At 69.0% G+C, this 56,500-nt stretch carries 50 protein-coding genes and 5 pseudogenes; 36 read left to right on the top strand and 19 right to left on the bottom strand.

Translation table 11 applies throughout. The annotated features are described in order from the left end of the window. The first annotated feature begins 609 nt into the window (after positions 1 to 609). The 3 genes from ACIBB8_RS29845 (at position 610) to ACIBB8_RS29835 (ending at position 3,475) form a co-directional block, all read left to right on the top strand. A complete protein-coding gene (locus ACIBB8_RS29845) occupies positions 610 to 1,608 on the top strand; it encodes an MBL fold metallo-hydrolase (protein WP_398957346.1) in 999 nt (332 codons plus the stop codon). 183 nt (positions 1,609 to 1,791) lie between these two features. Beyond that, entirely contained in the window at positions 1,792 to 2,190 is a 399-nt protein-coding gene (locus ACIBB8_RS29840) for a cell division protein SepF (RefSeq protein WP_398957344.1), read from the top strand. Between the two features lie 55 nt (positions 2,191 to 2,245). Beyond that, positions 2,246 to 3,475, top strand: a complete 1,230-nt coding sequence (locus tag ACIBB8_RS29835) for an AAA family ATPase (RefSeq protein WP_398957342.1) — start codon at positions 2,246 to 2,248, stop codon at positions 3,473 to 3,475. Between the two features lie 49 nt (positions 3,476 to 3,524). Here ACIBB8_RS29835 and ACIBB8_RS29830 read toward each other — a convergent pair whose 3' ends face one another. Next, the gene (locus tag ACIBB8_RS29830) at positions 3,525 to 4,733 is read right to left on the bottom strand and encodes an RNA-guided endonuclease InsQ/TnpB family protein (RefSeq protein WP_398957351.1); all 1,209 of its coding nucleotides are present in this window, start codon (positions 4,731 to 4,733) and stop codon (positions 3,525 to 3,527) included. Positions 4,734 to 4,875: 142 nt separating this feature from the next. Between ACIBB8_RS29830 and ACIBB8_RS29825 the strand changes: the two genes are divergently transcribed. The 9 genes from ACIBB8_RS29825 (at position 4,876) to ACIBB8_RS29785 (ending at position 16,204) form a co-directional block, all read left to right on the top strand. Then, on the top strand, positions 4,876 to 5,235 hold the full coding sequence (locus tag ACIBB8_RS29825; RefSeq protein ID WP_398957340.1) for a nucleotide pyrophosphohydrolase: 360 nt from the start codon (positions 4,876 to 4,878) through the stop codon (positions 5,233 to 5,235). A 124-nt stretch (positions 5,236 to 5,359) separates the two neighbouring features. Continuing rightward, positions 5,360 to 5,884 (top strand): DUF6099 family protein, encoded by a 525-nt coding sequence (locus ACIBB8_RS29820; RefSeq protein ID WP_398957349.1) that lies wholly within the window; start codon positions 5,360 to 5,362, stop codon positions 5,882 to 5,884. A gap of 89 nt (positions 5,885 to 5,973) precedes the next feature. Continuing rightward, positions 5,974 to 6,897, top strand: coding sequence for an LLM class F420-dependent oxidoreductase (locus ACIBB8_RS29815; RefSeq protein ID WP_398957338.1), 924 nt, complete (start codon positions 5,974 to 5,976; stop codon positions 6,895 to 6,897). A gap of 42 nt (positions 6,898 to 6,939) precedes the next feature. Further along, a complete protein-coding gene (gene mmuM, locus ACIBB8_RS29810) occupies positions 6,940 to 7,917 on the top strand; it encodes a homocysteine S-methyltransferase (RefSeq protein WP_398957336.1) in 978 nt (325 codons plus the stop codon). A 53-nt stretch (positions 7,918 to 7,970) separates the two neighbouring features. Next, positions 7,971 to 9,449, top strand: a complete 1,479-nt coding sequence (locus tag ACIBB8_RS29805) for a 3' terminal RNA ribose 2'-O-methyltransferase Hen1 (protein ID WP_398957333.1) — start codon at positions 7,971 to 7,973, stop codon at positions 9,447 to 9,449. After that, positions 9,446 to 12,013, top strand: coding sequence for a polynucleotide kinase-phosphatase (locus ACIBB8_RS29800; protein ID WP_398957331.1), 2,568 nt, complete (start codon positions 9,446 to 9,448; stop codon positions 12,011 to 12,013). The genes ACIBB8_RS29805 and ACIBB8_RS29800 overlap by 4 nt, the downstream gene beginning before the upstream one ends. A 123-nt stretch (positions 12,014 to 12,136) precedes the next feature. Further along, complete coding sequence (locus tag ACIBB8_RS29795; protein WP_398957329.1) at positions 12,137 to 13,369, top strand: arginine deiminase; 1,233 nt, start codon at positions 12,137 to 12,139, stop codon at positions 13,367 to 13,369. A gap of 156 nt (positions 13,370 to 13,525) precedes the next feature. Continuing rightward, entirely contained in the window at positions 13,526 to 14,530 is a 1,005-nt protein-coding gene (argF, locus tag ACIBB8_RS29790; RefSeq protein ID WP_398957328.1) for an ornithine carbamoyltransferase, read from the top strand. Between the two features lie 234 nt (positions 14,531 to 14,764). After that, the gene (locus ACIBB8_RS29785; protein ID WP_398957326.1) at positions 14,765 to 16,204 is read left to right on the top strand and encodes an amino acid permease; all 1,440 of its coding nucleotides are present in this window, start codon (positions 14,765 to 14,767) and stop codon (positions 16,202 to 16,204) included. A gap of 376 nt (positions 16,205 to 16,580) precedes the next feature. On the opposite strand, the gene ACIBB8_RS29780 is transcribed toward ACIBB8_RS29785, so the two are convergent. After that, positions 16,581 to 17,015, bottom strand: a complete 435-nt coding sequence (locus ACIBB8_RS29780) for an ATP-binding protein (protein ID WP_398957323.1) — start codon at positions 17,013 to 17,015, stop codon at positions 16,581 to 16,583. Between the two features lie 225 nt (positions 17,016 to 17,240). Here ACIBB8_RS29780 and ACIBB8_RS29775 point away from each other — a divergent pair, with 225 nt between their 5' ends. Both ACIBB8_RS29775 and ACIBB8_RS29770 read left to right on the top strand, forming a co-directional pair. Further along, positions 17,241 to 18,068, top strand: a complete 828-nt coding sequence (locus tag ACIBB8_RS29775; protein ID WP_398957322.1) for an enoyl-CoA hydratase family protein — start codon at positions 17,241 to 17,243, stop codon at positions 18,066 to 18,068. A 4-nt stretch (positions 18,069 to 18,072) separates the two neighbouring features. Further along, a complete protein-coding gene (locus tag ACIBB8_RS29770) occupies positions 18,073 to 20,409 on the top strand; it encodes a bifunctional salicylyl-CoA 5-hydroxylase/oxidoreductase (protein WP_398957319.1) in 2,337 nt (778 codons plus the stop codon). A gap of 116 nt (positions 20,410 to 20,525) precedes the next feature. Here the strand turns inward: ACIBB8_RS29770 and ACIBB8_RS29765 are convergent, their stop codons facing one another. The 3 genes from ACIBB8_RS29765 to ACIBB8_RS29755 are packed head-to-tail and all read right to left on the bottom strand — an operon-like array spanning position 20,526 to position 23,855. Continuing rightward, positions 20,526 to 21,347 carry a GNAT family N-acetyltransferase gene (locus tag ACIBB8_RS29765; RefSeq protein WP_398957317.1) on the bottom strand — a complete coding sequence of 274 codons (822 nt, stop codon included), beginning with the start codon at positions 21,345 to 21,347 and terminating at the stop codon, positions 20,526 to 20,528. Between the two features lie 59 nt (positions 21,348 to 21,406). After that, positions 21,407 to 22,219: a PaaX family transcriptional regulator C-terminal domain-containing protein gene (locus ACIBB8_RS29760; RefSeq protein ID WP_398957315.1), complete on the bottom strand. Its 813-nt coding sequence runs from the start codon at positions 22,217 to 22,219 to the stop codon at positions 21,407 to 21,409. A gap of 4 nt (positions 22,220 to 22,223) precedes the next feature. Further along, the gene (locus ACIBB8_RS29755) at positions 22,224 to 23,855 is read right to left on the bottom strand and encodes an AMP-binding protein (RefSeq protein WP_398957312.1); all 1,632 of its coding nucleotides are present in this window, start codon (positions 23,853 to 23,855) and stop codon (positions 22,224 to 22,226) included. Between the two features lie 88 nt (positions 23,856 to 23,943). Between ACIBB8_RS29755 and ACIBB8_RS29750 the strand changes: the two genes are divergently transcribed. Both ACIBB8_RS29750 and ACIBB8_RS29745 read left to right on the top strand, forming a co-directional pair. After that, entirely contained in the window at positions 23,944 to 25,137 is a 1,194-nt protein-coding gene (locus tag ACIBB8_RS29750; RefSeq protein ID WP_398957310.1) for an acyl-CoA dehydrogenase family protein, read from the top strand. After that, a complete protein-coding gene (locus ACIBB8_RS29745; RefSeq protein ID WP_398957309.1) occupies positions 25,134 to 25,535 on the top strand; it encodes a RidA family protein in 402 nt (133 codons plus the stop codon). Before ACIBB8_RS29750 ends, ACIBB8_RS29745 begins: the two co-directional genes overlap by 4 nt. A gap of 49 nt (positions 25,536 to 25,584) precedes the next feature. Here ACIBB8_RS29745 and ACIBB8_RS29740 read toward each other — a convergent pair. Both ACIBB8_RS29740 and ACIBB8_RS29735 read right to left on the bottom strand, forming a co-directional pair. Beyond that, positions 25,585 to 25,734, bottom strand: a pseudogene (locus ACIBB8_RS29740) (FAD-dependent oxidoreductase); the annotation flags it as partial. Beyond that, positions 25,721 to 26,209, bottom strand: a pseudogene (locus ACIBB8_RS29735) (transposase); the annotation flags it as partial. The pseudogenes ACIBB8_RS29735 and ACIBB8_RS29740, both read right to left, overlap by 14 nt. Positions 26,210 to 26,364: 155 nt before the next feature. Here ACIBB8_RS29735 and ACIBB8_RS29730 point away from each other — a divergent pair. Then, positions 26,365 to 26,826 (top strand): pyridoxamine 5'-phosphate oxidase family protein, encoded by a 462-nt coding sequence (locus ACIBB8_RS29730; protein WP_398957307.1) that lies wholly within the window; start codon positions 26,365 to 26,367, stop codon positions 26,824 to 26,826. Between the two features lie 62 nt (positions 26,827 to 26,888). Here the strand turns inward: ACIBB8_RS29730 and ACIBB8_RS29725 are convergent. Further along, positions 26,889 to 27,038 (bottom strand): annotated as a pseudogene (locus ACIBB8_RS29725) (site-specific integrase); the annotation flags it as partial. Between the two features lie 171 nt (positions 27,039 to 27,209). Beyond that, entirely contained in the window at positions 27,210 to 27,710 is a 501-nt protein-coding gene (locus tag ACIBB8_RS29720) for a hypothetical protein (protein WP_398957305.1), read from the bottom strand. A 150-nt stretch (positions 27,711 to 27,860) separates the two neighbouring features. On the opposite strand from ACIBB8_RS29720, the gene ACIBB8_RS29715 reads away from it, so the two are divergent. Beyond that, positions 27,861 to 29,000: a PP2C family protein-serine/threonine phosphatase gene (locus tag ACIBB8_RS29715; protein WP_398957303.1), complete on the top strand. Its 1,140-nt coding sequence runs from the start codon at positions 27,861 to 27,863 to the stop codon at positions 28,998 to 29,000. On the opposite strand, the gene ACIBB8_RS29710 is transcribed toward ACIBB8_RS29715, so the two are convergent. Further along, positions 28,975 to 29,229: a hypothetical protein gene (locus ACIBB8_RS29710; protein ID WP_398957301.1), complete on the bottom strand. Its 255-nt coding sequence runs from the start codon at positions 29,227 to 29,229 to the stop codon at positions 28,975 to 28,977. The genes ACIBB8_RS29715 and ACIBB8_RS29710 overlap by 26 nt on opposite strands. Before the next feature lie 331 nt (positions 29,230 to 29,560). Here ACIBB8_RS29710 and ACIBB8_RS29705 point away from each other — a divergent pair. Further along, positions 29,561 to 30,070 (top strand): annotated as a pseudogene (locus ACIBB8_RS29705) (SAM-dependent methyltransferase); the annotation flags it as partial. 175 nt (positions 30,071 to 30,245) lie between these two features. Here the strand turns inward: ACIBB8_RS29705 and ACIBB8_RS29700 are convergent. Continuing rightward, positions 30,246 to 31,514, bottom strand: a complete 1,269-nt coding sequence (locus tag ACIBB8_RS29700; protein ID WP_398957299.1) for an MFS transporter — start codon at positions 31,512 to 31,514, stop codon at positions 30,246 to 30,248. Positions 31,515 to 31,862: 348 nt separating this feature from the next. Between ACIBB8_RS29700 and ACIBB8_RS29695 the strand changes: the two genes are divergently transcribed. The 6 genes from ACIBB8_RS29695 (at position 31,863) to ACIBB8_RS29670 (ending at position 36,288) form a co-directional block, all read left to right on the top strand. After that, positions 31,863 to 32,186, top strand: a complete 324-nt coding sequence (locus tag ACIBB8_RS29695) for a rhodanese-like domain-containing protein (protein WP_398957297.1) — start codon at positions 31,863 to 31,865, stop codon at positions 32,184 to 32,186. A gap of 94 nt (positions 32,187 to 32,280) precedes the next feature. Further along, entirely contained in the window at positions 32,281 to 33,666 is a 1,386-nt protein-coding gene (locus ACIBB8_RS29690; protein ID WP_398957295.1) for a rhodanese-like domain-containing protein, read from the top strand. A 128-nt stretch (positions 33,667 to 33,794) separates the two neighbouring features. After that, positions 33,795 to 34,379, top strand: coding sequence for a rhodanese-like domain-containing protein (locus tag ACIBB8_RS29685; protein ID WP_398957294.1), 585 nt, complete (start codon positions 33,795 to 33,797; stop codon positions 34,377 to 34,379). After that, positions 34,376 to 35,269 (top strand): sulfite exporter TauE/SafE family protein, encoded by an 894-nt coding sequence (locus ACIBB8_RS29680; protein WP_398957292.1) that lies wholly within the window; start codon positions 34,376 to 34,378, stop codon positions 35,267 to 35,269. Before ACIBB8_RS29685 ends, ACIBB8_RS29680 begins: the two co-directional genes overlap by 4 nt. Before the next feature lie 77 nt (positions 35,270 to 35,346). After that, positions 35,347 to 35,592, top strand: a complete 246-nt coding sequence (locus ACIBB8_RS29675) for a metal-sensitive transcriptional regulator (RefSeq protein ID WP_393307057.1) — start codon at positions 35,347 to 35,349, stop codon at positions 35,590 to 35,592. Positions 35,593 to 35,670: 78 nt separating this feature from the next. Beyond that, positions 35,671 to 36,288, top strand: coding sequence for a TOPRIM nucleotidyl transferase/hydrolase domain-containing protein (locus tag ACIBB8_RS29670; protein WP_398957290.1), 618 nt, complete (start codon positions 35,671 to 35,673; stop codon positions 36,286 to 36,288). A gap of 268 nt (positions 36,289 to 36,556) precedes the next feature. On the opposite strand, the gene ACIBB8_RS29665 is transcribed toward ACIBB8_RS29670, so the two are convergent. Together ACIBB8_RS29665 and ACIBB8_RS29660 are read right to left on the bottom strand one after the other, a co-directional pair. After that, the gene (locus ACIBB8_RS29665; RefSeq protein ID WP_398957288.1) at positions 36,557 to 36,988 is read right to left on the bottom strand and encodes an MMPL family transporter; all 432 of its coding nucleotides are present in this window, start codon (positions 36,986 to 36,988) and stop codon (positions 36,557 to 36,559) included. 581 nt (positions 36,989 to 37,569) lie between these two features. Then, complete coding sequence (locus tag ACIBB8_RS29660; protein WP_398957286.1) at positions 37,570 to 38,844, bottom strand: tyrosine-type recombinase/integrase; 1,275 nt, start codon at positions 38,842 to 38,844, stop codon at positions 37,570 to 37,572. A 419-nt stretch (positions 38,845 to 39,263) separates the two neighbouring features. Between ACIBB8_RS29660 and ACIBB8_RS29655 the strand changes: the two genes are divergently transcribed. Further along, complete coding sequence (locus ACIBB8_RS29655; protein WP_351199759.1) at positions 39,264 to 39,497, top strand: helix-turn-helix domain-containing protein; 234 nt, start codon at positions 39,264 to 39,266, stop codon at positions 39,495 to 39,497. A 323-nt stretch (positions 39,498 to 39,820) separates the two neighbouring features. Here ACIBB8_RS29655 and ACIBB8_RS29650 read toward each other — a convergent pair. The 3 genes and pseudogenes from ACIBB8_RS29650 to ACIBB8_RS29640 form a co-directional block, all read right to left on the bottom strand. Beyond that, positions 39,821 to 40,060 (bottom strand): annotated as a pseudogene (locus ACIBB8_RS29650) (transposase); the annotation flags it as partial. A 21-nt stretch (positions 40,061 to 40,081) separates the two neighbouring features. Continuing rightward, positions 40,082 to 40,276, bottom strand: a complete 195-nt coding sequence (locus ACIBB8_RS29645) for a hypothetical protein (protein WP_398957281.1) — start codon at positions 40,274 to 40,276, stop codon at positions 40,082 to 40,084. 548 nt (positions 40,277 to 40,824) lie between these two features. After that, complete coding sequence (locus tag ACIBB8_RS29640) at positions 40,825 to 42,063, bottom strand: helix-turn-helix domain-containing protein (protein WP_398957279.1); 1,239 nt, start codon at positions 42,061 to 42,063, stop codon at positions 40,825 to 40,827. Between the two features lie 513 nt (positions 42,064 to 42,576). Here ACIBB8_RS29640 and ACIBB8_RS29635 point away from each other — a divergent pair. The 10 genes from ACIBB8_RS29635 (at position 42,577) to ACIBB8_RS29590 (ending at position 53,507) form a co-directional block, all read left to right on the top strand. Continuing rightward, positions 42,577 to 43,323 carry an HAD family hydrolase gene (locus tag ACIBB8_RS29635; RefSeq protein WP_398957277.1) on the top strand — a complete coding sequence of 249 codons (747 nt, stop codon included), beginning with the start codon at positions 42,577 to 42,579 and terminating at the stop codon, positions 43,321 to 43,323. Beyond that, a complete protein-coding gene (locus ACIBB8_RS29630; protein ID WP_398957275.1) occupies positions 43,320 to 44,321 on the top strand; it encodes an alcohol dehydrogenase catalytic domain-containing protein in 1,002 nt (333 codons plus the stop codon). The genes ACIBB8_RS29635 and ACIBB8_RS29630 overlap by 4 nt, the downstream gene beginning before the upstream one ends. 18 nt (positions 44,322 to 44,339) lie before the next feature. Further along, positions 44,340 to 45,491, top strand: coding sequence for a hypothetical protein (locus ACIBB8_RS29625; RefSeq protein ID WP_398957273.1), 1,152 nt, complete (start codon positions 44,340 to 44,342; stop codon positions 45,489 to 45,491). After that, the gene (locus tag ACIBB8_RS29620) at positions 45,485 to 46,381 is read left to right on the top strand and encodes a radical SAM protein (RefSeq protein ID WP_398957271.1); all 897 of its coding nucleotides are present in this window, start codon (positions 45,485 to 45,487) and stop codon (positions 46,379 to 46,381) included. The genes ACIBB8_RS29625 and ACIBB8_RS29620 overlap by 7 nt, the downstream gene beginning before the upstream one ends. Continuing rightward, positions 46,378 to 47,394 (top strand): hypothetical protein, encoded by a 1,017-nt coding sequence (locus tag ACIBB8_RS29615; RefSeq protein ID WP_398957269.1) that lies wholly within the window; start codon positions 46,378 to 46,380, stop codon positions 47,392 to 47,394. The genes ACIBB8_RS29620 and ACIBB8_RS29615 overlap by 4 nt, the downstream gene beginning before the upstream one ends. 14 nt (positions 47,395 to 47,408) lie before the next feature. Next, complete coding sequence (locus ACIBB8_RS29610; protein ID WP_398957267.1) at positions 47,409 to 48,119, top strand: methyltransferase domain-containing protein; 711 nt, start codon at positions 47,409 to 47,411, stop codon at positions 48,117 to 48,119. Then, positions 48,116 to 49,204, top strand: coding sequence for a hypothetical protein (locus tag ACIBB8_RS29605; RefSeq protein WP_398957265.1), 1,089 nt, complete (start codon positions 48,116 to 48,118; stop codon positions 49,202 to 49,204). Before ACIBB8_RS29610 ends, ACIBB8_RS29605 begins: the two co-directional genes overlap by 4 nt. Next, complete coding sequence (locus ACIBB8_RS29600) at positions 49,201 to 50,103, top strand: glycosyltransferase family 2 protein (RefSeq protein WP_398957262.1); 903 nt, start codon at positions 49,201 to 49,203, stop codon at positions 50,101 to 50,103. Before ACIBB8_RS29605 ends, ACIBB8_RS29600 begins: the two co-directional genes overlap by 4 nt. Positions 50,104 to 50,216: 113 nt before the next feature. Further along, complete coding sequence (gene tyrS, locus ACIBB8_RS29595) at positions 50,217 to 51,620, top strand: tyrosine--tRNA ligase (protein WP_398957259.1); 1,404 nt, start codon at positions 50,217 to 50,219, stop codon at positions 51,618 to 51,620. 666 nt (positions 51,621 to 52,286) lie between these two features. Next, positions 52,287 to 53,507, top strand: a complete 1,221-nt coding sequence (locus ACIBB8_RS29590; protein ID WP_398957257.1) for a damage-control phosphatase ARMT1 family protein — start codon at positions 52,287 to 52,289, stop codon at positions 53,505 to 53,507. 383 nt (positions 53,508 to 53,890) lie between these two features. Here ACIBB8_RS29590 and ACIBB8_RS29585 read toward each other — a convergent pair whose 3' ends face one another. From ACIBB8_RS29585 to ACIBB8_RS29575, 3 genes are read right to left on the bottom strand one after another with little or no spacing between them, the layout of a single operon-like run. Beyond that, on the bottom strand, positions 53,891 to 54,481 hold the full coding sequence (locus ACIBB8_RS29585; protein WP_398957255.1) for a hypothetical protein: 591 nt from the start codon (positions 54,479 to 54,481) through the stop codon (positions 53,891 to 53,893). After that, entirely contained in the window at positions 54,478 to 55,659 is a 1,182-nt protein-coding gene (locus ACIBB8_RS29580; RefSeq protein WP_398957253.1) for an MAB_1171c family putative transporter, read from the bottom strand. Before ACIBB8_RS29580 ends, ACIBB8_RS29585 begins: the two co-directional genes overlap by 4 nt. Before the next feature lie 9 nt (positions 55,660 to 55,668). Further along, the gene (locus ACIBB8_RS29575; RefSeq protein WP_398957251.1) at positions 55,669 to 56,208 is read right to left on the bottom strand and encodes a hypothetical protein; all 540 of its coding nucleotides are present in this window, start codon (positions 56,206 to 56,208) and stop codon (positions 55,669 to 55,671) included. Between the last annotated feature and the right edge of the window lie 292 nt (positions 56,209 to 56,500).

The raw sequence follows: 56,500 nt of genomic DNA, 5'->3' as shown, positions 1-56,500 counted from the left end.
CACATGACCTGCGACACCGCACGCCGATCGCACGCACCGACCGCCGCTGCGCCCGCGCTTCGCGCGGACGACGGGGAACTCAGAACAGGCCCTAGGGCGGAATCTGACCGGGAAGTGCCGGACAGGGCTTCGGCCCTGTCCGACGGGTTTCACTCGCACACTGTGTACCTCGCTCGCCCCAGTGCCACTCCTGGCAAGTTCAGCCCCGTCGCGCCGCCCGGCACGCCCGCATGCACCGGACGACGCTCCTCGTGGGGCAGACATCGCCGGTCACGGCACTGGGCCACGGTGCTTCGGGGCCTTCGGTGACAGCGCGCCCGGCGCCGTCGCCGGAAGTTTCTCTGTGTCTGTTTTCGGCCATGCTCGATGGGTAATCGGCGCATTGCTGTTTGGCGGCCGCCCGATCGGCCACGGCCGCGCAGCGTGACACCGTTGGGGGAAATGAAGCCGAACGTCCGGAAGGTGTCGTACGAGGATGTGGGTGCCCGGTCTCGTACCGTCACCGTCGCACCGCAATCGGTGCGAGCGGGCGGTGGGTTTGCGCCAAACAGATCCCTCGGTGGCCGAGTTCGAACGCGTTGCCGGATCACGGTCGGCATAATCGCGTCCATGTCGATCACGGGCGGAGACTTCGTCGAGCTGGGCCGGGACCTCTACGCATGGCTCCCGCCGAAACGGGGCTGGGGCCTCGCGAACTGCGGTCTCCTGACGTCATCGCGTGGCGCGATCTGGATCGACACCCCGTACGATCCCGTGCTCGCCGGCCAGTTCCTGGCGGAGTCCACGAAGCGGCTGCCCGACGGCGCCGCCATCGACCGGGTCATCGTCACCCACGCCAACGGGGACCATTTCTGGGGCGCGGGCGTACTTCCGGACGCGGAGATCATCGCGACCCGTGAGGCCCGGGAACACATTCACTACGAACCCACCCCGAAGCAGCAGCACGCCCTCGTCCAGGGCAGCGATCCGGCCACCGCGCTGGGTGAGTACCTCAAGCGCCACTTCGGCCCGTTCGACTGGTCACGGACCGAACCCGTGCAGCCGACCACGTACTTCACCGGCGAGCTCGAACTGACCCTGGGGGAGTACCCAGTCCAGGTGACGGCCCTGCCCCCCGCCCACACCACGGGCGACCTCATCGTGCACCTGCCCGCTCAGCGCACCGTGTTCAGCGGCGACGTCATCTTCGCCTCCACCCCGGAGCAGCCGGGCGACCACCCGGTGCACTGGGCGGGCCCCCTCTCCCAGGTGATCGCCGCCTGTGAACAGGTACTGGCCACCGGCGCCGAGACCATCGTCCCGGGCCACGGTCCGGTCCTCGACCCGGCCGGCGTGCGCGCACACATCGGCTACCTCGAGTACGTAAGGGAACGTGCCCACGCACTGCACGCGGCCGGGGTGCCCGCCCTGGAGGCGGCCCGCCGGGTGATCGCCGAGGGACGCCACCCCGAACTCGGCCTGGCCGAACGCCTCGTGGTGACGATCGGCAGCGAGTACCGGCAGCTCGACGGCTCCGAGCTGCCCAGTGTGCTTCAGGTGATGACCGATGTCGCCGTCGTCGCTCGAGAAGTGGAGCAGTCCCGTGGGGCGGCAGACCTCGAAGGGTGACACTCGGATTGTCCTCCCGCTCGACGGGACCGGCGACGCGGCGCTTTCGGCACCGCGGGCGGTGTCGATCAGCCGCTGACCCGTGTCGGTGGTACGCCGAACGGGTGAGGGGCGGGAGAATTGCCGGATGAACAGCGAGCGCAGCCGGCACAACGCCGACCGCAGCACAGACGGGGTGGTCCGGTGAGCAGGTACGACAGGTATGACGTCACGGACGAGCAGTGGGAAGGTCTGGCCCAGGTCGTACCGCTGCGCAGCCGCAACGAATGGCCGTCGCGGGTCGACCACCGCGAGGTCCCCGACGACCACGAGACCGCCGAACAGCGCCGCATGGTCGTGCTGCGCGTGCAGGTCTTCGCGGACGCGCGCGAGGTGGCCGAGTATCTGGTCGCACAGATTCCCGTGCTGCTCGATCTGACCAGCGCCGAGACCGATGTGGCCAAGCGGATCCTGGACTTCACCAGCGGTGTGGTCTTCGGGCTCGGCAGCGGAATGCACCGCGTCGACCGGAACGTGTTTCTTCTGTCGCCGGTCGGCATAGAGGTCGAGGGAGTCACGGCAGCGGGCATCCCCCGATCGTAGGAAGGTCGTGCGGGCGGAACGGTTCGCCGGTCGACGGCGTGCGTACGGTCCGCTCATGACTGCACGCTGCCCGGAAAACCCGTGGGCGACCCCAGGGGCATCAACCGCCCGAGAAGTCCGAACCGAGGCTGTCCGAACCGAGCCTCCCCGAACCGGGGCGGCCCGTTCCGCCGGCCCCGTCGTCACCGAACTGCGGCTCTCCGCCTTCGCCTCGCACCGTGGCGCCGTCCTCCCGGTGGGCCCGCTCACGCTGTTCACCGGGGCCGGTGGCAGTGGCAAGTCCAGCGCGCTGCGGGCGTACGAGGCGCTGGCCCGGCTGGGCGCGGGCGACCCGCTCGACGAGGTGTTCCCGGATCCGGCGGCGCACGTGCCCGAACGGGCCGGTCCCGACGCCCAGGGCCGTCGTGGCTTCCGGATCGGCTGCACGGTGACCGGCCCGGCAGGACCGGTCCGGCTCGACGTTGCCGTGCAGGCCGAGCCCGCCCTGCGGATCGTCGGCGAACGGCTGACCGGCGGCGGTGAGACGCTACTGACCACCGCGCTGCGCGACCCCAGGGGCTCGACGGTCCAGGCGGCCTGGCACACGGCCGGCACCGTCCCGGTGACCCGGGCGCCGCTGCCGGACGACCTGCTCGGCACGGCGCTGCTGCCGCTGAGGGTCGCTGGCACGACCGAGGGACAGTTACGGGTCCTTGCCGCCGCCGAACAGATGGTCGTGGCCCTGCGGTCCGTCTTTGTGTGTGAACCGCAGCCGCAGCGGATGCGGGCGCCGGTGCCCAGCGGGGAGGGCCGGCTGCGCCGGGACTGCGACAACCTCGCGGCGGTACTGGAACGGACACACACTCAGTGCGGACAGCGGCACGGCCGACTGGTTGCGGCGGCCGCTGCCGGATGCGCGGGGACGGTGAGGGGGCTGGGCATCGAGCGGCTCCCGGACGGGTTGCTGCGCGCCGTGGTGGAGCGCGACGGCGGGCACCTCACCCCGGTCGGGCGGCTCGGCGACGGCGAGTTGAGGTACCTGGCGCTCGCCCTGGTCCTGCTCACCGGCCCTGGCGTGCTGGCCATGGACGCCGCGGCGGAGGTGCCGTCGGCCATGCAGACACTCACCGTTCTGGTCGACGGGCTCGACCGGGACCTGGACGGACGACAGATGGCGGAACTGCTGGCCCTGGCCGCGTCGGTCGGCACGACCGGGCACCTCAGACTGGTGGGGACGGTCGCCGAGGCGGTCGCCGCACGGGCCCGCGGGACGGCCGGTGCGACGGTGGTAGACCTGGGACCTTGACTCCTCCCCTCGTGGGCGAGGGGGATTCCTGGCTCACTTCGCCTGACACCTAGCAGATGGCAGGGCTTACAAGATCAGCACTAGCCGGGTTGAGACCAGCCCGGACGAGCATCACGCGGGCGGAGTTCTTGTCCCTGGAGGACACCGCTCCGCACGCGGTGCACGTATACGTTCGTTCCGAGAGGGGGAGTGCGTGCTTGGCTCTCGCTCCGCACTGCGCGCAGTCCATGGTGGTGGGCGCGGGGTGGACAAGGTGCACGGCACGGCCGTGCTTGCGGCCCATCTCGATCAGGGCGCGCTTGGTCGCTCCGATCGCGGCGTCGGCCGCTTTACGGGCCATGGTGGACTTGGCGAGGAACTTCGGCCGGAAGTCCTCCACGGCAAGGGCGTCGTGGTCGCGGACCACGGTCTTGGCCCACTTGCGGGCGGTGTCCTGCCGCTGGGTGGCGACCTTCTTGCAGAGCTTGGCCCGCAGCTTCTTCGCATGCCGGTAGCCCTTCGATGCGGCCTGCCCCTTCTTCGGCTTGCGCCGGGCCATCATCCGGTCATAGCGGGTCAGCTTCGCCTGGGCCTTCTTGCCGTGCTGCGCGTGAGGCAAGTCATGGGTGGCGGAGCTGGTGGTCGCGGTCTCCTTCACACCCCAGTCGATGCCTATCACCCTGCCCGTGGCGGGCAGCGGCTCCCTCTCGGCCTCCACGACGAAGCCGGCGTACCAGTGCCCGACGGCATCGCGGTACACGCGCACGCTGGACGGGTCGGCCGGAAGATCCCGCGACCACACCACGGTCAGCACGATTCCGCCAGCCAGGTGCAGGCGGCCGTCCTTGATGCGGAAGCCGCGCCGCGTGTAGTTCAGGGTCGGCAGCGCCTCACGCTTCTTCTTCGGCCGGGGCATCCCCGCCCGCCGGCGCATCGGCAGCCGGGCCTTGATGTCCTTCTGCGCCTTGGCACGGGACTTCGCGAAGTCCCGGATGACCTGCTGCTGAGGAACCGAAGCCCCGTTGCGCAACCACGCCGTGGCGGCGCGGGCCTCGGTCAGCATCCGGTCGAGCTGCGCCGGGCCGCACGTCGCCTTCCCGCCCGTGGCCTTGTTGTGGGCGTGGACCTTGCGAGACACGGCCACGCACTCGTTCCACACCCACCGACACCGCGCCCACTCGGCACTCAAGGCCGTGCGGGCAGTGGACGACACACGCAGACGGAAGGTGTACCGGGCGTGCCCGGACCCCTCAGCCGTTTTCTGCGCCGTCGTCGTGATCGAGACCTTAAACCCGCCCACTGACAATCAACCGAAAGCGCAGGCCAGAGCAGATGTGCAGAGAACTCCGCCGCTTCGCAGCTCCGCTCCAAGGACCCATTCCTCCCCAGGCTGAAGCCCGAGGCATCCTGGGAGAAATCCAGTGAACGGACTCGACGTACAGACACTGCAGCGACGGCTCGCCGCGTTCGCGGCCGCCCGTGACTGGGAGCAGTACCACACCCCGAAGAACCTGGCGGCGGCGCTCAGCGTCGAGGCGTCCGAACTGGTCGAGATCTTCCAGTGGCTGACGCCGGAGCAGTCCGCGCGGGTGATGGAGGAGCCCGAGACGGCGCATCGGGTGGCGGACGAAGTCGCGGATGTGCTCGCGTATCTGCTGCAGTTCTGCGAGGTGCTGGGCATCGATGCGCTGGCGGCGCTGGCGGAGAAGATCGACAGGAACGAAGCGCGCTTCCCGGTTCCGAAGCCTCCGGAACCCCACGATCGTCACTCTTCGGAGTGATCGACTTCTTCACAGTCGACTTCGTGTCCACAGATTTCCGAAATCCACTGGCCTTTCGGTACCACTCCCCTCACTGTGGGTAATGGATGAGGTGAGCGGGTTTTCGTTCGGACGGGGGCGACGCATGGAAGCGGAGCGGCTCATAGAGGTAAGTCGGCGGGCTCTGGCGCAGAGCCGGGGCGCGCCGTCCATCATGGCGGAGGCGTGGCAGGTCCAGGCGCTGGCCCAGGCGATCGGCGAGCGACTGGCGGCCCATGGGCCGAAGGTGCTGCGGGGCGAGGCGCGGCGGCTCGGGGAGATCGGGGGAAGCGGCGGCGTGGCGCCGGACCATCCGGTGGTGCGGACCGGTACGGCGCGGGCCGCGCAGCTTGCCGAGATTGCCGATCCCCGGGCGGCCCTGACCGGTCTCGGCGCGCTGCTGGGGGAGATGGGGATGGCTCTCGTCGCGGTGGCCTGTGACACCGGCGAGGAGAGCCTCTACTGGCAGTGCATCGAGGCGATCGACGCGGCTGACGAGGCGCTGGACCGGGTGCACGGGATGCTCCGGCTCCTCGCCGAGCAGGACCGCGAGCAGAACCGGCAGCGGGAGCGGGACGGTGCGTACGGTGCGGTGCGCGGACCGGCGGGCTCGGCGGCGGGCCAGCCGTGACGGCGCGGGGTCGTCACGGCGGGCCTTCGGTGGGGCGGCGCGGGACGGGTGCGAGGAATGACCGGTGCTCGGAGGTGCAGGATGGAACCATGGATCTTCGAATCTTCACCGAGCCCCAGCAAGGGGCGAGCTACGACACCCTGCTCACCGTCGCCAAGGCCGCCGAGGACCTTGGGTTCGACGCGTTCTACCGCTCCGACCACTATCTCCGCATGGGGGCTGGCGACGGGTTGCCCGGCCCGACCGACGCGTGGATCACCCTGGCCGGGCTGGCGCGGGAGACCAAGCGGATCCGGCTCGGCACGCTGATGACGGCGGGGACCTTCCGGCTCCCGGGTGTCCTCGCTATCCAGGTCGCCCAGGTCGACCAGATGTCCGGCGGACGCGTCGAACTCGGTCTGGGGGCAGGCTGGTTCGAGGAGGAGCACAAGGCGTACGGCATTCCGTTCCCCAGGGAGAAGTTCGGCCGGCTGGAGGAGCAGCTGGCCATCGTCACCGGGCTGTGGGCGACCGGGATCGGCGAGAAGTTCAACTACGACGGCGCCTACTACCAGCTCACCGACTCACCCGCGCTGCCCAAGCCGGCACAGGCCAAGGTGCCGATCCTGATCGGCGGTCACGGCGTGACGCGTACACCGCGGCTGGCCGCGCAGTATGCGGACGAGTTCAACATTCCGTTCGCTTCGCTCGAGGACAGCCAGAAGCAGTTCGGCCGGGTCAGGGAAGCGGCGCAGGCGGCCGGGCGTGGCGCGGACGACCTGGTGTACTCCAACGCCCTGGTGGTCTGCGTCGGCAAGGACGACGCGGAGGTGGCCCGCCGGGCGTCGGTCATCGGGCGCGACGTGGAGGAGTTGAAGGCGAACGGGCTCGCGGGCTCGCCGGCCGAGGTGGTCGACAAGATCGGCCGGTACGGCGAGATCGGGGCGTCGAGGATCTACCTCCAGATCCTCGACCTGAACGATCAGGAGCACCTGGAGCTGATCTCCTCGCAGGTCCAGTCCCAGCTGAACTGACCAACGAAGCTGCAGGAGCAGCCACGACCGGAAGGAACACCTGTGCAACCCGCCCGCCCGCTGGCCGCCGCGCTCACCGAAGGAATCGTCCTCCTCGACGGCGGTCTCTCCAACCAACTGGAGGCGCAGGGCTGCGACCTGTCCGACGAACTGTGGTCGGCCCGGTTGCTGGTCGACGAGCCGCGGCAGATCGAGGCCGCCCACCGGGCGTATGTGCGGGCGGGTGCGCAGGTGCTCATCACTTCCGGCTACCAGGCGACGTACGAGGGGTTCGCGCGGCGGGGGATCGGCCGGGCCCGGGCGACGGAGCTCTTCGCCCGCAGCGTGGAGCTGGCCCGGCGGGCCGGTGCGGCGGCGGACCGCGAGGTCTGGGTCGCCGGTTCTGTCGGCCCGTACGGGGCGATGCTCGCGGACGGCAGCGAGTACCGCGGGCGGTACGGGCTCTCGGTCCGTGAGCTGGAGCGCTTCCACCGGCCCCGGATCGAGGCGCTGGCCGCCGCCGGCCCCGATGTGCTGGCGCTGGAGACGGTGCCGGACACGGACGAGGCGGAGGCGCTGCTGCGGGTGGTCGACGACTACGGGCTGCCGGTCTGGCTCTCCTACAGTGTGGCGGGCGACCGGACCCGGGCGGGGCAGCCGCTGGAGACGGCGTTCGGGCTCGCCGCCGGGCACGACCGGGTGGTGGCCGTGGGCGTGAACTGCTGCGATCCGGCGGACGCGGACCGGGCGGTGGTGACGGCGGCCGAGGTGACCGGGAAACCGGTCGTCGTCTACCCGAACAGCGGGGAGCGGTGGGGCGCCGAGGGCCGGGGGTGGACCGGTGGTGCCACGTTCGACCCCCGCCGGGTGCGGGGCTGGCAGGAGGCCGGCGCCCGGCTGGTCGGCGGCTGTTGCCGGGTCGGTCCCGGACCGATCGCGGAACTGGCTGGGCTGATTGCGGCGGGACGGACGGAGCGGGGGTCGGGGAGCGGGTCGGCGCGTGGCACGGACCGTGGGACGGGAGGAGCGACAGAACCGTAGACACGACGAAAATGCCTGGTGGGGGGCGAGTGATCCCGACCATACTCGGACGTGTGTTCCTGACCATCAGTACGACCGGCACTCCTGAGCGCCCCGCGACCGACCTCGGCTTCCTGCTGCACAAGCATCCCGAGAAGGCGCAGGCGTTCTCCACCTCCCATGGCACCGCGCATGTCTTCTATCCCGAGGCATCCGCCGAGCGCTGCACGGCCGCCCTGCTGCTGCAGGTGGATCCCGTGGCGCTCGTGCGCCGGGGCAAGGGGAAGGGCCGCGGCGGCGCCCCCGACGCGGCGCTCGCGCAGTACGTCAACGACCGGCCGTACGCGGCGTCCTCGCTGCTCTCCGTCGCGATGAGCACCGTCTTCAAGTCCGCGCTGAACGGCATGTGCCGAGCCCTGCCCGAGCGCGCGGCGGAGCCCCTGCCGCTCAGGATCGAGGTGCCCGCGCTCCCGGCGCGCGGTGGCGCGGAGCTCGTGACGAAACTCTTCGGTCCGCTCGGCTGGACGAGCGTGGACGCGGTGGCCGTACCGCTGGACGAGCAGTTCCCGGAGTGGGGCGACTCCCGGTACGTACGACTGGTGCTGGAGGGCGAGTTGCGGCTCGCGGACGCGCTGCGGCAGCTGTACATCCTGCTGCCGGTGCTCGACGACGCCAAGCACTACTGGGTCGCGCCCGACGAGGTGGACAAGCTGCTGCGGGCCGGTGACGGCTGGCTGGCCGGCCACCCGGAGCAGAAGCTGATCACCAGCCGGTATCTCTCCCGGCGCTGGGGGCTGACCCGGCAGGCGATGGAACGGCTCGAACTGGTACGGCTCGCTGAGCTGGACGACCTGGCGGTGGAGTCCGTCGACAACGCCGTGGACGAGACGACGGACACCGAGGAGAAGCCGGTGCCGCTCGCCGAGCAGCGGCGCGAAGCGATCCTGGAGGCGCTGCGGGCCGCCGGGGCGAGCCGGGTGCTGGACCTGGGCTGCGGACAGGGCCAGTTGGTGCAGGCACTGCTGAAGGACGTGCGCTTCACGGAGATCGTCGGCGTCGACGTCTCGATGCGCGCCCTGACCATCGCCTCGCGCCGGCTGAAGCTGGACCGGATGGGCGAGCGCCAAGCCGGCCGCGTCACGCTGCGGCAGGGCTCGCTCACGTACACCGACAAGCGGCTGGGCGGGTATGACGCGGCCGTGCTCAGCGAGGTCATCGAGCACCTCGACCTGCCGAGGCTGCCCGCGCTGGAGTACGCGGTGTTCGGCTCGGCCCGGCCGCAGACGGTGCTCGTGACGACGCCGAACGTGGAGTACAACGTCCGCTGGGAGAGTCTCCCCGCCGGACACGTGCGCCACGGCGACCACCGTTTCGAATGGACCAGGGCCGAGTTCCGGGGCTGGGCGCAGGAAGTGGCGCAGCGGCACGGATACGGAGTCGGCTTCGTGCCGGTGGGACCCGACGACCCCGAGGTGGGGCCGCCCACACAGATGGCCGTGTTCACGAAGACCGCCGAGGACGACACGAAGAAGAAGGAGGCGAAGGCAGCATGACCGACAACGACACCGAGAAGAGCACCGACGTGCACCGCACGCTGCCGGTGACCGACCTTTCCCTCGTCGTGCTCATCGGGGCCAGCGGTTCCGGTAAGTCCACGTTCGCGCGCAAGCACTTCAAGCCCACCGAGATCATCTCCTCGGACTTCTGCCGCGGCCTCGTCGCAGACGACGAGAACGACCAGAGCGCGAGCGGTGACGCCTTCGACGTCCTGCACTACATCGTGGGCAAGCGGCTCGCTGCGGGACGGCTGACCGTCGTCGATGCCACCAACGTCCAGGCCGAGAGCCGCAGACAGCTGGTGCAGCTGGCCCGGACCCACGACGTGCTGCCCATCGCGATCGTCCTCGACCTGCCCGAAGAGGTCTGCCAGGCGCGCAACGCCACCCGCCCGGACCGGGCCGACATGCCCCGCCATGTCGTCCAGCGCCACCGCCGCGAGCTGCGCCGTTCGCTGCGCGGCCTGGAGCGCGAGGGGTTCCGCAAGGTGCATGTCCTGCGCACCGAGGAGGAGGCCGACCACTCCGACGTGGTGCTGGAGCGCCGCTACAACGACCTGCGTCATCTCACCGGGCCGTTCGACATCATCGGTGACATCCACGGCTGCAGCTCCGAGCTGGAGACCCTGCTCGGCAAGCTCGGTTACGCCGACGGCGCGCACCCGGAAGGGCGCACGGCGGTCTTCGTCGGCGACCTCGTCGACCGCGGCCCCGACAGCCCCGGCGTGCTGCGCCGCGTCATGTCCATGGTGGCGGCGGGGAACGCCCTGTGTGTGCCGGGGAACCACGAGAACAAGCTCGGCCGCTACCTCAAGGGCCGCCAGGTCCAGCACACCCATGGGCTCGCCGAGACCATCGATCAGCTGGACCGTGAGGACGCCAGGGACCCGGCCTTCCGTGAGCAGGTACGGGAGTTCATCGACGGGCTCGTCAGCCACTACGTGCTGGACGAGGGGAAGCTGGTCGTCTGCCATGCCGGGCTGCCCGAGAAGTACCACGGGCGCACGTCCGGACGAGTCCGCTCGCACGCGCTGTACGGGGACACCACAGGCGAGACCGACGAGTTCGGCCTGCCCGTGCGCTACCCGTGGGCGGAGGAGTACCGCGGCCGTGCCGCCGTGGTCTACGGCCACACCCCGGTGCCCAGCACCTCCTGGGTCAACAACACCCTCTGCCTGGACACGGGCGCGGTTTTCGGCGGGAAGATGACCGCGCTGCGCTGGCCGGAGCGCGAACTCGTCGACGTACCGGCCGAGAAGGTCTGGTACGAGCCCGCGAAGCCGCTCGTCACCGAGGCACCCGGGGGCCGCGAGGGGCGTCCGCTCGACCTGGCCGATGTGCAGGGCCGACGGATCGTGGAGACCCGGCACATGGGCCGCATCTCGGTGCGCGAGGAGAACGCCGCGGCGGCGCTCGAAGTGATGAGCCGGTTCGCCGTCGACCCGCGGCTGCTCGGCTACCTCCCGCCGACGATGGCGCCCACCGCGGCCTCCCACGAGGAGGGTTTCCTGGAGCACCCCGCCGAGGCCTTCGCGCAGTACCGGGCCGACGGGGTCGCCCAGGTCGTGTGCGAGGAGAAGCACATGGGCTCGCGGGCGGTGGCCCTGGTCTGCCGTGACGCGGACGCGGCCCGCGAGCGGTTCGGGGTCGACGGCCCGACCGGGGCGCTGCACACCCGCACCGGACGGCCGTTCCTCGACGACGCCGCCGTGACCGAGGAGGTCCTCGGCAGACTGCGCACCGCCGTCGCCGCCGCAGGACTCTGGGAGGAGTGGGACACCGACTGGGTGCTGCTCGACGCCGAGCTGATGCCCTGGTCCCTCAAGGCGGGCGGGCTGCTGCGCTCGCAGTACGCGGCGGTCGGCGCCGCGTCCGGTGCCGTACTCCCCGAGGTTGACGCGGCACTTGCGGCAGCGGCGGTCCGCGGGGTGGACGTCGCCGACCTGGCCGCCCGTCAGCGGGACCGGACGGTCGACGCCGCGGCGTTCAGGGAGGCCTACCGGCGCTACTGCTGGTCCACCGAGGGCCTGGACGGAGTGCGGATCGCCCCGTTCCAGATCCTCGCCGTGCAGGGGCGCTCACTGGCCTCCGTACCGCATGACGAGCAGCTGGCCTGGGTGGACCGGCTGGTGGAGCACGACCCCACCGGCCTGCTCCAGGTCACCCGTCGGCTCGTCGTGGACACCGGCGACGAGGCGTCGGTCCGCGCCGGTACCGACTGGTGGCTGGAGATGACCGGTCGTGGCGGCGAAGGCATGGTGGTGAAGCCCCTTGCCGCGCTCGTGCGGGACGAGAAGGGCAGGCTGGTCCAGCCGGGCATCAAGGTGCGGGGCCGGGAGTACCTCCGGATCATCTACGGCCCCGAGTACACGCGTCCGGAAAATCTGGAGCGGCTGCGCTCCCGGTTCCTGGGCCACAAGCGGTCGCTGGCGCTCCGTGAGTACGCGCTGGGTCTCGAGGCCCTGGACCGGCTGGCCGAGGGCGAGTCGCTGTGGCGGGTCCACGAGGCGGTGTTCGCGGTGCTCGCCCTGGAGTCGGAGCCCGTCGACCCAAGGCTCTGACCGCAGCCGGACCGCGCCGGAACGCGACGCCGGAACGCGACGCCGGACCCGGCAGCGGATTCGGTGGCGAACTCGGTGGCGATTCGCCGGGTGAACGGCGCTCCGCGCGGTGAGGATGGAGGCATGGGATTCCATGTCGACTCCGAGGCCGGGCGGCTGCGCCGCGTCATCCTGCACCGCCCCGATCTGGAACTGAAGCGGCTCACCCCCAGCAACAAGGACGCGCTCCTCTTCGACGACGTGCTGTGGGTGCGCCGCGCCCGGCAGGAGCACGACGGCTTCGCGGACGTCCTGCGCGACCGCGGGGTGGAGGTGCACCTCTTCGGCGATCTGCTGCGTGAGTCCCTGGACATCCCCGTGGCCAAGCGGCTCGTCCTCGACCGGGTCTTCGACGAGAAGGAGTACGGCCCGCTCGCCACCGAACACCTGCGGGCCGCCTTCGAGGAGCTGCCCACCGCCGAGCTGGCCGAGGCGCTGGTCGGCGGGATGACGAAGCGGGAGTTCCTGGAGCGGCACAGCGAGCCGACATCGGTCCGTTTCCACGTCATGGACCTGGACGACTTCCTGCTCGGTCCGCTGCCCAACCACCTCTTCACCCGGGACACCTCCGCCTGGATATACGACGGGGTGTCCATCAACGCGATGCGCTGGCCGGCCCGGCAGCGCGAGACCGTCCACTTTGAGGCGATCTACCGCCATCACCCCCTCTTCACCGGCTCCGAGGCGGGAGCCTTCCACCACTGGTCGGAGGGGCAGGACGACTATCCGTCCACCATCGAGGGCGGCGACGTCCTGGTCATCGGGCAGGGCGCCGTCCTGATCGGGATGAGCGAGCGCACCACGCCGCAGGCGGTGGAGATGCTGGCCCGCGGACTGTTCGACGCCGGTTCCGCCCGGACGATCGTGGCGCTCGACATGCCCAAGAGGCGGGCGTTCATGCACCTCGACACGGTGATGACGATGATCGACGGCGATACGTTCACCCAGTACGCGGGGCTGGGGATGCTCCGCTCGTACACCATCGAGCCCGGCAGCGGGCCGCGGGAGCTCAAGGTCACCGACCATCCGCCCGAGCACATGCACCGGGCCATCGCGGCGGCGCTGGGCCTGGACTCGATCCGCGTCCTCACGGCCACCCAGGACGTGCACGCGGCCGAGCGCGAGCAGTGGGACGACGGCTGCAATGTGCTGGCCGTCGAGCCGGGCGTCGTCGTCGCGTACGAGCGCAACGCCACCACCAACACGTATCTGCGCAAGCAAGGCATCGAGGTCATAGAGATCCGCGGCAGCGAACTCGGCCGGGGCAGGGGCGGTCCCCGCTGCATGAGCTGCCCGGTGGTCCGCGATGCGGTGTAGGCACGGGGAAGCGCGCGACCGAACGGGGGAACACGGGACCGTGCGGGAGTACGGAGGGCGGCGCGGCCACGAGTGCTTCGTATAGCAATGCGTTCTCTCGTATAGACTTCCAGGGAACTGTACGCGCGACCCTCGCCCGACCCAGGAGCAGCCACCATGGCCATAGACCTCGCAGGCCGCCACTTCCTCAAGGAGCTGGACTTCACGGCCGAGGAGTTCCGCGGCCTGATCGGACTGGCCGCCGAGCTCAAGGCGGCCAAGAAGGCGGGTGCGGAGGTACAGCGGCTGCGCGGCAAGAACATCGCCCTGATCTTCGAGAAGACCTCGACCCGCACGCGCTGCGCCTTCGAGGTCGCCGCCGCCGACCAGGGTGCCTCGACCACATACCTCGACCCCTCGGGCTCGCAGATGGGCCACAAGGAGTCGGTGAAGGACACCGCCCGCGTACTCGGCCGGATGTTCGACGGCATCGAGTACCGCGGTGACAGCCAGGCGGCCGTCGAGGAGCTCGCGGCATACAGCGGGGTCCCCGTCTTCAATGGACTCACCGATGACTGGCACCCGACCCAGATGCTCGCCGATGTCCTCACGATGACCGAGCACAGCGACAAGCCGCTGCAGCGGATCGCCTTCGCCTACCTCGGCGACGCCCGCTTCAACATGGGCAACTCGTACCTGGTCACCGGTGCGCTGCTGGGTATGGACGTCCGGATCGTCGCCCCGAGGTCCTACTGGCCGGCCGAGGAGGTCGTCGCGCAGGCCCGCAAGCTCGCGGAGGCCGCCGGTGCGACCGTCACCCTCACCGAGGACGTCGCCGAGGGTGTCCGCGGCGCCGACTTCGTCGCCACCGACGTCTGGGTCTCCATGGGCGAGCCCAAGGAGGTCTGGGCCGAGCGCATCACGGCACTCGCGCCGTACGCCGTCACCATGGACGTCCTGAACGCCACCGGGAACGCCGATGTGAAGTTCCTGCACTGCCTCCCGGCCTACCACGACCTCGGTACCGGGGTCGCGCGCGAGATCCATGCAGCCCACGGGCTGACCGAGCTGGAAGTCACCGACGAGGTCTTCGAGTCCGCGCACTCGATCGTCTTCGACGAGGCCGAGAACCGGATGCACACGATCAAGGCCGTCCTGGTGGCGACGCTGGCCACCGCCTGACGGGTCACCGGCCGGGTCTGCATGAAAATGCGCCTGATTGGGTGAACATGCGGGCAATTGGTTACAGTAGTTCTACTTGGTGGGGTTCGAGCTCGCGGGCTCGGACCCCATTGCCGTATCTGACGCGGCCCCCCGCTGTCGTATCTGACGCGGCCCCCCGCAGAGCCGGCCGGAGCCCCCACCAGCTCCGCGTGCGCGCCCCCCACATGCTCCACCAGAGAAGAGATCATCCCCGTGAGTCCGCTCCGCCCGCAGAGCCTGTCGCCCCGGCCAGGACTGCGCATCAAGAGCCCCACCCAGCTGGTCGCCGAATCCGGCGCCGATCTGGAGGGGCACGGCCTCAAGCGCACCATGGGGCTGTTCCAGCTCGTGTGCTTCGGCATCGGCGCCATCGTGGGAACCGGCATTTTCGTCGGCCTCTCCGACAGCGTCGCCGAGGCCGGTCCCGCCGTCGTCGTCTCCTTCGTCCTCGCCGCGATCACCTGCATCTTCACCGCGTTCTCCTTCGCCGAGCTGGGCGGCGCGATCCCTGTCTCCGGTAGCTCCTACTCCTTCGCCTACGCCACCCTCGGCGAACGCACCGCGTTCCTCGTCGGCTGGTGCCTGCTGCTGGAGTACGGCGTCTCGGTCTCCGCGGTCGCGGTCGGCTGGAGCCAGTACGTCAACGAGCTGCTGAACAGCCTCGTCGGCTGGCACCTGCCCGCCGCCCTGTCCGCCGGGCCCGGCGACGGCGGCGTGATCAACCTCCCCGCTGTCGTGGTGATCATGATGGCTGCCACCCTGTTGGTGCGCGGCGTCCGGGAGAGCGCGGGCGCCACGGCCGCGATGGCCGTCCTCAAGATCGGCATCCTGATCGCCTTCTGTGCCATCGCATTCACCGCGTTCGAGGCAGGCCACCTCTCGCCGTTCGCCACCCACGGCGTGGCCGGGATCACCTCCGGCGCCTCGCTGGCGTTCTTCTCGTACATCGGCTTCGACGCCATCACCACCGCCGGCGAAGAGGTCAAGAACCCCCGCCGGAACATCCCGATCGCGATCATGATCTGCATCGGCGTCGCCACCCTGCTCTACTGCGCGGTCGCCCTGACCGCCATCGGGGCACTCGGCGCGGACGCCGTCTCCAACAAGCCGGCCGCGCTCTCGCTGATCGTCAACCAGGTCACCGACTCGACCGTCGGCGGCGGCATCGTCGCCTTCGGTGCGGTCGTGGCCATCGCGTCCGTCGTGCTCGCGGTGATGTACGGGCAGACCCGCATCCTGATGTCGATGTCCCGCGACGGCCTGGTCCCGCGGGTCTTCGAACGCGTCTCGCCGCGGACCGCGACGCCCGTCGCCAACACCTGGATCGTCGCCGTCGTCTTTGCCGTTCCGGCAGCCTTCGCGTCCCTCGACGCGGTGGTGAACCTGACCACCATCGGCACGCTCGCCACCATGGTGGCGGTCAATGTCGCGGTGATCGCGCTGCGCCGCAGCCACCCCGGGCTGAAGCGTTCCTTCCGGGTGCCGCTCTATCCGGCCAGCCCGATCCTGGGCGTCGGCTTCTGCCTCTATCTGATGTACGGGACGGGCTGGGCGACCTGGGTGCAGTTCGCGGTCTTCCTGCTGGTCGGCGCGGCGGTGTACGCCTGCTACGGGCGACGCCGGTCGCGGCTGGCCGGTGCGGAGCGGGCCTGAGAGCGCCCGCCGGACACCCTAACGGCCTGGTGCACGATAGAGAGTGGATCAGCGAGCGGCGTCATGCGGCTTCGCATCCAAGGCGGAGGAGGGAGGCGACGCGAAGGGGGTCCCTCCCATGCCTTAGGGCTATGGGGGAGTCGTCGACTGACGACAACGCCGGAGGCGGATTCGCATGACGCCGGGAGCCCGCTCGCTATCGTGCACCAGGCCGTAAGGGCTGTCCCATAATCCCTGGTGGGCGCACGACGACAGCTACGGCACCTCGCCGCATCGTCGGAACGTCCGAATACGCCCAGTATGGCGATACTCCTCCGCCTTGCGATGCACCGCATCTGACGCCGTGCGCTGATCCACCAGGGATACGGGACAGCCCTTAGTGCCGGGGCTGATGCGACGGCAGGGTGAACCAGACCGCCTTGCCGTGCTCCGTCGTGCGATGGCCGCAGGACGAACTGAGGGTGCGGGTCAGCAGCAGGCCGCGGCCGTGCTCCTGCCAGGGGTCCGGTTCGCTGTCCGGACCGGGCCGGGAGAGATCGCCCGGCGGAGCCGGGTCGCGGTCGTGGACCTCCACCTGCCAGCCGGTTTCCAGGATCTCCACCGCCAGCTCGATCGGATCGTCGCCGGCGGTGTGTTCCACGGCGTTGGCGACCAGTTCGGCGGTGAGGAGCTCCGCGATGTCCAGGGAGTCGGCCGAGGCACCGATGTCCGTCAGCGCCGTACGGATCAGGGCGCGGGCGATCGGCACTGCCGCCGTCGAATGCGGCAGTGCGATACGCCAGGAGGCGGGGATCGGTGCATCGGGGGGCACAGCAGGATTCCGTTCCGGAGGGCACGACTTTCTGGAGCTCAAGACTTCTCGGTTTCAACCATACGAAGTGCAACGACGCAGACAAGGGGCGAGCGACCGGTACGAATGGGACCTTCGCCACTTCGCCCTCACCGACTCCTTATTGCGTACTCGTGACGGGAGTCACGAATGAGTGATAAATTCGGGAACAGGTAGCAGCCCGACGGCTGAAGGGGACCACCCTCCATGAGCCCGTTTCCCAGCTCCGCGCCGCGCACGGAACACTGGCGCCATCTACGGCTGACGACGGACAACGGCGTCGCCACCGTCACTCTGGCCCGCCCCGAGAAACTCAATGCGCTCACCTTCGGCGCCTATGCCGATCTGCGCGATCTCCTTGCTGAGCTGTCCCGCGAACGCTCCGTGCGCGCCCTGGTGCTGGCCGGTGAGGGGCGGGGCTTCTGCTCCGGCGGCGATGTCGACGAGATCATCGGCGCCACCATGGCGATGGACACCGCGCAGCTGCTCGACTTCAACCGCATGACCGGACAGGTCGTACGGGCGCTGCGAGAGTGTCCCTTCCCCGTCGTCGCAGCCGTCCACGGCGTCGCCGCGGGCGCCGGTGCCGTCCTCGCGCTGGCCGCCGACTTCCGGGTCGCCGACCCGTCCGCCCGGTTCGCCTTCCTCTTCACCCGGGTCGGACTCTCCGGCGGCGACATGGGGGCGGCGTATCTGCTGCCGCGCGTCGTCGGTCTCGGCCATGCCACCCGGCTGCTGATGCTCGGCGAGCAGGTCCGCGCCCCCGAGGCGGAACGGATCGGGCTGATCAGCGAGCTGACCGAGGAGGGGCAGGCCGACGCGCGCGCCGCGGCGCTCGCACACCGCCTCGCCGAAGGACCTGCCCTCGCCCTCGCCCAGACCAAGGCGCTGCTCACCGCCGAACTCGACATGCCGCTCGCCGCCGCCGTCGAGATGGACGCCGCCACCCAGGCGCTGCTGATGCACGGCGACGACTACGCCGAGTTCCACGCCGCGTTCACGGAGAAGCGGCCGCCGAAATGGCAAGGCAGGTAACGCGATGCGGTGCGACACGAGGCAGATCGCGGTCATCGGCGGCGGCCCCGGCGGACTCTACGCCGCGGCGCTCCTCAAGCGCCTGGACCCGGAGCGCTCCATCACGGTCTGGGAGCGCAACGCCCCGGACGACACGTTCGGCTTCGGTGTTGTCCTCTCCGACGAGACGCTCGGCGGCATCGAGCACGCCGACCCCGTGGTGTACCGGGCGCTCCAGGCCGAGTTCGTGCGGTGGGACGACATCGACATCGTCCACCGCGGCCGGACCCAGACCTCCGGCGGCCACGGCTTCGCGGCGCTGGGCCGCCGCCGGCTCCTGGAGATCCTGCACGAGCGCTGCCGGTCGCTGGGGGTACGGCTCCGCTTCCGCGAAGAGGCTCCGCCCGCCGCCGAACTCGCCGCGACGTACGATCTGGTGATCGCCGCCGACGGGGTGCACAGCGCCACCCGCGAGGCGTACGCCGACACCTTCCGGCCCACCCTCACCGCTCACCGCAACCGCTACATCTGGCTCGCCGCCGACTTCGCCCTCGACGCCTTCCGCTTCGAGATCGCCGAGACCGAACACGGCGTGATGCAGCTGCATGCCTACCCGTACGCCCGCCCGTCGCCCGACCACCACCCCTCGGCGAGGCCCGATGGGCCGCCGAATCAATCCGGTGCCTCCACCGTCATCGTCGAGATGCGCGACGAGGTCTGGCGTGCGGCCGGGTTCGGCACCATGGACGCCGCAGCCTCGACGGAACGCTGCGCCAAGATCTTCGCCGATGTCCTCGGCGGCCGCCCGCTGCGTTCCAACAACTCCTCCTGGCTCACCTTCCGGACCGTCGTCAACGCCCGCTGGTCGCACGCCAACACCGTCCTCATCGGCGACGCCGCCCACACCGCCCACTTCTCCATCGGCTCCGGCACGAAACTCGCCGTCGAGGACGCCCTCGCGCTCGCCGCCTGCATCGAGGAACAGCCCGACCTGCCCGCCGCCCTCTCCGCGTACGAGACCGAGCGCCGCCCCGTCGTCGAATCGACCCAGCGCGCCGCCGCGGCCAGCCTGCGCTGGTTCGAGGAGCTCGGCACGTACGTCGACCAGGCGCCCCGCCAGTTCGCCTTCAACCTCCTCACCCGCAGCCGCCGCGTCACCCACGACAACCTGCGGCTGCGTGACGCCGGTTTCACCGCGGCCGTGGAGGAGGAGTTCGGCTGCGCCCCGGACACCCCGCCGATGTTCACCCCGCTGCGGCTGCGCGGTCTCGAACTCCGCAACCGTGTCGTCGTCTCGCCGATGGACATGTACTCGGCGGTCGACGGCGTCCCCGGCGACTTCCACCTCGTCCACCTGGGCGCCCGCGCGCTCGGCGGCGCCGGGCTCGTCATGACCGAGATGGTGTGCGTCAGCGCCGAAGGCCGCATCACCCCCGGCTGCGCCGGCCTCTACACCCCCGCGCAGGCGGCCGCCTGGACCCGGATCACCGACTTCGTCCACACCTCGGCGCCGGGCACGGCGATCGGCATCCAGCTCGGCCACTCCGGCCGCAAGGGGTCCACCAAGCTGATGTGGGACGGCATCGACCAGCCGCTCGACGCGGGCAACTGGCCCCTGTCCGCCGCCTCCCCGATCCCGTACGCGGAAGGAGTCAACCAGGTCCCGCACGCCCTGGACCGGGCCGGACTCGAGGTCATCCGCGCCCAGTTCGCCGCAGCCGCCCGGCACGCCGTCACCTGCGACTTCGACCTGCTCGAACTCCACTGCGCGCACGGCTACCTGCTCTCCGGATTCCTCTCGCCGCTCACCAACCGACGCACCGACACCTACGGCGGACCGCTGTCGAACCGACTCCGCTTCCCCCTCGAAGTCTTCGACGCGGTCCGCGCCGAGTGGCCCGACGACCGGCCCATGACCGTCCGGATCTCCGCCACCGACTGGGCCGACGGCGGAACGACGGCCGAGGACGCCGTCGAGATCGCCCGCGCGTTCGTCGCGCACGGCGCCGACGCCATCGATGTCTCCACCGGCCAGGTCGTCCCGGACGAACGCCCCGAGTACGGCCGCTCGTACCAGACCCCGTACGCGGACCGGATCCGCAACACCCTGGTCGTGCCCGTCATCGCGGTCGGCGCGATCTCCTCCTGGGACGACGTCAACTCCCTGCTGCTGGCGGGCCGCGCCGACCTCTGCGCCCTGGCCCGCCCGCACCTCTACGACCCGCACTGGACCCTGCACGCGGCGGCCGAACAGGGCTATGCCGGACCGGGCGCGCCCTGGCCGCTCCCGTACCGCGCGGGCAGCCGCACACCCCCGACCGGCCGCACGGACGCACCGAAGCCGCGGCTCACCCTGGGGTGAGCGCCAGGCACTCGTGGCAGAGGCACGGGTCGGGGTGCGGGGCCCCGTGATGAGCATCCCGCTCCTGCCGGGCGATCCGCTCGCAGCGACCAGCCAGGCAGGTTCGGGCGGTCTGCTCACCGTTCCCGCACACTGATCAGCAGCCGGTCCGAGACGGGCCGGAAGCCGATCCGTTGATACACGCCGTTGCTGGTCGGATTGGCGAGGTCCGTGAACAGCAGGATCTCGGCCGCTCCCGCCTCCCGTGCCGCCCGGCCGGCATCCGCCGTCACCGCTGCCGCATAGCCGTGACCCCGGTACTCCGGCGGTGTGTACACGGCCGAGACCCGTACCGTGCCCGCGACCCGGGGTGAGACGCCCGCCATCGAGACCGGGACACCACCGGCCTCCCAGAGTGTCAGCCCGCCGTCCGCCGTCCGCTCGTCCACGAGTCGCTCGGCGTGGGTGCCGGGCTGGCCGGTTTCCTCGGCGAAGGCGAGATGCCAGGCCAGGAGCAGTGCGCGGTCGGCGGTCGTGGCGGTCCTCGGGGCGCCCTCGGGGGCGGGGGACGGCGGGATCAACTCGCCGAGCCGGTAGAGCCGTTGTTCCTCCTCGACGCGATGGCCGGGCCAGCAGGCGGCCACTGCCTCGGCGGTGCGGCGGTCCGCGTTGACGCTGGTCAGGGGGAGTGCCGCGGTCAGTGGGACAAGGGCCTCGGGGGCGACCGTGCCCAGCAGCGGGGGATAGGGCGGAGTCTGCACCAGAGTTCCCGCGACCTCGCCGTCCGGCCCGCGCCACCAGCCCAGCAACGGCGCGGCGTCGCCGTACGCGTGCGGGCCGCTGCGCCGCAGGGTTGCGGTGACGGTCAGTACCAGGGTGTTCTCGGCGGGGCGGGCCGCCAGCGAGGCGCCCGCCACGTCCAGGAATGCTTCGACATCATCCGTAAAGGTCCAGGTCATGGTTCATCCTGCAGGGCGCGGGGCATCGGGAGCACCTGCATTTCGGCGCCCGCGGCAGGTCATGACCGTACGAACTGCGCCCCCGCGTCCCGCAGCCGGGCGTGCAGCAGCCCGAACACCTCCGCCGACCGGCCCCCCGGCCACTCCTTCGGCAACAGCTCCTCCGGCAGGCCCGGGTCGGCATACGGCAGCTGCCGCCACGAGTCCAGGGCCGCCAGATAGTCCCGGTAGGCGGTCTCGGGATCGGGGGCGCCGGCGCGTGACTCCCAGGCCCGCAGCACCGGTTCGTGCTGCTCCAGGAAGTCCACATGGAGCCGGGCGATCGCGTCGAGGTCCCACCAGCGCGCCACGGACTCCCGCGTCGCGGCGAAGCCGAGGTGTTCCCCGCGGAACAGGTCCACATACGGGGCGAGTTCCAGCCGCTCCAGCGTGTGCCGGGTCTCGTCGTACAGCGCGGCCGGCGCGATCCACACCCCGGGCGCCGCCGTGCCGAAGCCGAGCCGGGCCAGCCGCGAGCGCAGCAGGTGCCGCTTGTGCCGTTCCGCTTCCGGTACGGAGAAGACGGCGAGCACCCAGCCGTCCTGGAGCGGCGGCGACGGGTGCGCATAGATCCGCCGGTCGCCGTCGTCCAGCAGCTGGCGGGCGTCGGACGACAGCGCGTACCCGGCCGCGCCGCTCACGGTACGCGCGGGGACGAGCAGCCCGCGCCGCTTCAGCCGGGAGACGGAGGAACGTACGGACGGGGCGTCGACACCGAGGACGGACAGCAGTCGGATCAGTTCGGCCACCGGCAGCGGTGCATTGCCGGGGGCGCGACCGTACGCGCCGTAGAGGGTGACGATCAGGGATCTGGGGGTGTGCTGCTCGGCCACGTGATCACTCTAGGTCCCGTGCGCCGGTCCGGTCCCCGTCGCTCCGCAGCCGGAACCGCTGCAGCTTGCCGGTGGCGGTCCGGGGAAGCGCCGGCACGAATTCGATGACACGCGGGCATTTGTGGGGGGCGAGCTCGTTCTTCATATGTGTGCGCAGCTCGTCGGCCGACGCTCCGCCGCCCTCGCGCAGTACCACGTACGCCACCACGATCTGCCCGCGCAGTTCGTCCGGATGCCCGACCACCGCCACCTCGGAGACCTCGGGATGGCGCAGCAGGGCGTCCTCGACCTCGGGGCCCGCGATGTTGTACCCGGAGGAGATGATCATGTCGTCGGCACGCGCGACGTAGTGGAAGTAGCCGTCGCTGTCACGTATGTACGTGTCGCCGGTGAGGTTCCAGCCGTGCTGTACGTACTCCGACTGGCGGATGTCGGCGAGATAGCGGCAGCCGACCGGGCCGCGGACGGCGAGCAGCCCCGGCTCCCCGTCGGGCACCGCGCGGCCGTCCCGGTCCTGCACGCGCGCCTCCCAGCCGGGCACGGGAACCCCGGTGCTGCCGGGGCGGATCACGTCGTCGGCGGCGGAGATGAAGATGTGCAGCAGTTCGGTGGCGCCTATGCCGTTGATGATGCGCAGGCCGGTCCGCTCGTACCAGGACTGCCAGGTCGCCACGGGCAGGTTCTCGCCCGCCGACACGCAGCGCCGCAGCGCGGCGAGATCGTGCTTGTCGAGGTGGTCGAGCATCACGCGGTAGGCGGTCGGTGCGGTGAACAGGACCGAGACGCGGTGGGCGGCCAGCGCGGGCAGCAGCTGCCGCGGCCCGGCCTGTTCCAGCAGCAGGGCCGACCCCCCGGCCCGCAGCGGGAAGACCACCAGACCACCGAGCCCGAAGGTGAAGCCGAGCGGCGGACTGCCCGCGAACACGTCGTCGGGACGGGGCTGCAGGACGTGGCGGGAGAAGGTGTCGGCGATGGCGAGCACATCGCGGTGGAAGTGCATGCAGCCCTTGGGCCGTCCGGTGGTGCCCGAGGTGAACGCGATCAGCGCAACATCGTCCGCGGCCGTGTCCACGGCACGATAGGGCCCCGGCCGTCCCTCGGCCAGGTGCAGCAGATCATCGGGGCCGTCACCTCCGTACACCGTGATCCGCAGCCCCGGTACCCCCGCCTTCACCAGGTCGTCGACCGACCGGACGTCGCACAGCGCATGACCGACCTGGGCCATCGAACAGATGGTGGCGAGCTCCTGGGCCCGCTGCTGGGCCAGTACGGTCACCGCGATCGCGCCCGCCTTCAGCACGGCCAGCCAGCAGGCGGCGAGGTGGGGCGTGGTGGGGCCGCGGAGCAGAACCCGGTTGCCGGGGACGATCCCCAGATCGGAGGTCAGGACGTGGGCGATCCGGTCGACCCGGTCCTGGAGCTCCCGGTAGCTCCAGATCTCGCCCTGGGGCGTATGGAAGGCGGGGCGGTCGGGACCGAGGCGGGCGACGGTGCCGTCGAGGAGCTCGGCGGCGCAGTTCAGCCGGTGCGGATAGTTCAGCTCGGGAAGGCCGAAGACCAGCTCCGGCCACTGGTCCGTGGGTGGCAGATGCTCCCGGGCAAAGGTGTCGAGGTGCGCTGAGGTCTTCGGGTCCATAGCGGATCGCCCCCTTGTCGCCCATGGAGCGTAGCGTTTGAATGACGGTAGTCAACAGTTCGCGATAGGGGACAGGAGAGGCGCCGATATGACGGCATTCTCACTCGATCCGGCACAGACCGCCTGGTGCGAAGAGCTGCGCGCCCTGGCCGAACACGAGCTGCGCCCCCTCGCCGAGAAGGGCGAACCGGGGCACGTCAACCGCCCGCTGATCGCCGCCCTCGGTGAACTCGGCCTGCTCGACCGCCTTTTCTCCTCCGGCGCCCTCGACCTCTGCCTGCTGCGGGAGTCCCTCGCCCGCGGCTGCACGGAGGCCGAGACCGCGCTGGCCCTCCAGGGACTCGGCACATACCCGTTGGTCCAAGCGGGTACCCCGGCCCACCGGGCACGCTGGCTTCCCGAGGTGCGGGCCGGCCGTGCCGTCGCCGCCTTCGCACTGAGTGAGCCCGGCGCCGGCTCCGACGCCGCGGCGCTCGCCCTGGCGGCCGAGCACGCCCCGGAGGGCTGGCGGCTGACCGGTGAGAAGTGCTGGATCTCCAACGCCCCCGAGGCAGACTTCTACACCGTCTTCGCCCGTACGACACCGGGCGCCGGAGCCCGCGGTGTCACCGCGTTCCTGGTTCCTGCCGACCGCCCGGGACTGACCGGCACCGCCCTCGACATGCTCTCCCCGCACCCGATCGGCGCCCTCGCCTTCGACGGGGTCCCGGTCACGCCCGACGATGTGCTCGGCGAACCGGACCGCGGCTTCGGGGTCGCCATGAACACCCTCAATCTGTTCCGTCCCAGCGTCGGCGCGTTCGCCGTCGGCATGGCCCGTGCCGCCCTCCAGGCGACCCTCGACCACACCGCGCAACGCACCGCGTTCGGTGCCCCGCTGAAGGAACTGCAGGCCGTCGCCCACCAGGTCGCCGAGATGGCCACCCGCACGGAGGCCGCGCGGCTTCTCGTGTACGCGGCCGCGGCGGCGTACGACGCGGGGGAGCCCGGCGTACCGGGCCGGGCGGCGATGGCGAAGCTGTATGCCACCGAGGCGGCGCAGTACGTCGTCGACGCAGCCGTCCAGCTGCACGGCGCCCGCGCGCTGCGCCGGGGGCATCTGCTCGAACATCTCTACCGGGAGGTGCGTGCCCCACGGATCTACGAGGGCGCCAGCGAGGTCCAGCGCACGATCATCGCCAAGGAGCTGTACGCGCAGGCGACGGAGACAGCGACGGGGACCGCGCACCGGACGCAGGCTTCGCACCGGACGCCGACCGTAAATCAGGAGCCGCCCGTATGAGTCCGATCCACCGGATCAATCCCGCCGAACTGTCCCCGCCCACGGGCTTCTCGCACGCCGTCACGGCGACCGGCAGCCGCCTGGTGCTCCTGGCCGGGCAGACCGCCCTCGACCGGGACGGCAAGATCATCGGCGCCACGCTGCCCGAGCAGTTCGCGACGGCTCTGACCAATCTGCTCACCGCGCTGCGTGCGGCCGGGGGCTCCCCGGCCGACCTGGCGCGGATGACCGTCTACGCCACGGATGTCGCCGACTACCGCGCACACGCCCCCGAACTCGGGCGGATCTGGCAACGGCTGGCCGGCCGCGACTACCCGGCGATGGCGGTCATCGGGGCGGCCAGGCTCTGGGACGAACAGGCACTCGTCGAGCTCGACGGCATCGCCGTACTGCCGTGAAAACACCGTGCGGGCGTGTCGTGGCGCCCACGCCCGCACGGCAAGCGCATCAGTACGGCTGCACCAGCACGTGCGCCGCACCCGGGATGCCGACCTTCAGCAGCTCGTCCTCCTCGGGCGTCGTCGCGGCGCCCACCTCCTGCTTGAGCACGGCACGCGACATGGCCTGCACCCACATGGGCCGGGGCCGGCGGCGCGCAGCGGTAGTCGGCCAGTTCAACGGTGGTGCGGTTGCGGCGGACCAGCAGCCGGTGACTGCCGGGCCGTCCTTCGGCCAGGCCGATGACGGCCCAGTCGTAGAAACGGTGCCCCTTGGTGCCGGCCCCTGCCGACAGCTTCTGCCAGACCCGCCTGGGCACCTTCGCGGCCAGGTCGTCGGCGCGGAACTTCCCTGCACCGGTGGTGACTTCGGTCGAGCAGGTGACGGCGAGTACGTAGCCGACCTTGCGCTCTTCCAGCGCGGACCGCAGCTTCGGGTTGCCGCTGTAGACCTCGTCGCCCGCGACCCAGCCCGCACGGTGCCCGGCGTCAAGGAACCGGCCGATCATGCGGGCGGCCAGCTCCGGCTTGGTCGCGAAGACGGTGTCGTCGCCGAGCCCGGCTGCCCGGCAGCGGTCCGGGTCGCACGTCCACGAGCCCGGAACGTACACACGATGATCAGCGGTGGCCGTGCCCGTCTGTCAGCCGACCTGTAGCGAGCGCTCCGGTTGGCCACGCTGAGCACCCCAGTTGGCCGTCCCCGAGTCAGAGGCTGAGGGGTTCATCGGTCGCCGGGAGTAGGTCCCTCGCCTCATGCGCGCTTTGAGCCTGCTGGCTAAGGTCGGCACTCATGCAGACCACGGGAATTGTTCGCCGTCAGGCGGCAGAGCGTAGGCGCGACACTCTGGAACGGCTCGTTACCGAGCGGGATGTATGGGTGTCGACAGCACATCCTGATCACGGGCCGCACCAGGTGCCGCTGTGGTTCTTGTGGGATGGGCGAGCGGTGTGGATGTGCACCAGTGCCACTTCCGTGACTGCGCGGAACGTCCGCGAGGAGCCGCGCGTGCGCCTGGCGCTGCCTGACACCTTCGATGTGGTGCTTCTCCAGGGTGAGGCGGAGTGCTTCCTGGACCAGGATGTGCCGGGAGACGCGGCGGAGGCGTTCGCCGCCAAGTTCGGGTGGGACCCGCGTGCGGAGGAGGGTTCCTTTCTGTATGTGCGCGTGGTGCCGAAGAGTGTGCGCGCTTGGCGAGGCGTACCGGAACTACGCGGCAGAGTCATCATGCGCGACGGGACGTGGCTGGAATAGCGGCCGTCCCTGACGGACGCCCCCCTCCCCACCAGCAAGATCACGATCTATGGCTGGAGTATGAGGGCCCTGTGGAGGGCGAGTTCGAACAGCGCGTGCAGCCGGTGACCTTGGGCTGCGGTGAGGAACTGACGAGCTCCTTCGGCGGTGAGGGGTTCGAAGCGTTGGGACCGCGGTGTGCCGGTGCGGACGTTGCGGGCGACGTTGCGAGGTGAGGGGGACCCCACAGCCAGGCCGGACTTCTTCGCCGATCAGTCCGTCGGAGTGGTGGATGAAGCACGTGCCGTGTCGATGAGACCGTCGGTGGAGAAGGTCGAGACGGTGCTGAAGATCGACAGGGCAAGGACCTGGACCGTGCGCCCCGCACGCCCCGGATCCGGCCGTCAGTAGGGGGAGCGTCGCACCGAGCTGCGGCCGACGGCGGACAGCAGGAAACCGATCACGATCCCGATGGCGAGACAGATAGCCGCCGAGCCGATCCTGGCGTCCAGCGGGACCGACGTGGTGAAGGGCAGCAGCACCATGACGGCAGTCGCGAGAGCGACGATGCAGACGAAGAAAATGCCCGGCTGCAGCGTCATGAGGATCAGCAGATGGACCAACGCCGTGGCCGCCAGCGCTGCCAGCCCGGCCCCGATGGCCAGCAGTCCCGTCGAGGAGTCGCCCAGCGCTCCGTCGCCCTTCGGCGCGAAGAGGGGCACCTCCAGGACCCCACGGACGAGGAGCACCCCGGCGACGGCGGTGAGCGCGGCGACGACGGCGGTCATGACGCCGCCCGCCCACAGCCGCGCCGCGTCGACACGGAGCCGGGGCGGTTTCGGGCGGAGGTATCCGGCCCGCTGCTGCGGCTGCCCGTAGCTGTCCTGCGAATCCCATGTGTCCACGATCGGTCTTCTCCCCTCGGTACCCGGACCCCGATCGTGGACCGGGCGACCGGAGCCGGCGAACGCACGCGGTCCGTGCGGGTGACGCACCCGAGAACCCCCTGGCACCCACGGGGCGCGGACCGGTCGGCAGAGGTGTAAGCAGAAGACATGCGCGTCCGGCACAGCGACCACCGCCTCACCCCGTCCCGGCGGCTGAGCCAGGGGCTGCTCGCCGTGCCGTTCGCCCTCATCGCGACCGTCGCGCTGATCGACATCAGCACCCCGGAGTCCATCCACCTCGGCCCGTTCCTCGTCGCCGCGCCCGCGCTCACCGCCTCCTTCGCCGGCCCCGGCCCCACGGCCGCCGTCGGAGCGCTGGCCGTCGTGGCCCAGGTCGTCATCGGCGCCCTGCACGGCGGCGTCGGGACACCGAACCACGAGGCCCAGATCGCCGCCGTCGCGGTGATCTCCGCGTTCCTGGTGGTGTTCCGCTATGCCCTCGACCGGCACGAGCGGCAACTGGACCGGGTGCGCTCAGTGGCTGTGATGGCGCAACAGGTCCTGTTGCACCCACTGCCCCACCAGATCGGCCCCTTGAGCATCGCGTCCGTGTACATCGCGGCCGAGGAGGAGGCCCAGATCGGCGGTGACCTGTACGCCGCGGTGCCCGCCCCGGGCGGCACCCGCCTCGTGGTCGGCGACGTCCGCGGCAGCGGCCTGCCCGCCGTCGACGACGCCGCGGTGGTGGTGGGGGCGTTCCGCGGGGCGGCGTACGAGAACCTCTCGCTGCGCGGCGCCGTGGCACACATCGCCAACGCCTCGTACTGGAACATGGCCCAGCTCGCCGAGACGGATCCGGAGTACGACGAATCGTTCGTGACCGCGCTGGTCCTGGACGTCTGCGAGGAGGACCACAGCGTCCGTCTGGTGAACTGCGGACATCCCCCTCCGCTGCTGCTGCGCAGCGACGGCCGTGTCGAGGCACTGGAGGTCCGGGAACCCGCCCTTCCACTGGGGTTCGGCATGGTGTCGGAGAACCAGTACGAGGTCGAGACCTTCGGTTTCCACCCCGGCGATCTGCTGCTCCTCTACACCGACGGCGTCATCGAGGCACGCGACCGCAGAGGCACCTTCTACCCGCTCGCCGACCGGCTCGCCACCTGGAACGGCACCGGCCCCGACGCCCTTGTCGAGCATCTCCACACCGACCTGCTGCGGCACGCCGGCGGGCGCCTGGGCGACGACGCCGTCATGATCGCGATCACGAGGGCGTCCGGCGCGGTCAGGGGAGCCGCAGCGAGTAGGTGATCCGCTCCAGGTGGTAGTAGTCGGCCACGCATGTGGCCGGCCAGACCTTCCGCCCGTGCTGACGGAACGGTTCCACCATGCCGCCGACCGACAACGGCATGTACGGGAGAACCCGGTCGCCGTCCGCCGCACGCGCGCGCATCCACCGGTCCTGGCGGTCCCACTTGACCGCCCGTACGCGCATGTCATGTTCGAGCCGCCCCAGCGGGACGGCGAGCGCGAGGCACACGACGACGCACCCCCGCACGGGCCGCCTGCACCGCACCGGTGCGGTGCAGGCGCAGCCCCAGGGCGAGTCCCATCAGCGCGCCGGCTCCGACGAGCACCGCGACGTGCAGCAGGAGGTAGTCGTTCCAGATCCGTGAGGAGGTCATCACGCTCTCGCCGAAGGCGGGATAGGCGACGACCGTGCAAGCGGACTCCGCGTGGCGCCGTCAGACCGCCCCGGCGCAACGCCGATACGGTCACCGCCCACACGATCCCCAGCGTGACCACACAGCTGACCAGCCCGAACCACTGGTGCCCGCAAGGCCGAACCTCCCGTACGCCCAGACCAGAACGCGCAGCGCGTCGAGCCCAAGGCTCGCGTCGTGTACGTGGACAACGACCCTCTGGTTCTGGCACATGCCCGCGCCCTGCTGACAAGTGCGCAGGGCGGCATGACGGACTACGTGCACGCCGACCTGCGTGAAGCAGAGCAGGTCCTGCAAGAAGCAGCAAAAACCTTGGACTTTACGCAGCCTGTGGCGGTCATGGTGCTGTCCACCCTGGGGCACATAGAGCCCCAGGCCGGCATCGAGCTGCTCCGCCGCTACATGTCGGGCACGGTCGCGGGCAGTTACCTGGTTCTGTGCGACACGATAGCCACGCCGCAGACGCTGGCCGCGCAGGCGGCTTACGCAGAGGGTGACACTCCGCCGTACCTGGTGCGCCGGCCGGAGGAGATCCGCGCGAGCGCGGACGGGATGGAGCTGGTTGAGCCCGGATGCGGGTCGATCACCCTCTGGCGGGCCGACGAAGAGAATCTCAAACCGGTCGACCAATGGGGTTTCGTCGCCCGGAAGTTGTAGACGAAGCCTGAGCAGGGTGCCCACGGCACCCTGCTCAGGCAAGTCCTGTGGCTGGGCGTGGTGCCGGCCCGGCTGTCGCGTCGGGCACGGCCCTCGGCCGAGGCCATCCCGGCGCCTTGGAATCGCACACACCACGCCGCGTCCGCTCTCCGTTCGAAGGCCACCCGACAGGCTCTCAGTGGGCGGGGCGGTCGGTGATCCAGCGGGCGGCGAGCAGGCCGGAGGCCGCGGTGAGGACGGCGGCGGCGATGACAGTGGCGTTGAGGCCGAGGGCGTCGGCGAGGACACCGGCCACGAGGGCGCCTGCGGCGTAGCCGATGTCACGCCAGAAGCGGTAGGTGCCGAGCGCGTTCGCCCGCCAGGTAGGGTGCGCGTGGTCGGAGACGGAGGCGATGAGGGCCGGGTAGACCATGGCGGTGCCCAGGCCGAGCGCGACGGCGGAGAGGATGCCGGCGAGCAGGGGCCGGTCGAGCAGGGCCAGGGCGAGGACGAATCCGCCGGCCTGGACGAACATGCCGGTGACGATGAGGGGTTTGCGGCCGATGCGGTCGGCGAGGTGGCCGGTGGGGATCTGGCCGATGCCCCACAGCAGCGGGTAAAGGCCCTTGACCAGGCCGACAGCGGCAAGCCCCAGGCCATGGTCGGTGAACAGCAGAGGGAAGACGCCCCACGTGAGGCCGTCGTTGAGGTTGTTGACGAGTCCGGCCTGGCTGGCGCCGCGCAAGGAGCGGTTGCGCCAGGAGGTACGGGCGAAGGTCTCTGCCAGCCCGGTGGACTGCTCCGCGCCGATCGGTCGGGGGTGCCGGGCGAGTTCGAGGGCCACGTGGGCCGCGGTGTCCCGGACGGACAGGGACAGGGCGATGCCTGCGGCGACGAAGACGATGCCGATCAGTTCGGGTGCGGGGCGCAGGCCGTATGTGGTGGCCAGGTAACCGGTCAGCAGGGCGGAGGCGCCGACGGCGACGTATCCGGCGGCCTCGTTCAGGCCGGTGGCGAGACCGCGGCGGGCAGGGCCGACGAGGTCGATCTTCATGTTCACGGTCATCGACCAGGTCAGGCCCTGGTTCATGCCGAGCAGGATGTTCGCGGCGACGATCCAGCCCCAGGACGGCGCCCACGCGAGGGCGAACGGGACGGGTATTCCGATGAGCCAGCCCGCCATGAGGAGTTGCTTGCGGCGGAAGCGGGCGGTCAGCTCGCCGGCGGCCAGGTTGGTCAGCGCCTTGGTGACGCCGAAGGCGATGATGAAGGAGAAGACGGCCAGATCGCTGGTCAGCCCGAAGGCGTCCGTGCCGATGAGGGGAACGGTAGTGCGTTCCAGTCCGACCAGGGCGCCGACGCAGACGTTGACGACGACGAGCAGGGTGAACTGCACCCAGTTCTCACGCAGTCCCAGGCGCACTGCGGTGTCGGCGGGCGCGGCCGCGGTGGGGCTGGTGCTCACCGGCTGCCGCCTTCCGCGCCGTCGGCGGACTGTCCGCCGTGGGCGGTTGTCTGTCCGTTTCCCATGATCACCCTCAGTTGATCCACATACCCCCGTGGGTATGAAAAAAGTCAAGGGAGCCCTCCGGTCCTGGCTCTTCCTTGAGTGCAGAATACCCCCCCGGGTATGTTGTGCTGACGCGGCCCGTTCTGCGGCATCCACGTCCGGCGGTCGGCCGGCTTCCCTGTTCGCGGTCCGCCGCGCCCCGCGAATTTATACCCCCGGGGGTATTTGACATCTACGGCGGGGCGTGCCTACTGTCGTCATCAAGAAATACCTAGGGGGGTATACAGAAACGAGGGAATCGCGGTGCGTGAGGTGGATCTGGATGCGTTCGCGGTGGCGTGGGCCGAGGGAGCGCTCGTCCTGGACGTGCGGGAGCCGGAGGAGTACCGGGCCGGCCATGTGCCCGGAGCGCGACTCGCCCCTCTGTCCGTCCTCGCCGCCGCGGCGGGCGAGGTGCCCAAGGATCGGCCGGTCTATGTGATCTGCGCCAGCGGCAACCGCAGCCAGTGGGCCGCCGAGCGCCTGGCTGCCGTCGGTGTGGATGCCGTCTCGGTCGCCGGTGGCACCAGCGGCTGGGCCCGCACGGGCCGCCCGCTCGTCACCGGACCGGAGTCCGGCGCCAAGTGAAGGAAGTGCCCGCCGTCCGGGCGGGCGTTCCGTCGGTTTTCTTTTGAGTGCGCATACCCCTTGGGGTATACGTTCGTCCTTACGGAGGGTTCCTGTGTTCTTCACCCAGTACTACCTCGACTGCCTCTCCCAGGCGTCGTACATGATCGCGGACGAGATCAGTGGGCAGGCCGTGGTCGTCGACCCGCGCCGGGACATCTCGGAGTACATGGCCGATGCCGAGGCCCGCGGCTTCACTGTCGTCGGGGTCATCAACACCCACTTCCACGCCGACTTCGTCGCAGGGCACCTGGAGATGGCGGCCCGCACCGGCGCCTGGATCGGCTACGGCCATCGCGCCGAGACCGAGTACGCCATCCGCAAGTTCACCGAGGGTGAGCGGGTCAGCCTCGGCGACGTCACTCTTGAGGTCATGGAGACCCCCGGGCACACCCCGGAGTCGATCAGCGTCTTGGTCTACGAGCACGCCACCGACACCGTCCCGTACGGAGTGCTGACCGGCGACGCGCTGTTCATCGGTGACGTGGGCCGGCCCGACCTGCTCGCCTCGGTGGGCGTGACCGCCGAGGAGCTCGGCGCGTTGCTCCACGACAGCGTCCAGAACAAGCTGATGGCCCTGCCGGACGAGGTCCGGGTCTTCCCCGCCCATGGCGCGGGCTCCGCCTGCGGCAAGAATCTCTCCACCGAGAAGCAGTCCACCATCGGCGAGCAGCGTGCCACCAACTACGCCTGCGCGCCCATGAGTCAAGAGGACTTCGTGGCCCTCGTCACCGCGGGCCAGTCCGCGGCGCCGAGCTACTTCTCCTACGACGCCGAACTCAACCGCAAGGATCGGGAGCTGTACAACGCGGCCGCGGCGCCCCGTCCGCTGACCGTTGAGGAGTTCTCGGCGCTGCGCGGGGCCGGGGCCGTGGTGGTCGACGCCCGCGGCCCGCAGGAGTTCGGTGCCGGGCACCTGCGCGGGGCGATCAATGTGCCGGCCGACGGCCGGTTCGCCGAGCAGGCCGGAACCGTGCTCACGCCCGACGCGGAACTGCTGGTCATCGCGCCGGAGAACCGCGAGGAGGAGGTGGTCACCCGTCTCGCCCGGATCGGTTTCGACCGGGTGGCCGGCTATCTGCGCAATCCCGACGACGCCCTCGCGGCCCTGACGGACGAGGTCGGCCCCGCCAGCCGGCTGACCGCCGCCCAGCTCCGTACCGCTCTGGAGAGCGGAGAGCCCCCGCTCGTGGTCGACGTTCGCACCTGCGGAGAACGCGCGGCGGGATTCATCGACGGCTCGCTGCACATCTCCCTCGGTGAGCTGCCCCGCCAGCTGGAGGAGATCCCGCGCGACCGTGCGCTGGTCCTGCACTGCGCGGGCGGTCACCGCTCCTCCATCGCCGCAAGCCTGTTGCGCCATCACGGCTTCTCCGACGTCTCCGACATCCTCGGCGGCTACGCCGCCTGGGCGCTGCTGACCGAACCTGCCGACGCCTGACCCCAGTCGTCGCGAAGACCACCGGCATGCCCGCGAGGGGCAGCCCACGCCCTGGCGGGCTGCCGGTGCCCACCCCTACTCATTTACATACCCCCTTGGGTATACGTCCGTTTTCTTATGGAGCCCCCATGACCAGCAACATCTCCCGTGCCGCCGCAATCGACTCCGCCGCCCTGCAGAGGCTGATCGGGGAAGGCCGCGGACCCCGCCTTCTGGACGTCCGTACTCCCGGTGAGTTCCGCACCGTCCACATACCCGGCGCCTACAACGTGCCCATGGCCACCCTGCGCGAGCACCGTGCCGAACTTCTCAGCCACCTCGACGAAGACGTCGTCCTCGTCTGCCGCTCCGGCACCCGCGCTGCACAGGCGAAGGCCGCCCTCGCCGAGGCCGGACTGCCGAACCTGCGCGTCCTGGACGGAGGCATGATCGCCTGGGAGACGGCGGGCGCCCCCGTCAACCGCGGCTCCGACCGCTGGGACATGGAACGCCAGGTCCGGCTCGTCGCCGGATCCATCGTGCTGACCACCGGGCTCGCCGGCTTGCTCGTGCCCGGCATCCACCTGATCGGCACCGCCGTCGGCGCGGGCCTGACCTACGCGGCCGTCAGCAACACCTGCGCCATGGGCATGCTGCTGGCCAAGCTGCCCTACAACCGCGGCCCGCGCACCGACATCCGCACTGTCGTCGCAGCCCTGCGGGACAAGCCGTGATCGCGGTCGTCATCGCGGCATCCCTGCTCGTCGGGATCAGCCTCGGCATCCTCGGCGGCGGAGGTTCGATCCTCACCGTGCCCATCCTGGTCTACCTGGCCGGTCAGGACACCAAGGAGGCCATCGCCACCTCCCTGTTCGTCGTCGGCGTCACGAGCGCGGCCGCCCTGATTCCCCACGCCCGGGCCCGCCGGGTCAAGTGGCGCACCGGACTCGCCTTCGGCCTGGTGAGCATGGTCGGCGCCTACGGCGGCGGCCGCCTCGCCGAATACATCCCCGGCACGGTGCTCCTGATCGCGTTCGCCCTGATGATGCTCGCCACGGCGGCGGCCATGCTCCGCAAACCGCGCAAGGCCGCCGCGCCCAAGGACGCCCACCGCGAGCTGCCCCTGAAGCACATCGTCGCCGAGGGGCTGGTCGTGGGCGCGGTGACCGGCCTGGTCGGTTCCGGCGGCGGCTTCCTCGTCGTGCCCGCCCTCGCCCTCCTCGGCGGCCTTCCCATGAGCGTGGCCGTCGGCACCTCGCTCCTGGTCATCGCGATGAAGTCGTTCGCCGGCCTGGCCGGTCACCTCTCGGGTGTGCAGATCGACTGGGGCCTGGCTTTGGCCGTCACTGCCATGGCCGTCGTCGGCAGCCTCATCGGCGGCCGCTTCGCCGGGCGCATCCCCCAGGACACGCTCCGCAGGGCGTTCGGCTGGTTCGTGGTCGTCATGGGTGTCTTCGTCCTCAGCCAGCAGATCGGCACCGCCGTCTGGGCCCACCCCCTGACCTGGACCGTCGTGGGCATCGCCGTGATCGTCCTGACCTCGCGTGCCGTGCGGGCACGAAACCGGGCCGCCGCTCAGCCGGTCCCGCCGGTACGCGAGCACGAGGCGGCCGCCCGCCCATGACCCGGATACCCCGCGGGGTATCGTGTGTCAGTGGAGCCGGAACAAGGAGGAGCCCGGTGAAGGTGGAAGAAGAAGCCATGGGCGCAGTCCTGAACCGGCTGCGCCGGGCACAGGGCCAGCTCGCCGGCGTCATCGCCATGATCGAGGCCGGGCGTGACTGCAAGGACGTCGTCACCCAGCTTGCCGCTGTCTCCCGGGCCCTGGACAGGGCCGGCTTCAAGATCGTGGCCAGTGGGATGCGTCAGTGCCTCGCCCAGAGCGAAGCCGACGCCCCGCCCATGACCGAAGAGGAACTCGAGAAGCTGTTCCTCGCGCTCGCCTGACCTCACCGGCGGCCCGCCGATCGACGCGCTGGAGGAAATTCCCTGCGGCGGCGGCCGGGAAGGGGGGAGACTCGTCTCATGTCTGACATGGGGTCGTTCCGGGAGGCGGTCATCGCGTGGGCGGCCGGTGGTTCCGGCGACCCGGCGCGCGAGTTGGCAGCGCGGTTGCCCGTTCGGGCGGCCGTCCTGCTCGAAGGGCCGAGCGACGTCGCAGCGGTCGGCGCACTGGCCGCGCGCCGTAGGCGGGACCTGGAGGCCGAAGGGATCTGCGTCCTGCCGATGGGCGGTGCGATGAGCGTCGGGCGCTTCGCCAGCCTTCTCGGGCCAACCGGCCTCGGCCTCCGCCTCACGGGACTGTGCGACGAGGGGGAACGTCGCTACTACGCCCGTGGCTTGGAGCGGGCCGGTGCGGCACCGCAAGAGTTCTTTGTCTGCGCGGCGGATCTGGAAGACGAGCTCATCCGCGCGCTGGGCGCGACACGGGTGGAAGAGCTCGTCCAGGCGGAGGGCGACCAGCGCGCCCTGCAGACCTTCCTGCACCAGCCCGCACAGCAGGGTCGCACCTCGCAGCAACAGCTGCGGCGCTTCCTCGGCACGAAGAAAGGGCGCAAGATCCACTATGGCCGCGTCCTCGTCGAGGCCCTCGACCCCGACCGCATACCCGCCCCACTCGACGACCTGCTCACCAGCCTCTGACCACTGGGCGACCCCGGCATGGGGAGCGACAGCGCCCGAGCCCGGGAGGACGTCGAGGGCCGGGCGAGCGAGGAGCAGGTCAAGGCGGGACGTGAGATTCACTGGCAGGTAGCTCTGGAGAAAGCCAAGCAGCAAGTTGGTCAGGACCTACTCGTCGAGATGCTTCGCGAAGAGGCCAGGCGCTGGCGGGAGCGTATCCGACCAGGAAGCGCTCCGGCCCGGGACCCGACCGAAGTCGATTCCCGGGCCGGAGGGCTTCGGGTGCGGGTTACGGGCTCTGGTCGGCGTGTACGCCGGTGGTGGCGGCGACGGGTGCCGGCTGCGGCTGTTCGCCCTTGCCGGGCAGTCGGTTTGACCGGCCGGGCAAGGTCCAGGCCCGTTCGCCGAGCATGGCCACGGCGGCGGGAAGCAGCACGCCGCGCACGATGGTCGCGTCGATGAGGATGGCCACCGCCATGCCCACGCCCATCATCTTGTTCTCGATGGCGGAGAGGGTGATGAAGATGGTGAACACCGCCGTCATGATGACCGCCGCGCTGGTGACGACGCCCGCGCTGACGGCGATGCCGCCGACGACGGCTTCCCGTGTGCTGGCGCCGGCCAGCCGGCGCTCCCGGATGCGGCTGAGGATGAAGATGTGGTAGTCCATGCTCAGGCCGAACAGCACGACGAACATGAAGAGCGGCAGCCAGCCGGCCACGCCTCCGTACATACAAACGTTGGCGGGTGCCAAGCCGAGTATCAACAGGAACCGGCAGGGGCCAGGGGTATCTGGGAGTCAACCCCTAAGGGTTGCGTGCGGAGGGCCGCAGGATTCTGGAGGGGAGACGTCCGGAACCCGTCGTCTTGGCCGAACCCGGCTTGTCAGAAAGGGAGTTGCCCCAGTTTCGCGGCCAGGATCCCGGTGAGCCGGGGCGGCGACTCGTCGAAGTGGAAGTGCCCGCCGTCGACCATGTGCACTTCGGCGCCACCGATGGCGTAGTCCTTCCACAGCTCCAGGTCGGCGGGCGGGCGACCGACAGATCCCGGTCGCCCCCTTATGGCGATCAGCGGGCACGTCAGCGGAGCGCGCAGCAGCCCCCGCTCGGGTGCAAAGTCCCAGAGAAGTCCCGCAGATGCCGCCGCCCCCTTTCGAGCCAGCGTTTTGCCTGGTCAGAGAGGGGGCGGCGGCCTTTGTCGATCAAATGTCCCGGAACTCCTATACGACGTGCCTGACCTGCACGAACTAACCGTCCGAAGATCATCTTGCACGGACGTTGCACAAGCCGACCGGTGCAGGAGTCACGCGGCCCTCGTGTAGGCGCTCCGGACCGCGATGCGGATCTTGGAACCGGCTCCCACGATCCGGTGCACGTACTTACGCAGAGTAAACGCAGGGTCGGCGTGTCCGAGCCGATCCGCGAGTGTGTACACGTCTACCCCGCCGTTGATCATCATCGACGCGTACAGGTGTCGAAGGGCGTGCATCATCTTGTCGCGGGACTTCTCCCAGCGCCGTCCCTTCGCGTTGGGGTCAAGGGGCTTGATGAGGCCGGCCGCCGCCAGAGCGGGCTTCCAGCGGTAGGAGTTGAACCAATTCGACTGAATGGCGGTCTTCTCCCGAGTGTAGAAGATCAGCTGCACCGTGACCGGGTCGCCGCCTTTGTTGCCCCACGGTCGGGTCACCTCGACGGGCGGGTACTTTTCCATGTGCTCGCGCAGGGGGGTGGCCACGTCGTCGGTCAGTTCGACCCACCGGTCCTTCGGGTCCTCGTCGTCTCCGCCCTTGGGGAGGGCGTATGCCAGGAACGAGCCGTCGTGGACTACTTGCCGTTGCACATGCACCATCGGGCCGTCCGGATGTGCCCAGTCGATGTCCTCTGGTGACAGGCCGAATATTTCTCCTTGACGAAGGCCCAGGCCGCGACCGCAGTCGACGAGTGCCTTGTAGCGGTCGGGAAGTTCGGCACGGATCTTCTCGGTGTCCTCCCATGTCAGGGTCAGCTCTGCCCGGCCGCCACCTCCTCGCTTCGGCTTGGCGTCCTGCACCGATTTGGCGAGGCATGGATTTTTGGGTATCAGGCTGTCGTCCACGGCCAGGTCAAAGACAGCCCGAAGATTGTCGAAGACCAGGCGCAGTGTGGAACTTTCGAGCAGCCGACGACGGTCGTGCAACCAGTCCAGCAAAGACGACGCGTTCACGTCCTTTACGCGCATCTTCCCAACTGTGGTAGGAGCGATGTGTAGGTGAACCCGCTCCCTGTGGCGTCGGTATGTGCGAGGATTCTTGTGTTCGTGCCCCTTGAGCCACGTAAGGGCGAGTTCACCGACCCTGACCTCTCCGGCGCGAGGGTTGATGTATGACCCGTCGTCCACTCCGGACCGCATTTTGGTCTCGTGCCTGCGGGCTTCGGCCTCGGTGCGGAACAACTCCGTCTGCTGGACATCTTCCCGGTTACGCCAGCGGGCCTGCCACCGCTTCCCGGCCCCGTGATCCCTCGTCGGAACCTTACCGTGTTCCCTGCAGGTCGACTCCCCGGCTTTCGGGCGTGACTTGTGCCAGCGGTCGTACGGCATCGACTCAACTCCTAATTTCCAACGGGCCTTTGAGTCTATTTGTGGACTCTCTTGAATCAGGGTCATCGTCGACGGCGAGATTTGTGTGCCCGTTCATCGCGCCCTGAGTGAATTGGATGTTGATCCAGGCGAGCTGAAGATGTCAAATGCATTCTTGGGGTCTTCGCGACAAAGGGTGCAGGGTGGTAGAGAAGATTTCACCTAGACGAATGCTCGCTGAGGGTTCGACGAGGGCTCGTCGAACCCTCAGCGAAGATTCGCCTGTGTCCTTCGAGAGTTCGCAAGAGTCGTAGGCATTTCGTCGAAAGGCCCTCTGTTTGGTCCGGCCGGAATTTAATGCAAACGTTCCGTGCACCACCACGGCGGAATGCCGCTCACGTGGTTCTTTCCTGCCCGCTTCGAACCGTTCTGGAGTGCCCATGCGTCGAACCACTGCCCGTGCGGAAGAAGCCGCCAGTGGCGCGGGGGACCGTTGCCCCTTGATGAGTGCGGAGGAGCTGGCCGACTTCCTGGGCGTACCTCTGAATACGGTCTACATATGGAATCACCGACACCAGGGTCCGCGAGCCCACAAGGTCGGCCGCTATTTGCGCTACCGCTGGCCGGAGGTAGAGGCATGGCTGGAAGCTCAAGCGGTGAATCGCGCGACCTGATCGGCCAAGATTGGCTGGTGCCCTTGTCCTTGGTCGGGCGACAGAACCCGGCGTACAGCCCGACTCGTCTGCCGCCACCTGCGGCTTTGCCTCGGAAAGGGCCTCTGACCTGCGTCGGAGGTCCTTTCTGATCTTTCGTGGGCTTGTCGCGTTAGGCAGCGAAAAGTCCCCCGGAAGTCCCTCGGACAGTGCTGAAAGTCCCTGATAAGTCCCTGGGATGGAGAGGTGTGAAGCTCGGGTGGCCGCCGGGTGATGGTGCCGTTCTTCACTCGCTGTCCTCCAGGTGAGTCGGTATTTTCAGGCTCTCCTGCCGCATGAGTGGGTCACTCTGTGGCGACTTGGCGACTTGGCGACTTGGCGACTTGGCGACTTGGGAGGGTGGGGCGTTCTCCGGCGAGGGTGAGCAAGACGAGGGCGATGATCGATTCGGCGGAGTGGAAGCCGAAGCCGCGGCGGATGATCAGGCGGGTCTTGGTGTTCGTCGACTCGACGAGCCCGTTGCTCATGCCGGTCATCAGGGCGGCGCGGATGGCTTCGTAGTGACGGCGGATGCGGCGTTGCAGAAGGCGCGCCGGGGCGGTCCGCTAGAACTGGATCTGGCTGACCATGTCCGTCACGCCGGAGACGAACCTGTTGATGTCCGGCGCCATCGATGTGCTGGCCAGGAAGAACCCGAAGAGCACGCTCACGACTGCGGGGCCGGCCTTCAGGGAACCGCCTCGGATCAGTACGACCAGGATGATCCCGAACAGTAGGGCGAGGGAGATGCTCAGGGACATCAGGAATCCGCAGCTTCCGCCAGCCCGCTCCGCTCCCTGCGCGCCCGGCCGAGTGCTTTGCGGAGGGGGCCGGGCTGTGTCAGGGACCTCGGGCCGTCGGGGAGAACGTGCCAGTGCAGGCCGGGCGGTTCCGTGGTCCCGGCGGGTGGTAAGACGATGTGGCACTTCTGTCCGAGAGGAACTGTCCCCGGCTCTTCCCATTCGGCAGCCGTGCCAGGTGGCACAAGGAAGTACACGCGAGGCTCCGGCCCTCCGGGGTCAACGATGACCGGACCGACTGCTGCGCGGTCCTCGCGGAGAAATTCGATCGCGCGCCGGCCGGTGACCTCAACGGCGCGTATGGCATCCCACCAGGTGCCGGCCGAGCACAGTTCGGGATCGTCGCCTATCGGCATCCACCGAGGCGGCAGTGCGGGAACGCGTGGGGTGACATCGGACATGGAATAGGCCTCCTCAGAACCATCTGTGAGGAGACCTTTCCACTCCGTCGGCTCCGTGCGCGGACAGACTGTCCGTGGCATTTCTTCGCGAAGCGCCTTGACTTGCCGTCAGGTCGTGATAACTCCCGCCCAACTACCGAACGCAGACATCTCGTTGGAAGGGCGGGCGTCCATCCGGAGGAGCGCCGCGACGGTCTCGCGGGCCGATGGATGGAATCGCGTGTGGTTGGGGGCGACCTTACGCGCACGACGCAGGTACCCGAACGCACCTGCTCTGTCGGACGCGGCCAACTTCGCCGAGGCCACGTCGATGAAGTGGTGGCTCGATCGCTCACCCACTGTCGAAGCCGGAGGCGCCCACTCCTCGCCTTCCACAGCGGACCACTCCGTGAGGCGGGCGAGAGCCTGCTCCGTGTCCCCGATGTCGATCATGTTGTGCACTTCGTGGATGCGGATGTTCGTCGGCCCGAAGGACATCTCGTAGGCGAGGGAGTCACGGTTGCCCGCCATCCCGGCCACGACCTCGGCCTCGCGCAAGTAGTCGTCTGCTCGGTCCGGATTGTTCTCCCTCGCCTCCAGCACGGCCAGCTTCAGGAGCAGTGCACCGTCGACTGCGAGTGCGTCGTCGGTGAAGGAGCGTTCTGGCTGGAGCCGTTCGAGCTCGTGGCGCAGCGCCTGGAGTTTGCGGCGGGCGGATGAGTAGGCCCCCTGGCGAAGCATCGCGCCGGCGACCAGGTATCCGGCTGTGAACTTCATCAGCGGATCCCCGGACTGGTCCGCTGCCCACCGCACCCTCTCCAGCGCCGTGTTGGACAGGTCGTGGTGTCCCATCTTGTGGGCCAGGGAGTTCGCCGCTCGGTAAGCGCGGGCGAGGTGCCAGAACGCCTTGGCCTGGTCGCCGTTGCGGCTGGTGAGGGCGAGATGCGTCAGCTCCGTGATGACGGCCGGCAGGAGCGGACCCATGGGGGCGTAGCGTGCGTCGCGTCGAAGAGCGGCCACTTGGTCGACCTCGGACGCCAGGACCGACAGCGGCCTCGGGGCGATCTCGAGTTCGTCTGGGGTGTCGTAGCACAGCATGATCCTGCGGAGGTCTGGGATCACTGCGTGTACCCGGTCCTCGGCCTCCGGCTCGCCGTAGTACGGCTGGCCGGTGAGGACTTCGGGGCCGAAGTGGAGCGCCTTGGCCAGCGCCAGGACCAGTGAAGGCGAAGCCTTGCGCGCGCCGGACTCCAGCTTCTGGACGTAGCTGGGCGATATCGCGACCTTCTGTGCCAGTTGAGCGGCAGACAGTTTCCGTGTCCGGCGGGCTATACGGAGACGGTCTCCCAGCGTCAGGTTTTCACTCATCGGTGGATCGATCCCTTCGCGACGGAGCACTGCGTTCAGCGTACGGACGATGTCCAGTCCCGCAGAGCTGCCCGGCGAGTGTTAACAGCAACGTCGTCGGCCGGTGCGCTCTCGGACACCAGGCGGCCCCTGCGTGCAAGTGGGTCGGATTCGATATGAATCGCTCAAATCTCCTCTCCTGTCGACCTCTTGTCAGCACCAAGCGCTTTACCGAGGTTTGGCGCGTGCGTCAAGGCATGTGCACCAAGAAGGCGCGGACAGTCTGTCCGCTCGCGTGTTCTTCCCGATGGGATTGTTCTGTACACAACGCACGCCGCCCGTAGGTCAGTTCCGGGAGAGCACCCGCCCTTTCCTCGCTCGACGTTCAGCCCGTCGACGGGCCGTAGATACCGAGTCGGCCCGACGACGGGGTTCTGTACAAGATCGCCGATCTACTGATGGAGCCTCGCCATGCGATATCCGCCGACGAGCACCGCCTTACCGACGAACCTGTCCGCGATCAACACACACCCCGTGAGCGACGTCCTGTTCGGTGGCTCCCACCAGCAGACCTCCGCGCCTCGGGCTCCAAGGCCGACCGTGGTGGTACTCGATCTCTTCGGCACACTCGTCGCGGCGCCGAACGCGGTTGAACGGAGTGCGGCCGCCAGCCGGCTCGCCGGAATCATTCGTGTGTCGCCGGCGCTCACCGAGTCCGTGCTGTCCGGCAGCTGGCGGGCGAGACACGACGGGCAGCTGAGGTCGACCACCGAGGTCGCGTCACACCTCGTCTCGCGCTGCGACGCTCCCGCGTCCTGTGTGAACAAGCTGGAACAACTCCTGGCCGAACTCGCCCGCGACCGGCTCCAGGCCGATGCCACTCTCCTGCAGGCCCTGAAGGAGATTCGGCACCGCGGGGTTGGGCTGGCGGTCCTCAGCGACGCGTCCCCTGACATTGCCGAGGCGTGGAACGCCAGCGATCTCGCACCGCTCTTCGACACAGCGGTGTTCAGCTGCCGGGTGGGCGCGGTGAAGCCCGCTCCCCAGCTTTTCGGTACGGCACTCGAAGCCCTCGGCGTTGGTCCCAAGCAGGCCCTCTACTGCGGCGACGGCGGCGGTGACGAGCTCGCCGGCGCCGAGCGCGCCGGGATGCGTGCGGTTCGCGTGGACCGCCGGGGCGGACAGCACGGGCTCGCGTTCGGCGAGACCGCCTGGCCCGGCAGGGCGATACCCGAGGTGGAGGCACTCCCGTCCTTACTGAGCACGTGGAGGGAACGATGAACGTCCCGTACGCCTGGGCGATTGAAAGCGGTGCCCTCCGTCGGCTCCCCGCGCCGACCGACATGCTCCCGATGGGCGACACGACGATCGTCGAGGTTCGCTGTACGGGCGTCTGCGGAAGCGACATCGCGAAGCTCAACCACCCGTGGCAGGGGCGGCTTCCGGAGCCCTGGTATCCCGGGCACGAGATCGTTGGGACCGACACGCAGACGGGTGGCTGGGTCGCTGTCGATCCGCTGGTGCCCTGCCGCTCCTGCCACTACTGCGACCGCGGCCACATCCACCTCTGCCCGGAGCTGCGACGCATCGGATGGGACCTGCCTGGGGGGCTAGCCGACGCCGTGAGGGTGCCCCGCGACAACGTCGTCCCACTGCCCCACCTGCACGATCCCGTACACGGAGTCCTCGCGGATCCGATGGCGGTGGCCCTGCATGGGATCCGCTGCGGCCTCCGGACTCCTCTTGGGCGACTCGGCGTCATCGGAGGCGGCGTCATCGGGGTGTGCACGGCGATCTGTGCGGCGGAGGCGGGGTGGGACGTCCACATGCTGGTCAGAGAGCCTTCGCGATCGCATCAGCTGAGCTACGTCCTCGACCAGCGCATCAATCTCCATTCCGCCGGCCTGCCGCCGTGCGACGTCGTCGTGGATGCCGCGTCCGGCGACAGCGACTCCCCCATGCGCCAGGCGCTGAGCGCCGTTCGCGACGGTGGGACGGTTCTCGTCCAGAACGCCTACGCGCCCCGCGTGCATCTCTCGGTCGCCCTGCGGGACGTCTTCCGGCACTCGATCACTCTGCGCGGCTCCTTCTCCTACTGCCGCGCGGAAGGCCATGACGACTTCCGTGACGCCGTCGACGTCCTCGCGAAGGGCGGCGACTGGGCCGCCCTGATGACCAGGGACCGATTCGCTCTGAGCGACTTGCCGCAGGGGCTGGCGGCCCTGAAGAGCGGAGCCCGCCATCGCCCGTTCAAGGTCCTGCTCACGTCCGACATCTGAAGGAAAGGAGCCAACACCATGGCGGTGACAACGCCATTACTGGCCCAGAAGATCAACTCGCCCGCCGACATCGCACCCCAGGACGTCCACGACGGCATCGCGAGCATCCTCTCGTTACCGGAGGGCCACACGCGGGACGTGATGCTCGGGAGCGTCCTCACCGGACTGCTCCTGCGAGGACCGCGGCTGGAGGAGGTCGAGGCCGCGATCCGGGCCGCGACGGCCCTCGACCGAAGTGGCTGGGACTTCCACCAGCCGCCGGAGGGCATGCGGTTCGTCGGCTACACGGGCAGCGGAAAGAAGACCTTCAAGACGATCAACCTCAGTACCGCCGCCGCGCTGGTGGCGGCTACCGGGGGAGCACACGTCGCGAAACTCGGATCGCGCAGCGCGTCGTCGAAGACCGGATCGCGCGACTTCATCGACCTCGTGGGAGCAACGAGCGACACGGTGCCGCACCGGGAGATGGTGGACATCACGGCTGAGCTCGGCTTCGGGTTCTTCTCCATTGAGAACCGTGTCCCCGAGTTTGACCGCCGCTACGGCGGCAGGTTCCAGGCCGTGCACGCCCTCAGCCTGGCATTCCCCGCACTCCTCACCCCGGTCACCTGCTCCGCCTACGTGTACGGCCTCTCGCACCCCGCGGTCGGTGCTTCCGCCCGGCTGCTGGCCCGGCTCGGCCTGCCGGACGTGACGGTCATCAACTCCAGCGTCGGCCAGGCGGTCCAGGTCGACGAGCTGATCCCCGGAAGCACAGTGCGGGCCTGCCGCGTCAGCGCCGGCGATGAGGACTTGACCTTCAACGACGCGGTACGCAGGGGCGCGGCCTCGATGCCACAGGACCTGACGTCCGTCACCCAGCACGAGGACCCTCGGGAGAACGTCGCCGCCGCGGTCCGCGTGCTCGCCGGCCGGGACACCAGTCAGGCGCGGAACGCTGTCGCCCTCAACGCGGCCCTGCTCATGGTGATGTCCGAGGCGGCCCCCACCATCCGGTCCGGCATCGACAAGGCACTCACCATCATCGACTCCGGGGCGGCTCTGGACACGCTCCAGCAGTTCGTACGTCTCACGGGCGGCACCCCGCACCAGCTGCGCTCATTCCTGCGGCCCGTCACCCCGGCAGCTTTCCTGGTGAGCCCGGGAGCCAAGGAGGCGGCGTCATGCTGACACACGACGAACTCGCGATCGTCCACCTGGTCCTCAACACCGACTGCAACGCCTGGGACCTGGCACCGACCAGCACATCGCCGGGCGTGTGCCGCTTCTGCTACCGCGCGCGCAACCGGGTCGAGACCGACGCGGACACGGTCCGCCGTGTCATCGACCGGGTCGGTTCGGAGTCCGAGACCCATCGGTGCGTCTTCACCGGCGGCGACCCCGTCATGCCGTACGACAACCACCTGGAGGTCGCCCTTCAGCACGCCACCGAGGTCGGCTTCGAGACGAACCTCCACACCAACGGGCTGCTGCTGAGCGAACGCTATGCCGGCGTCCGCGACCACGTGACCGTGTACTCATTGGCGGTCGACGGCCCGGACTCCGAGACGGCTGACTGGTTTCGGGGGCAGGGGTACTTCGAACGCTTCCTGTCCAACGTCGCGTTCCTCGCCGCCGACCAGCGGCGGCTCGCGTTCAACACGTTCACCACGGCCGGCTCCGTGAAGGACCTGCCGCGCATGGCGCGGCTCATCGCCGGAGTGACTCAGCGAACGGACGTCGAGTACTGGCTGATCTCCCAGTACCGCCCCATCGGCCGCGCCAACACGCGCAAGGCGGAGATCTACGGCTTCGAGCGGGACGACTTCGTAAGGGCCGTGAATGACGTACGCGGCGACGTCAACGGAGTGACGATCTACGCGCAGCCGACCCGTGCCTCGGAGGACCCGTACCCGTTCCGCGTCTGGGTCCTCGCCGACGGAACGGTCACGGCGGACCTCGGCAGCGTCGCGGCACCTCGCAACGCGGAGCTCGGCAACCTGCTGACCGACGGCTTCGAGCCACTGGTCCGTCGGGCCTTCGCCCTCCGTGAGCAGACTCAGATGGAAGGAATCGCATGAAGTTCGACACCGCGTACTACGAGAGCGTCATCGACCAGCACAGCTACGAACGCCTGGGGCTCGGCGCCATCGACTTCGGTCTCGCGGGGATGAGCCCCGACGACCTGCACACGAAATGGGTGTGCCACACCGGAGCGCGCCAGTTCGCGGAGGCGGTCGCGGACGGTCAGCCCACGATCGTCACCACCGGTGTCGGACTCGGGGGGCCGCCCCACGCCGGCACCCTCTTCCAGCTGCTGCGCGCGGTCAAGCTGCAGCAGTGCGGGCTCGACGTGCAGATCGTGCTGGGCGATCTCGACTCCTACAACGCGCGCCGTACGCCCCTGGACTCGGTGCGGAAACTCGCGGACGGGTACGAGGAGTTCGTCCTGCGTCTCGGGTTCGACGCCGAACGGGGTGTGCTGCGCAGGCAGGAAGGCGAGGCCGATGTCCTGGCCACCGCGTTCCTGCTGTCACGTCACCTGGACGACGACGACTTCCAGTGGGCGGAGGAGGACCTCGCCGGGCTCTACCGCAACCACGGTGTCTTCGACCACCTCAACTACGGGATGAAGCAGGCCACCCTGCTCATGGCCGCGGACTTCGTCCATCTCCTCCGCGAAGGGCGTCACGTCCTGGTCTCCCTCGGGGTTGACGAGCACAAGTACGTCGCGCTCGCCCGGCGCGGAGCGGAACGCTGGGGCCTGCCCGCGGAACGGCTGTCCGGCATCTACACCAAGATGATCCCGGGTCTCGGCGGCCTCCCGAAGATGAGCAAGAGCATTCCCGGCTCAGGGATCGACGCCTCTATGTGTACCGAGGACATCCGCGCCCTGCTCAAGGCGGACATCGACACCGCGCCCACGGACGACGGCTCGGCACTCCTTCAGATGTACGCGTGCCTGCCCGAGGTCGACGGCCGAGAGTACGACTGGGCCTCGGCCGCGCGCCGCGACGGCGGTCCCGAATGGCACGCCGTACGCGAGCAGCTGGTCGAGCGGATGCTCTCGCTGTTCTCCCACTGGCCGAAGTAAGCAAGGAGTCTCTCGTGCACGCAGACACCGCGACCAGCCGCCAACCCATCGGCGGCGCCGAGACCTACTTCATCAGGAGCGGCTACCGCAGCCGGGACCGGGTGGAGTACTTTCTCGACGAGACGGACGACACCGTGACCTGGCAGCCCGACGTCTACCCCTACGCCGCCGCCCGCGCCCTGGAACTCGGCCGCGACGTCGTGATCGACATCGGCTGCGGCCGGGCGGGCAAGCTGGCCTCGCTGGCCTACGAGTACCCGGCCTGGTCCTACATCGGTGTGGACTTCGGGGACAACCTCGTGTGGTGCCGCGACAACCACCCCTTCGGCGAGTGGATCGAGGTCGACCTCGAGTCGACCGAGCGGCTGCCCATCGCCCCCGCCCTCGTACGCCGGTCCATCGTCGTCTGCTCCGATGTGATCGAGCACCTGGTGAACCCGAGTCCGGCCCTGTCCCTGATCCGCAGCCTCCTCCTGGAGGGCAGCGCCGCCGCCGTACTGTCCACGCCGGCACGCGAGTGCCGCAGCGGTTACGACACTCCCGGACCGCCCCGCAACCCCAGCCATGTCCGGGAGTGGGCGAGCGACGAATTCCAGGCGCTGATGAAGGCGTCGGGATTCAAGATCCGCCACTCCGGGCTCACACGAAGCGACGACGCCTCCAACGGCATGTCCACCCAGCTGCTCCTCGTGTGCACGGAAGAGGCGGAGGGGGAACAGCAGTGACAGCGGTCTCCCGGCCCGAGGGCATGCGTGTCGTCCACCTCCCGGCTCGTACCCCGTACGCGTGGAAACTGCGGAGCCGTGACTTCCATATCCTGAACGGAACCGAGCTCCCCAGCGGCGACATGGTGCCGACGGCGGTCGACGCCACCTGGCTCCTCGAACACGGCCCTCTCACATGGCTCGATGTCCTGCACCTGCACCACATGGACTTCGAGGACCCTGCCACTCTGGAGCGCCTGCTCGACGCGTGCCTGGGCGACGGAGTCAAGGTGGTCTTCACCGCCCACGACACGCGGCCCATGGTCGGCAGCGCCCAGGACTTCACTACGCGGCTGCGGATGCTCCACTCGGCCGAGGTGGGCTGGGTCTGCCTCACGGAAGGCTCTGTCACCAAGCTGACCGAGGTCCTCGGTCAGCGTCCCGACGCGGCCGTCATCCCCCACGGGTACGTCGCGGCCCCGGAGGAACTGGCCGGCCTGGAGCGCGAGCCCCGCGGCTCGTCCCGGTACCTCATGTTCGGGGCCTCACGGGCCAGCCGGGACCAGCTGTCCCCCATGACCAACTGGAGCCTGGGGATCACGGACCCCGACAGCACCCTCCACGTCCTTCTGCGCGCGTTCAGCCCTGCCGACTTCGCCGACGGGGGCCGTGCTCCGCTGCTGCTGGAGACGGCTCGGCGCGATCCCCGGATCCGACTGACCATGCGCCCGTACCCCACAGACGCGGAAGTGATCGAAGCCGGACTGGCCTCGGACGCGCTGCTGCTCCCCTACCTCTGGGGCAGCCACTCCGGCCAGCTGGAACTGGCCTTCGACCTGAACCTGCTTCCGGTCTGCTCCCTCACGGGGCACCTGACCGAGCAGTACGAGCAGCACAAGGGACTCGTCGAGGAACCCGAATGGTTCGACTGGTCGCAGGGTCACCCCAATCTCTTCGGAGAGAAGTTCCTGACTGCGCTGGAGAACGCGGCGGCTCGACTCGACTCCAGGCCCCGCCGTCTGGATCGTGAGTTCCTCGACTACAGGACTCAGGAACACCAAGCGATTCTGCGACAGTACGCCCGCGTGTACGGAGGTGCCCGATGAGCGGCCCACCTCAGATTTCGTGCGTGATCCTTTGCCACAACTACGGCCGGTATCTCGACCGAGCCATAACGAGCTGTCTGGAACAGGAACCTGGAGACTTCGTCCTTCACGAGGTGATCGTCATCGACGACGGTTCCAACGACGAAACCGAAGACATGTGCCTGCGCCACGAGGGCAACAGCAAGGTCAAGGTCATTCGGAGGAACCAGCAGGGATTCGGGCAGACCCTGACCGACGCCTTTCTCGTCAGCACTGGTGACTGGGTGGCTCCGCTCGACGCCGACGACTGGTTCCACCCGTCGAAACTGCGTACATGCGCCGAGGTGATGACGGATGGGACGCTGTTCGTCGAGCACTGGGAGCACGTGGTCGACTCCGACGGGGACCCGATGCTGAAGGAGCCGCATCCGGGCGGAAACACGAGCACACTGGTGGTCCACCGCGATGCCGCCCTCAGTCTCCTTCCGGTGAGCAACGAGATCTTCTTCCACGCCTTGCGTGAGGCCGGCCGAGGAATCGCCCTTCGCGATCCGCTGACCTTCTACCGGGTCCACCCCCGCAGCATGACCGACCGGGGTACGCCCGGCGTCTCACAGGACTACCGGGCCGACGTCTGCATTGCGCTGTCGAACCGACTCCGTGCGATGTACGGGAGTCCTCCCGCGTGGGCGAATGCGCGCCGGCTCCGAAAGATCTCCTGGCATTTCCGCACACTCGCTTTCGGCCACAGGGTGGAATCCGCCATGCAGCGGGAGAGGCGCCTGTCCGCGATGTTCCTGATTCCAGGAATGCTCATTGGCACACTCCTCGCACATGACCCGATAACACCGTGGCTCCGATCCCTCTCCAGCACGGTCGTGGGACGGCCGCTGGTGCGGCTGACGGCGGCCCAGGGGTAACAGGGTCATTCTTGATCAATCCGACGATGTGCCGGGGGCGGCGATGATAAAGTCGCCGCTTCCAATCCCATACTGGTCAGGCCAGTTGTCCAACGCAGGAGCGTATAGGCGCCATGAGCCGTTTGAGTGAGTCCGTCACCCGTGTCATGCACATCCTCGATGGAGCGGACCTGGGCGCGGACTATACGGTCACGCACCTCCTCGGCGAGACAACAGCAAGGCGCTCCCTTGACCTCTCCGACCTCTCCCCCCAGGAGCAGGCCGCCCTGGTCGAGGGGCGCACGCTCAACCTGATCCCCTCGGCTGCCGTGCTCGCCGAGAAGATCGAGGCCGCGAAGGCGGCGGGACGGCCGTTCGTCGTCAAGTACGGCATCGACCCGACTTCGCCCGACGTCCACCTCGGCCATGCGGTGCCGATCATCATCGCCAGCCGATTCCAGCGGATGGGGCACCACGTCGTTTTCATCATCGGCGACGTCACTGCCAAGATCGGTGACCCGTCTGGCCGCTCCTCGGACCGGCCCGCCCTCACCGACGAGGACATCACCCGCAACCTGAGCGGCTACCAGCAGCAGGTCACACCCTTCATCGACTTCGAACGTGCCGATCTGCGTTTCAACGGCGAGTGGCTGAACAAGGTCACTCTGCCGGAGCTCGTCGGGGTCCTTGCCCGCGTGCCGGTCTCCATGTCGCTCCAGCGTGAGGACTTCCGCACCCGACTCGCCGAGGGCCACGGACTGTCCGTCGCAGAGTTCGTCTACTCCGTCGTCATGGCGTGGGACTCGGTGGCCATCGACGCCGACGTCGAGCTTGGCGGCGTGGACCAGCTGTTGAACCTCCAGATGTGCCGCAAGGTCATGGAGATCTCGAACCAGACCCCCGAGGTCGTCATCACCACCCCGCTCATCGAGGGCACCGACGGCACAGGCACCAAGATGAGCAAGAGCAAGGGCAACTACGTGGGTCTGACGGCGTCGCCGGATGACGTCTACGGCCGGCTGATGTCCATCCCCGACCACCTCACCGAGCCGTACCTCCAGCTGCTCACCGAGTGGACGGACGACGAGATTCGTGTGGTCTCCAAGCGCCTGGAGGAGGGAACCGCGCACCCGATGGCGATCAAGCGGATCCTCGCCGGCGAGGTGGTGGCCGCTCTCCACGGCCTGGACGCCGCTGCCGCCGCCCGCGCTGAGTTCACGGCGCGCTTCTCCAAGCGCTCCTTCGGGGACACCCAGAACCTCCCCGCCGTCTCCCTGAAGGACCACGCCGAGGACACGCTGGGGGCGCTGATCAGCCGCACGCTGGACTTCGCTCCCAGCATCTCCGCCGTGCGCCGCGTGGCCCAGCAGAAGGGCCTGCGCCTCATCCGCGAATCCGACGGAGAGCAGCAGACCACGCAGCTCACGGAGGCTTCCGTCCAGCAGGCGCTCAGCGCGGTTGTGGGCGAGGTCGGGTCACTCGACGGCGTCGAGCTGTACCTCAAGGTGGGCCGTAAGGTCGCCCGAATCGACGCCTGAGATTGAGATATGGCGTCGGCTCACCTTCGTGGGTCGGCGCCGCTCGAACCGAGCGATTACGTCAGGACGGGCAGCGACGCCAGACCGCGGACCAGCCGGGGCCGGCGCCAGTCCAGTTGGTCAGGTGGTTCGGCAAGCCGGATCCTGGGGAAGCGGGCCGACTATCGCCCTTCCGCCCAGCGGCAAGGTCCCCAGCGGCGACGATGCCTCGCGGGCGCGGGTGGCGCCCGTGTCCATTGTTGGCATTGGGTCTTGCGGGGCTTCAGGATGACATCGATCATCAATATCGACTGGAAGGCCCGTCAGGTCCGCTGCCCGCAAGGCCGGGCGTCCGCCTTGACGCCTACTGGATCGAACACGACGACCCCCGCCACCCCGAACCAGCCGCCTCACCCGGCTCAGCTACAAGCTCACGGCCTGAACCCCAACCGCCGGAATAGCGCAGCAGAGTCAGCTCGACCGCCAGGCCACATGATTGATTGAACTACGGCTTCTCAATCCTTAGCGTTCAATGCTGGGCGAATGTCGGCGGGACCCCTGATACTCCCCGCCCCGCCTCGTGGCCGCCTTCCTCTCCCTTCTCGAAGCCACGGGCGGGCTGGACTGGCAGCGAGCATGCCCTGGGGATCATGGACACGTGAGCGAAGCACGAAGGGCTTGGGCACCATGACAGAGAAGACCTCCCGCACATCGAACGAAGAGGCCGTCCGCGATACCGGCCCAGTTGGCGCTCCGGTCATCCTGAGCAACGAGCCCGGCTCGTTCGCCTGGGGTGTGCTGGCCAAGCGCCATCCTGCCCTCATCCAGCAGGTACGAGACGCCTTCCCGTACGGCCGCCGACAGCACGAGGCCCTCGACGCCCTGCTGGGCGAGATCAACGACGGTGTGGTCGAGCCGCTCGGCCCCGCGGAACACGACCACGAGCGCTGGGCGGACTGGGGGCAGGAGCACTTCGGGCGCTCGTGGTACGACGCCCCGTTCCTGTGGGCGGAGAGCTACTTCTACCGCAGGCTCCTCGGCGCGGTCGGGTACTTCGGTAGCGGCCCTTGGCAGGGGGTTGATCCGTTCTCGCCGTTCAAGCAAGCCGAACTGCGAGGCGACGCGGTGGAAGAGGAACTGCGGGCCCTCGACGCGCTCGCGGCCATGCCGGCCGAGGAGCGGGCCACGGCCCTGCTCCACGCCTCGCTCTGGGGCAACCGCGCAGACCTCGGCTTCCGCGTCTCGGCGGGGGAGCCGGCGATCGGTGACGCCGCTGTCTCCACGCTGGTCGCCGACGACAGCGCCGTGCTGTGGCACATCCTGCCCGCCGGAGCACCGTCCACTGTCGCCGTGGTGGCGGACAACGCGGGACGAGAGCTCACCCCGGATCTGATCCTCATCGACCACCTCCTCGAACACCGGCACGCCGAACGGGTCGTGCTTCACGTCAAGCCCTACCCCTACTACGTCTCCGACGCGATGACAGCTGACGTCGTCGAATGCCTCCGTCGCCTCACTGAGGCGCCCGGCGAAGCCAGTAGAATCGGCGGCCGACTGTGGAAGGCCATGGCGGCAGGAAGCCTGGAGGTCCGCACCCACCCGTTCTTCTGCGCTCCGCTGCCGTACGAGGAGATGCCCGAGGACCTTCGCGGCGAGTTCGCGGGCGCCACGCTCACCATCCTGAAGGGCGACCTCAACTACCGTCGCCTGGTGGGCGACCAGTTGTGGGACCCCACGGAACCCTTCGCCGATCTCGCCGCGTACTTCCCGGGGGCCGTCGCGGCACTCCGGACCCTGAAGTCCGACGTCATCGTCGGCCTGGAGGAGGGAACGCTGGACGCCCTCGAACGGTCCGGGGCCGCCTGGCGTACGAGCGGAACTCACGCGCTGATTCAGGTGCGACCATAGAACCGAGGCGGAGTGAGCTCCCGCGTATAGGTCTCCTACCTGGAATGGTCGGCCACGTGGCTCGGCTGCTTCTGCCATTGCCTGCGTGGTCAGACCATCAGGAGTTGCCGCCGCCAGGGATGCTCTGGAGCTACTGCCTTGATCGCGTTCGCCAGCCAGGCGCGTGCCGATGCGTCCAGAACGTGCCGAGGGAGCGGAACGCTGCTTTCGTCGGACACGGCTGCACAGCCCTGATGTTCCCCGTCATGGGCAACGGCATGGCGGTCGATACACCAGAGGATCTCGCGCGAGCCATCGCGTAGCTGTCTCAGCGTGCCGCGCTAATCAGCTGCTCACGGAGCCGTGCCGAGGACTTGTGAGGGCGGGCCGAGAGCTGGGCGGCCTCACCGAAGGAGCCCGAACGTGACTGCCGCCGCTGCCGCCCCCAGGGCGGCGCCCGCGATCGTCTGGGCCGTCGTGTGGTCGCGTAGGGCAACGCGCGACCAGCCGATGGCGGCCACGGCAAGGACCAAGGGACACAGAACGAGACCGTAGACCTGGATGAGGATCACTACGACACCGCCTGCGACCGCGGTGTGTACGGAGACTTTCCACCAGACCGTGACCGCCATGGTCGCGGCAAGGCCCACGAGCATGGCCGTGACGAGGGCGAAGACCTCGCGGGGTGCGTCGAACACCACGAGCAGGGTGATGCCCAGGAGGACCGAGGCCATGGTGGCACTCAGGGGAATTGCACGCTGACTCCGCACCTTGACGTGCTTGTCGGTCCAGTGACCGAGCTTGACGCCGAGCAGGATGACGGCGAAGGGGATGCCTCCGCAGAAGAGTGCGGCCAGGAGGCCCCAGCCGAGTCCCGCCCAGTCATCGGTGCTGTGCCAGCCGACAACGAGCAGGATGCCCATCACGAGATAGGCCGGGGCCAGGGCGTCGGTTATCACGCGGGCCAGGCGCACGGGCGGATGGGGAGTACTCATCGAAAGTCCTGACGGTTGGATAGGGCGAAGCCACGCACGAGGTCGGACTGGTAGGCCGCGGACAGCTGCTTCAGGGCCTGGATTTCGGTGTAGAGGTCTGGGCCGCCGCTGGCGGGTGGGACGACACCTCCGGAGGCGGAATGATCACCGGCGGCGTGGCTGAGCCGCGCGGTGAGCACCCAACAGGCTTCGGCGGCGACCGCCGCCTGGGCGCCGACGAGCCCCTGCCGTGCGACGTACGCGTGGGCTTCTTCACGGAGACTCGTAGGTGCGTGGGACCCGAGCGCGAGTACCGCATCGCGGATCTCGATTCCCCGGCGATAGAGCCGATCTCGACTACGGCGGACATCGAGAGCTTCGGGGATGCGGCCTCGTGGAGCTTCGTAGCGAACTGCGGGCGTCACGCTGGTGAGGTCGAACCAGAGAGGTCGCAACAGCACGAGATCGCGATGCGTGGGGTACCAGGCGCCCAGACGGCGCCCAACGGGCAAAGTGCTTCCGGCGATGATGAACAGCAACGCGCCGAAGAGGAGAGCATTGCTGATCGCGCTGTCCGCCTCGGGAGAGAGTACGTCCACTCCGAAGAACCGCAGGGCGAGGGCGAGTACGCGGTGTGCGGCGTAGACCATGCCGATCGTTGTGCCGATGCCGGTCAGCCGTAGTCCACGCCCCAGCAGGCCCGCGTCAGGATGGCGTCCCCACTGCCGGCAGAGGCGTGTGGCACTGAGCAGAGCTGTCGCCAGGAAAGCGCTCCAGATGACCCCGTAGATCGCGATACGCCAGTCCGTGGCGTACTCGGTCAGAATGTCCTCTGCCTCCTGCGGTTGCGGAGCTGAGAGGAACAGCACGGTGAGGCCGACAGCGGCCGTCACAGGAATGGCGATGTGCTGTCTGGAGCTGGGCAGTTCAGGTCCGCGTTCGTCAGCCATGTCGTGAACGAACGTGAGGACCGACTGGGCGGCAAGGACACCGGCCAGATGCTTGCAGAGAGTCGCGATGTTATGAACGCCGAGCGCTCCGTCGAGTGCGGAGGCTATGTCTACCGGCTTGATCGTCATGGCGACAGCGAGAGCGACGAACGCACTCCACAGCGGGCGCTTACGCTTATCGCGCATGGCGGAGGGTGCTCGCCACAGGGCGACAGCCCACAGGAGGGCTGCCGGAACGAGGAAGATCATGGAAATTTCTCAGGTATCGCTCAAGGCGTCGTCGAGTCTCTGAAGGACGGACTCTCGGTCGCGGTTTTTCTTCGTTGTCAGGTCTGTTTTGGAGGCGATGAGCCCGGCCAGGTATTCGGCACTTCGCTCATCTTCAGTGTTGTAACTGGCCCGTTTCATAAGGCTGGTTACCATGTTCGGCGAGAGGCTCGGGAACAGACTTGCGCTGATTCCCATTCCGGAGCCGTCCAGAGCTGACTGGTGTCCCAGAAGCATGTGACCCAACTCGTGCAGGATGATGTGCGTCCGGTGCAGTGGGCTGGTCGACTGCTCGTGAAAGATGTGGTCAGCCTTCTCCGTGGCGATCCACGCACCGCACGGAATGTCTGTACCGGTAACGCCGGGAGTGCTGTGCAGATGCAGAGGACGCCCGCGCTGTTCGGCGATGCTCCTGCACAGGGCCTCTACATCGAAGGGAGCCTGAATGTCGAGGGACCGAACCAGATCCTCGCAGCGCTCCCGGCTTCGGGGTGCGCGGCCGACAGATTCACGACGACTACGCAAAGACAAGGCGCCTCCGCAGGTATCTCTTAGCCCGTTCTCAACGTGAGTCGGTGCGATAAATGGTGCGTCCCCCGCACACGCAACGTTAACGGATGTAGGGTGCACTCAATCGCAAATGTGGATGAATCCGCAATTACTTTCATGATCAAATGACTGTTGGTCAATTGATCATGCGGCCAAATTGGATCAAACGGCCACAAGAGCCTGCGTTCCGCGTAATTCAGCGTCCTAGAGTCACGAATCTGGGGTCTGACCTGCGCGGACATGGGTGAGGGCGCCTGAGAGACGTTTCTCTAGG

Origin of the sequence: Streptomyces sp. NPDC051286 (genome assembly GCF_044455345.1) — a bacterium.
GTDB lineage: Bacteria > Actinomycetota > Actinomycetes > Streptomycetales > Streptomycetaceae > Streptomyces.
This window is presented reverse-complemented; position numbering and strand designations above follow the sequence as displayed.

Coding starts and splice junctions, on each gene's coding strand:
- ACIBB8_RS29845 (WP_398957346.1), top strand. CDS start 610: ATGTCGATCACGGGCGGAGACTTCGTCGAGCTGGGCCGGGACCTCTAC.
- ACIBB8_RS29835 (WP_398957342.1), top strand. CDS start 2,246: ATGACTGCACGCTGCCCGGAAAACCCGTGGGCGACCCCAGGGGCATCA.
- ACIBB8_RS29820 (WP_398957349.1), top strand. CDS start 5,360: ATGGAAGCGGAGCGGCTCATAGAGGTAAGTCGGCGGGCTCTGGCGCAG.
- ACIBB8_RS29815 (WP_398957338.1), top strand. CDS start 5,974: ATGGATCTTCGAATCTTCACCGAGCCCCAGCAAGGGGCGAGCTACGAC.
- ACIBB8_RS29800 (WP_398957331.1), top strand. CDS start 9,446: ATGACCGACAACGACACCGAGAAGAGCACCGACGTGCACCGCACGCTG.
- ACIBB8_RS29795 (WP_398957329.1), top strand. CDS start 12,137: ATGGGATTCCATGTCGACTCCGAGGCCGGGCGGCTGCGCCGCGTCATC.
- argF (WP_398957328.1), top strand. CDS start 13,526: ATGGCCATAGACCTCGCAGGCCGCCACTTCCTCAAGGAGCTGGACTTC.
- ACIBB8_RS29775 (WP_398957322.1), top strand. CDS start 17,241: ATGAGCCCGTTTCCCAGCTCCGCGCCGCGCACGGAACACTGGCGCCAT.
- ACIBB8_RS29770 (WP_398957319.1), top strand. CDS start 18,073: ATGCGGTGCGACACGAGGCAGATCGCGGTCATCGGCGGCGGCCCCGGC.
- ACIBB8_RS29765 (WP_398957317.1), bottom strand. CDS start 21,347: ATGACCTGGACCTTTACGGATGATGTCGAAGCATTCCTGGACGTGGCG.
- ACIBB8_RS29755 (WP_398957312.1), bottom strand. CDS start 23,855: ATGGACCCGAAGACCTCAGCGCACCTCGACACCTTTGCCCGGGAGCAT.
- ACIBB8_RS29750 (WP_398957310.1), top strand. CDS start 23,944: ATGACGGCATTCTCACTCGATCCGGCACAGACCGCCTGGTGCGAAGAG.
- ACIBB8_RS29745 (WP_398957309.1), top strand. CDS start 25,134: ATGAGTCCGATCCACCGGATCAATCCCGCCGAACTGTCCCCGCCCACG.
- ACIBB8_RS29730 (WP_398957307.1), top strand. CDS start 26,365: ATGCAGACCACGGGAATTGTTCGCCGTCAGGCGGCAGAGCGTAGGCGC.
- ACIBB8_RS29715 (WP_398957303.1), top strand. CDS start 27,861: ATGCGCGTCCGGCACAGCGACCACCGCCTCACCCCGTCCCGGCGGCTG.
- ACIBB8_RS29685 (WP_398957294.1), top strand. CDS start 33,795: ATGACCAGCAACATCTCCCGTGCCGCCGCAATCGACTCCGCCGCCCTG.
- ACIBB8_RS29675 (WP_393307057.1), top strand. CDS start 35,347: ATGGGCGCAGTCCTGAACCGGCTGCGCCGGGCACAGGGCCAGCTCGCC.
- ACIBB8_RS29670 (WP_398957290.1), top strand. CDS start 35,671: ATGTCTGACATGGGGTCGTTCCGGGAGGCGGTCATCGCGTGGGCGGCC.
- ACIBB8_RS29660 (WP_398957286.1), bottom strand. CDS start 38,844: ATGCCGTACGACCGCTGGCACAAGTCACGCCCGAAAGCCGGGGAGTCG.
- ACIBB8_RS29655 (WP_351199759.1), top strand. CDS start 39,264: ATGCGTCGAACCACTGCCCGTGCGGAAGAAGCCGCCAGTGGCGCGGGG.
- ACIBB8_RS29645 (WP_398957281.1), bottom strand. CDS start 40,276: ATGTCCCTGAGCATCTCCCTCGCCCTACTGTTCGGGATCATCCTGGTC.
- ACIBB8_RS29640 (WP_398957279.1), bottom strand. CDS start 42,063: ATGAGTGAAAACCTGACGCTGGGAGACCGTCTCCGTATAGCCCGCCGG.
- ACIBB8_RS29630 (WP_398957275.1), top strand. CDS start 43,320: ATGAACGTCCCGTACGCCTGGGCGATTGAAAGCGGTGCCCTCCGTCGG.
- ACIBB8_RS29625 (WP_398957273.1), top strand. CDS start 44,340: ATGGCGGTGACAACGCCATTACTGGCCCAGAAGATCAACTCGCCCGCC.
- ACIBB8_RS29620 (WP_398957271.1), top strand. CDS start 45,485: ATGCTGACACACGACGAACTCGCGATCGTCCACCTGGTCCTCAACACC.
- ACIBB8_RS29615 (WP_398957269.1), top strand. CDS start 46,378: ATGAAGTTCGACACCGCGTACTACGAGAGCGTCATCGACCAGCACAGC.
- ACIBB8_RS29600 (WP_398957262.1), top strand. CDS start 49,201: ATGAGCGGCCCACCTCAGATTTCGTGCGTGATCCTTTGCCACAACTAC.
- tyrS (WP_398957259.1), top strand. CDS start 50,217: ATGAGCCGTTTGAGTGAGTCCGTCACCCGTGTCATGCACATCCTCGAT.
- ACIBB8_RS29590 (WP_398957257.1), top strand. CDS start 52,287: ATGACAGAGAAGACCTCCCGCACATCGAACGAAGAGGCCGTCCGCGAT.
- ACIBB8_RS29585 (WP_398957255.1), bottom strand. CDS start 54,481: ATGAGTACTCCCCATCCGCCCGTGCGCCTGGCCCGCGTGATAACCGAC.
- ACIBB8_RS29580 (WP_398957253.1), bottom strand. CDS start 55,659: ATGATCTTCCTCGTTCCGGCAGCCCTCCTGTGGGCTGTCGCCCTGTGG.